Origin of the sequence: Desulfovibrio sp. ZJ746 (assembly GCF_011039155.1) — a bacterium.
GTDB lineage: Bacteria > Desulfobacterota > Desulfovibrionia > Desulfovibrionales > Desulfovibrionaceae > Desulfovibrio.
In genome coordinates this window covers 228,338-285,142 of the sequence record NZ_JAAKEK010000003.1, presented here as the reverse complement: position 1 = coordinate 285,142, position 56,805 = coordinate 228,338, and the positions used below count along the sequence as shown (strand labels likewise).

Sequence of the window (56,805 nt, the reverse complement as noted above, 5' to 3'; positions counted from 1 at the left end):
GGCGCGGATTGCCATGTCGCGGCCCGTGCGCCTGCGGATGATGTCGGCGTTATCCACGAGCAGCCGCGCGAGGCCGCTGCCCACGGTGCCGAAGCCGGCCAGTCCCACGCCCAAGGGACGCGTTTCGCTGTTCCTGGTCATTGGTCGTCCTGTTGCGTTATGTCGTACTTTCGTGTTGGTGCGTACCTGTGCGGCAGGGTCAATGCCGAAATTATCCGTCAAAAACAGCCTTGCTCCAGCCGTTGCGACGAAGGAAGCTACGGATGGAGACAGCAGTTAGTTACCGCGTCAACCAGTCGACGAAACCGCTGTCGCTATCCGTAAGGCTCGCAAGCTCGCCAACGGCTAGCGCGCCGGAACCTAAAAATCTTATTTTTTAGGATTCTTCCGGCACCAGCACCCGTCTTCCGCTTCGCTCCAGACGGAATTAAGGAAGCTCCATCAACGGCCATGTCCAGCGAAGCCGCATATCATCTTGAGGCAGCCAGCGCGCCGCCACTCAGGCACCGGCCCCGGAAAGCAGGCGGCGGATGCCGGCCACGGCCTGCCTGGTGCGGTGCTCGTTCTCGATGAGCGCGAAGCGCACATACTCGTCGCCGTAGGAGCCGAAGCCCAGCCCCGGCGACACCGCCACATGCGCCTCGTTGAGCAGCAGCTTGGAGAACTCCACCGAGCCCATCTTGCGGAAGGGCTCGGGGATGCGCGCCCAGACGAACATGGTGGCCTTGGGCGGCGCCACCTCCCAGCCGATGCGGTTCAGGCCCTCGATGAGCTTGTCGCGGCGCTCGCGGTAGATGTCGCGCACCTCGGCCACGCAGTCGTCCGGCCCGTTGAGCGCCACGGTGGAGGCGATCTGGATGGGCTGGAAGATGCCGTAATCGAGATAGCTCTTGATGCGCGCGAGCGCGTGGATGAGCCGGGGATTGCCGAGGCAGAAGCCCACGCGCCAGCCGGGCATGGAATAGCTCTTGGACAGGGTGGAGAACTCCACGCCCACGTCGATGGCGCCCGGCACCTGCAGGAAGCTCGGCGCCTCGTAGCCGTCAAAGGTGAGGTCGGCATAGGCGAGGTCATGGATGACCCAGATGTCGTTCTCCTTGGCGAAATCCACCACCTTGCGGAAAAATTCGAGGTCCGTCACCTCGGTGGTGGGATTGTGCGGATAGCAGAGGAAGAGCAGCTTGGGCTTCGGCCACGCGTGGCGCATGGCCTCGGTGAGGTCCTCGAAAAAGTCCCGCCCGGGCCCGATGGGCACGCTACGCACGTCCGCGCCGGCGATGATGGGCGCATATTTGTGGATGGGATAGGTGGGGTCGGGCGCCAGCACCACGTCCCCGGGCTGGAGCATGGCGAGGCAGAGGTGCGCCAGGCCCTCCTTGGAGCCCATGGTCACGATGGCTTCGGTGTCCGGGTCGAGCTCCACGCCGTAGAGGCGGCGATAGCGGTCGCAGATGGCCTTGCGCAGGTTGGGGATGCCGCGGGAGAGCGAATAGCGGTGGTTCACCGGCTTTTGCGCCGCCTCCACGAGCTTGTCCACCACATGCCGCGGGGTGGGGATGTCCGGGTTGCCCATGCTGAAGTCGACGATGTCGATATTCTGGCGCCGGAGCTTCATCTTGAGGTCGCCCACCACGGCGAAGACATAGGGGGGCAGGCGCTGGATGCGTGAAAATTCTTCCATCTGGGTCTCCGTTGGCCGCTGGGGAGGCGGGTGGAAAGGCCGGGGCGCAAGCATAGCCGCGCCGCGCCGCGCTGTAAAGGCGTTGACGGGTGCCGGGGAGGCGCGGCATGCACGCTTATGCCAGAAAGCGCTTTACAAAGCCCGCTCATTCCCCTAAACAGGAATGACTCTCGTTTAGCAAAAACCCCATGAGGAGAACCACACCATGAGCAAGACCGACCAGAACCTGATGGACGCCTTTGCCGGCGAATCCCAGGCCAATCGCAAATATCTCGCCTTCGCCAAGGTGGCCGACCAGGAGGGCATGCCCCAGATCGCCAAGCTCTTCCGCGCGGCCGCGGCCTCCGAGACCGTCCATGCCCTGACCCACTTCAAGAACGCGGGCAAGATCGGCACCACCATGGAAAACCTCAAGGACGCCATCGGCGGCGAGACCCACGAATACACCAAGATGTATCCCGAAATGATCAAGGAGGCCGAGGCGGAGGGCAACACCGCCGTGGCGCGCTATTTCGGCTACGTCAACAAGGTGGAGGAGATCCACGCCGAGCTCTACAAGAAGGCCATGGAGAACCCCTCCAGGATCTCCAACGAAGACTACTATGTCTGCAAGTTCTGCGGCTACACGCACCAGGGCCCGGTGGAATCCTGCCCGGTGTGCGGGGCCGGCGCCGCGGCCTTCTTCAAGGTCGAGGACTGCTGCAAGGCCTAGTCCCCTCCCTGCGTTTCAGGCCCCGCGCCGCGCCTGAGACGGTGCGGGGGCTTTTCGGGGCGCCGGCCTTCATGGCTAGCGCCCTTGCCGCCAGCCCCGGCCCCTCCCAATCCCCGTTTCCCTGCGCGGCGCCGCCGCGTTCTCCCCGCTCCCTGCCTCACCCGGCGGCCGCCCTTGCCAACTGGCCGCGGAAATCATAAGCTACCCGTTTGCGCCCGCCTTCTTCACCGCATCCTGCCGCGGGCGCGCCGCAAGCAAGGGGTGGACGGCCATGCGCCACAAGGGCCCGCACATTTCCATCGCGCCTGACCACGTGGTCAACCGCATCCTCAAGATCAACGCCGACGATTTCGCCGAATGGCCGGAATCTGTCCGCAACCTCGCCATCAGCATCGCCGAGGAGCTCTTCCTCGTCGCCTATAATCCCTTCATCGACGCCGAGCTCGTGCGCGAGAGCGTGCGCGGCTCTTTCGAGCGCGAATCCGTGGCTCTCGCCCACTATTACGCCACGGCCATCAGCGAAGGCATCACCATGTTCTGGTCCGCCTACGAGGCGGAGACGGCCTTCCGCGAAAAGCTGCTGGACGCGCTTTCCGACATCTTCCCCGCGGAGTGCATCCGAAGCGCGCCCGCGGACCTTGTGGAAAACGCCACCGACGCCACCGACCTGCGCATGGAGCTGCCGCTGCTCGTGGTGGAGCCGGACAACGCCGAGCAGGTGGCCGCGCTCGTCAGGCTCGCCAATGACATGAAGTTCGCGCTCATCCCGCGCGGGGGGGGCTCGGGCATGACCGGCGGCGCCGTGCCCGCGCGCAAGCGGGCCGTGGTCGTCAGCATGACGCGGCTCACGCGCATCGGGCCCATCGACCTCACTGCCATGACCGTCACCTGCGAGGCGGGCGCGCTCACCCAGCAGGTCATCGACGCCGTGGCAGCGGCGGGCGCGGTCTTCACGGTCGACCCGGCCTCCAAGCAGGCCTCGTCCATCGGCGGCAATGTGTCGGAAAACGCGGGCGGCCCCAGCGCCTTTGAATACGGCACCACCCTCGACAACCTGCTCTGGTGGAAGATGGTCACGCCCACGGGCGAGATCATCACCGTGGAGCGCGAGGATCATCCCCGCCACAAGATCCTCCCGGACGAGACCGCCGTTTTCGCCGTCAAGGATGTGAGCGGCGGCGTGCGCAACGTCGTGCACCTGCGCGGCGACGAGATCCGCCTGCCCGGCCTCGGCAAGGACGTGACCAACAAGGCCCTCGGGGGCCTGCCCGGCATGCAGAAGGAGGGCGTGGACGGCATCATCACCGAGGCCTGCTTCGTCATCCACAAGAAGCCGAAGCACTCGCGCGTCATGGTGCTGGAATTTTTCGGCCGCTCCATGCACCCGGCGGCGCTCGTGGTGCGCGACCTCGTGAGCTTACGCAACCGCATCCGCGAAGAGGGCGACTACGCCCACCTGTCGGCGCTGGAGGAATTCAACGCCAAGTACGTCCAGGCCATCGAGTACAAGCGCAAGTCCAAGAAGTTCGAGGGGCTGCCCATCTCGGTGATCGTCCTCCAGGTGGACGGCGACGACCCGTATCTCCTCGACAAGTGCGTGGCCGACATCGTGAATGTGGCCGAGGCGCAGGAAAACGTGGACATCATCGTGGCGCGCGACGCGAAGGAGGCCGACCTCTTCTGGGAGGACCGCCACCGCCTCTCGGTCATCGCCAGGCGCACTTCGGGCTTCAAGCTCAACGAGGATGTGGTCATCCCCATGCGGCGCATCCCGGATTTCGCGCTCTTCCTCGAGCAGTTGAACCTCGAGTACGCGGCCCGCGCCTACCGCCACGCCCTGCAGGAGGTCGGCCGCCTCCCGGGCTTCCCCATGGAGGACAAGGCCTTCAACGAGGAGTTTTCGAGGGCCGCCAGCGCCGCCTCGGGCGACGTTTCGGCCACCGAGCTCTCGGACAACGAGCTCTGGGCGAGAGGGGCCGCCTACCTCGACGGCTTCGCCCAGGCCTACCCGCACCTCGCCAAAAAGATCGACGCCATCCGCGCCCACATGGAGGCGAGCCGCATCATCATCGCGAGCCACATGCACGCCGGCGACGGCAACTGCCATGTGAACATCCCGGTCAATTCCAACGACGCCCGCATGCTGGAGGAGGCCGAGGAGGCCGCGGCCCGCGTCATGGCCGAGTGCCAGGAGATGGGCGGCGAGGTCTCGGGCGAGCACGGCATCGGCATCACCAAGATCTCGTTTTTCGCCCCGGACAAGATGGAGGCCCTGCGCCGTTTCAAGGAGCGCGTGGACCCGCGCGACGTGATGAACCCGGCCAAGCTCGTGCACCGGGAGCTGCCCGTCCGGCCCTTCACCTTTTCCTTCAACCGGCTCATCAACGACATCCGCGAGAGCGGCCTTCCGGACAAGGAAACACTCATCAGCCTGCTCTCGGCCATCCAGATGTGCACGCGCTGCGGCAAGTGCAAGCTCGTCTGCGCCATGAGCTATCCCGAGCGCTCCATGCAGTATCACCCGCGCAACAAGAACATGGTGCTCGGCATGCTGCTGGAGGCGGTGTATTATTCGCAGATCAACACCGGCCGCATCGACGAGCGCCTGTTGCGCGAGCTGCGCGGCCTTGTGGAGCACTGCACGGCCTGCGGCCGCTGCACGGCCAATTGCCCCATGAAGATCCCCTCCGGCGAGGTGGCGCTCTCCCTGCGCGGCATGCTCGACCACGAGGGCGCGGGCGGCCACCCCATCAAGGAGCGCGCCCTCAACTGGCTTGTGCGCGACATCCCGGCGCGCGTGCCCAAGGCCGCCAAGCTGGCCTCGGTGGGCCAGAAGATGCAGAACCGCGTGCTCGACTTCGTGCCCCAGGCCTGGCAGCGGCGCATGGAAAACCCGCTCTTTTCCGGGCGCGGCCCCAAGACCGGCTATACCAACCTCTATGAGGCGCTGAAGCTCCACCGGGGCTCGGTCTTCGTGCCCGCGGACGAGGATGTGGCGGAGGAGGCGGTCGCGGCGGAAGCGCTTGCGGAAAACGCGGCGCGGGATGTGACGGCGCCCGCGCTGGCGGAAACGTCCCCCGAAACCTCGCCCGAAGCCGGAGTCGACGGCGCGGAAGCCGCCCCGGAAACGCTCCCGGGCGGGGGACGCGAGCTCGCGCTCTATTTCCCGGGCTGCGGCGGCGCGCTCTTTTACGACCGCATCGGCATGTCCTCCATCATGCTCATGCTCAAGGCGGGCATCGCGGTGGCTGTGCCGCCGAGGCACCTGTGCTGCGGCTTTCCGCTGCTGGCCGCCGGCATGGACACGGCCTTTGAGGACAATCTCGCCCAGAACCGCCAGTACCTCGCCTCCATGCTGCGCAGCCTCGCCCGGCAGGGCTTCGACTGCCGCTGGCTGGTCACGGCCTGCGGCTCCTGCCGCGACGGTCTCGAGCGGCTGAAGCTCACCGAGATGTTCCCCGGCCTCGAGCACCGCGACGTGAGCCAGCTCGTGCTGCCGCGCCTGCCCGGGCTTCAGGCGCGGGGGGACGGCAGGGACGCGGCGCCGGAAAACGCGGACGTGCTCTACCACGCCTCCTGCCACTGCGAGTGGGCGGACGTGAACAAGATCAAGGGCCAGCGCCAGCTCGTGAAAGCGCTCAAGGATTTCTCGGGGCGCGGCGTGACCATGAGCCCGGGCTGCTGTGGCGAATCCGGCATGGGCGCCATGACCTCGCCCGAGATCTACAACCTGCTCCGCCAGCGCAAGCGCCAACGCCTCGAGGGCGCCTTTGCGGACGGCGTGGACGGGCCGGTCATCGTGGGCTGCCCCTCGTGCAAGATCGGCATCGGGCGCACCCTGCTCGCCATGCGCGACAAAAGGCCGGTGTTGCACGTGGCCGAATGGCTCGCCGGGCTCATGGACGGCGAGGACCGCCGCCAGACCTTCCGCAAGCGCGTCAACGAGAGCCGGGGCGAGATTCGCGCCGTCAGGCTGTGAGGCGCCCCGCGCCTGATGCCCAGCGGCCGGAGACCGGCCGAGCCCGTTGGCGGTTCGTCCGCGCGCTCGCCTGGCTCGCTCTTCTCGCCGGCCTCGCGCCCTTCGTCTGGGCGCTGGGCTTCTGCTTCCCGCGCGGGGACGACTTCGATGAAGTCACCCGCGCCATGTTCCTCTTCGACCTTCCCGGCGGCCTCTATGAAGTCGGCCGCGAATGGCTGACATGGAGCGGCCGCTACACCTACCACTTTCTCGCGGTCTTCCTCGGCAAGGCCGGCGGAATCCGGCTCGCCGCCGGCCTTGCCTGCGGCGCGGTGCTGGCGCTCCACGGCGCGGCCTTTTACGGCTTCGCCAGGGCCGCCGGCGTTGGGCGCCGCGACGCCCTGCCGCTGGCCCTCTTGGCCGTGCTCACCCTCTGCGCCTGTACGGGCTTTCTCCCCGGCTTCTACCTCCTTACTGACGCGCTGACCACGGGCTTGCAGTCGGCCGCGGCCCTGCTGTTTTTCTGGAGCCTCTGCGCGCTCTGGGAGCGGTGCGCGGCTTCAGCGGGCGGCGCCCCGGCGGCGCCCGCGCTGCGCCGCTCCCGGCGCGTCGCCAGCCTGCTCGGCGTGCTCGCCGTGGGCGTGTTCGAGCATGCGGCGCTCGCCGTGCTCGCGGGCGCAAGCGTCGCCTGCGCCCTCGCCTGGTTCCATGACCGGCGCCTGCATGAGCGCTTTGCCACCGGGCGCTTGCGCGTCTTCCTCAAGGTGGGGCTCTGGTGCGCGGGCGCGCTGCTCCTTTCCTTTCTCGCCCCGGGCAATTTCGCCCGCAGGGCCGCGCGCGGCATCGACGCCGAGACCGTGCGCCGCCAGCTTGCGGCGCTGCCTACGGACTGGCTCCACGCCCTCGGCGCCTTTGCCGGGAGCTTCTGGCCCGTGGCGGCGCTCCTGCTGGCGCTGTTCCTCCTCTTCCTGCGCCGGCGCGAAAAACAGGTGCTTGCGCGGCCGGACGCCCTGCTGCTCGCCGGCCTCTGCCCGGCCGTCTTCTGCCTCTTCAGCCTTGCGCTCGGCGCCGTGCACGCCCTGAGCGACATGCCGCTCCCAAGCCACCCCAAGCTGGCGGCGAGCCTCGGCCTGTACGCCGCCTGCGCCCTGGGCTTCACGGCCTATGCCTCTCTGCGCGCGCTCCCGCGGCTTCGCTGTGACGGGCGCGGGGCCTCCCTGGCGGCCGGGGCCGTGCTGCTCGGGATCTGCGTGGCGAGCGCCAATTTCCAGGGCAGCTTGCGCACGGCTGTCAACGGCGACATGGCGCTTTATGCCTGGACCATGGAGCGGCGGGACGCGTGGCTGCGCCGCGAGGGCGCGAAATCCCCGTGGCGGGGGAAGTTCCGCTTCGGCCTTGCGGGCGAAGTGCTCTATCCCGGGTCGCGCTCGCGTCTATTCAAGGCCGGCGCCCCCGTGACCTTCGTCTGCCAGTGGCGGCGCCCTGTGCTCCCGGTCTGGAGCTTCGGGGGCCTGCCCCGGAAGCCATCCGCATGGCCCAACCAGTGGGCGGCATGGATGTATGGCGTGGAGGCCGTGGCCAGCGCGCGCCCCCTCCCGTCGCGGGCCGTGAGGGCCGTCCTGCAGCACGGGGCCGCCCCCCCAGCCGGCCCTGACGGCCCGCTGGAACTGCGCCTGCCGGACGCGGCGCGGCGCGCCGGGCTCACGGGCGCGTGGCGCGTCAACGCGCAAGGCGGCCCCAACCCGACCTTTGCGCTCGACTGGCTCGTGCTCGAAAGTGAACGGGAGCTTTCGGAAAAACTGGCGGTGCTGGCGCCCAGCCCGCTTTGCCGGGGCCGCATGGCGCCGCTTTTTGTGCAGGCGTGGCTGTTGCGCGAGGCCGAGGCCCGCGCGGGCGCCCTGGCGCCCTGGGCCGGGGCCGAGCTGGCCTTCGCTCCGGCCCCCTGGCGCGCAAAAGTCGGGCCGGGTGGCGCCTTCCGCTACGCCTTCCCGCTCGGGCCGGCCGCGCCGCTGGCGCAAGGCGCGCCCGGGCCCGGGGAGTGGCCGGCCGGGCTCTTCCTGAAGCTCGCCGGCGCGGGCCTCCTCTACCTCGCGCCGGCCGGGGCCGTCCTCGACAGCGGCCGGGAAAGCGGATAGGTTCAGGCATGTTCGATTTTGACATTTCCCAGGCCCTGCGCTTGCTCGCCATCGCCTTCGTGCCCGCGCTGCTCGGCATCATCCTCCACGAGGTGGCCCACGGCTGGGTGGCCGAGCGCTGCGGCGACCCCACGGCCCGCCAGCTCGGGCGCCTGACCCTCAATCCCCTGCCGCACATCGACCCCGCGGGCCTCGCCGTCTTCGGGCTCACCAGCCTTTCCGGGGCTTTTGTCTTCGGCTGGGCCAAGCCCGTGCCGGTGGACCCGCGCAATTTCCGCAACCCGCACCGGGACATGATGCTGGTGGCCCTGGCCGGGCCCATGACCAACTTCGCGCTCGCCGTCCTTTTCGGGCTCGGGCTCTGGGCGGCGGTGCATGTGCTGCCCTTTGCCGAGCTGCGCGGAAGCCGGGCCTACATTTTCGCCCTGTCCTCGCTCCAGGCCGGGGTGGTCATCAATTTCGGCCTCGGCTGGCTCAACCTGCTGCCCATCCCGCCGCTGGACGGCAGCAAGATCCTGGCCTATTTTCTCCCCGGCGAGTGGGCGTGGCGCTACATGAACCTCGGGCGCTACGGCTTTGCCATCCTGCTCGTCCTTTTGGCCACGGGCCTGCTCGGCAAGCTGCTCGGGCCGCTCGTGAGCGGCAGCAGCCTGGGCCTGCTCGGCCTTTTGGGCTTCTGACGCCGGCCCCAAACCCCCCAAGCGCACAAAGGACGCACCATGAGCGAAAAACCGCGCACCGTCTCGGGCATGCGGCCCACCGGGCCGCTCCATCTGGGCCACTATTTCGGCGTGCTCAGGAACTGGATCGACCTGCAGGAGCGCGAACAGGCCTTCTTTTTCGTGGCCGACTGGCACGCGCTGACGAGCGACTACGCCGACCCCTCGGCCATCCGCCGCAATATCGACGAAATGGTCAAGGACTGGGTGGCCGCCGGCCTCGACCCGGAAAAATGCGTCATCTTCCGCCAGTCGGATGTCAAGGAGCACGCCGAGCTCTCGCTTTTGCTCTCCATGATCACGCCCGTCTCGTGGCTGGAGCGCAACCCCACCTACAAGGAACAGCAGCAGCAGATCAGCAACAAGGACCTCGGCAACGCGGGCTTTCTCTGCTACCCGGTGCTCATGGCCGCGGACATCCTCATGTACCGGCCCCACGGCGTGCCCGTGGGCGAGGACCAGTTGCCGCACATGGAGCTCACCCGCGAGATCGCGCGCCGCTTCAACTATCTCTACGGCGAGACCTTCCCCGAGCCGCAGGCCCTGCTCACGCCCGCGGCCAAGTGCCCGGGCCTCGACGGCCGCAAGATGTCCAAGAGCTACGGCAACGGCATCTCGCTTTCCGAGCCCATGGACAGCATCAGGGACAAGGTGCGCGGCATGTTCACGGACAAGGCGCGGCTGCGCAAGTCCGACCCCGGAGACCCGGACATCTGCAACCTCTTCCCCTACCATGTGCTGCTCGCAAGCCCGGAGGAGCAGATGGAGATTAGGCGCGGCTGCACCTCTGCGACCCTGGGCTGCGTGGACTGCAAGAAGATCTTTCTCAAGAACCTCGCGGCCTTCCTGGAGCCCCTGCAGGAGCGGCGGGCCAAGCTCGACGACAAGGCTGTGGCCAATATCCTCGCGCAGGGCGGCGACCGCGCCCGGGCCTTCGCGGCCACGACCATGAGCGCGGTGCGGGAAAAGATGGGGCTCTAGGGCGTGCGCTTCGCCGGCATCGACTACGGCCTCGCCCGCACGGGCCTCGCCGTTTCCGACCCGGAGGGGCGCGTGGCCTTTCCGCTCGCCACCTTCCACCTTGAGGATTTCACCGGCCGCTCGGCCCTTTTGGACGCCCTTGCCGACCGCATCCGGGAGGAAGGGGCCGGGGCGGTGGTCATGGGCCTGCCCCTGCTTCTGGACGGCGGCGAAAGCCTGACCACCCGCCAGGTGCGCAACGTGACGGCGCGCCTCAAGCGCAGGCTCGAGCTCCCCATCTACTACATGCCGGAGCTGCTCTCCAGCGAGGAGGCCGCGCAGGACCTGCGCGAGGCCGGCCTTTCGCGCGAGAAGGCCCGCGCCGTGCTCGACCGGCAGGCCGCGGCGCGCATCCTCGCGTCCTTCCTGGCCGAGCCCGAGGAACGGCGGAGGCTTGCATGAAGACCTTTTTCCGCTTCATGCTTCTCCTTATCCTCGTGGCCGCGGCCGGCGGCGTGTGGCTCTGGCACGAGGCCCAGGTCTTTCTCGAGACGGCGGCGGGGCAACCGGGCGAGCAGGTCATCTTTGATGTGCCGCCCGGCGCGCACCTCAACAAGATCGCCGATGACCTCCAAAAGCGCGGCCTCATCACCAGCGCGCGGAACTTCGCCCTGCTCGCGCGCTGGAAAAAGCAGGAAAACCGCCTCCAGGCCGGGCGCTTCGCCCTTGAAGGGGGCTCAAAGCCCGAAGCCGTGCTGGAGGCGCTCGTCAACGGCCGGCCGGTGCTCCAGCGCGTCACCGTGCCCGAGGGGCTGACGTGGTGGCAGACCGGGCGGCTGCTCGAAAGCGAGGGCCTTGTCCGCTTCGAGGACTTCCGCGAAGCCGTCACCGACCCCGAATTTCTCAGGCATTACGGCATCCCTTTCGCCACGGCCGAGGGCTTCCTCATGCCCGATACCTATTTGCTCAAGCCGCCGGATGCCGCCGCGCAGGCGGCCGGGGGCGAGGGGGCAGCGCAAGCGGCGAGGGCCCAGGCGCGCGCCGTGGCCGGGCGGATGATCGACAATTTCTGGCGCAAGGCCGCGCCGCTCTGGCCCGATGGCGCCGGGCGCGAGGGCGTGGCCGCGCGGCCCCCGGCGCCGGAGCTCAGGAAATGGGTGACGCTGGCCTCCATCGTGGAGAAGGAGACCGGCCTCCCGCAAGAGCGCGCGCGCGTGGCGGGCGTGTATGAAAACCGCCTCGGCCGGGGCATGCTCCTTCAGGCGGACCCCACGGTCATCTACGGCCTCGGGCCCGCCTTTGACGGCAATTTGCGCCGGAGCCAGCTCGACGACGCGGCCAACGCCTACAACACCTACCAGCGCGCCGGGCTGCCGCCCGGGCCCATCGCCTCCTTCGGCACGGCGGCGCTCAATGCGGCCATCCGGCCGGAAGCGCACGGCTATCTCTATTTCGTTGCCAGGACAGACGGCGGCGAGCACCAGTTCTCCGCCACGCTCCAGGAACACAACCGCGCCGTCCGCGAATACCTGCGCCAGCGGCGCGCCGCCCGACGAGGCACGCCATGAACTACCTGATCATGGAGGATTTTTCCGGCCAGCCCGTGCCCTTTATCTTCCCCCGCCGCGTGGACCACGCCGACATGCGCGACCAGCTCCCCTACGGGCAGGCGCTTTCCTGCGGCACCGTGGAACTGGGCCCGCAGGGCTTCGTCTGCTCCGGCGGCAACGCCGAACTGGGGCTCAGGGCGCGCCCGGCCGAGGACGCGGCCGTCATCATGGAAGCCTTTGGGGCAAAATGAAGCGCGCCAGCCCGCCCGGGCTGCTCATGGCCGGCACGGCAAGCGGCGCCGGCAAGACCGTGGCGGCGCTGGGCCTCATCCGCGCCCTGCGCGGGCTCGACCTTGAGGTGGCAGCCGCCAAGACCGGCCCGGACTTTATCGACACAGCCTTTCTCGCCCAGGCCTGCGGCGCGCCGGCGGCCAATCTCGACGCCTGGATGTGCCGCCCCGGCGGCAAGGCACGCCCGCGCGCCGTGCCGGCCGGCCTTGCGCGGCTGCGGCGCCGGCTTTTGTCGCCGGAGGCGGGGAGCAAGCCCGACGTCTGGGTGGTCGAGGGCGCCATGGGCCTCTATGACGGGGGGCCGGCAGGCGCGGGCGGGGCCGCGCAGCTTGCCAGGGTGCTCGGCCTCCCGGTGCTGCTCGTGCTCAATGTGCGCGGCATGGGGCAATCGGTGGCCGCGCTGGCAGAGGGCTTTTTGCGCCACAAGCCCCGCGGAGGACGGCCGCGCTTTCTCGGGCTCGTCTGCACCCAGTCCGGGGGGCCGGTTCATGAAAAGCTGCTGCGCGAGGCGCTGGCCCCGGTGCTGCGCAAGGAAAAGCTGCCCCTGTTCGGCTTCCTGCCCCGGGCCGGCGCGCCGAAGCTCGCGTCGCGCCACCTGGGGCTCGTGGAGGCTGGCGAAGCGCTGGCCGAGGTGGACCTTGACGGCATCGGCCGCTGGTTCGCCGGCCATTGCGACGTGGCAGGCATCCTCCGGGCGCTCGGCGTTTCCCCGCCGCAGCCCGCGCCCGCACCCGCCTCCTCGCCCCGGGACCACGGCTCTACCGCCTTCTTCCCTTTGCCGCGCCGGGCCCGCAATCCCGGCCGGCCGCGCATCTGCATCGCGCGGGACGCGGCCTTCAGTTTCTGCTATGCGGACCTCCCTGCCCTGCTCACGGAGCTCGGCGCGGAGCCGGTCTTTTTTTCGCCGCTCACGGACGTGGCCCCCCCGGAGGGCTGCGCGGGCCTCTACTTTCCCGGCGGCTATCCCGAGCTCCATGCCGAGGCGCTCGCGGCGAATACCTCCATGCTCAGCGCCCTGCGCGGCCTCGCCGCCCGGGGCCTCCCCGTCTATGGCGAATGCGGCGGGTATATCTACCTCATGCGCGAGGTGGCAGTGGGGGGCCAGCGCCACGCGCTCGCCGGGCTTTTGCCGCTCAGCTGCCACATGGGCGACCGGCTGGCCGCGCTCGGCTACCGCGAGGCCGAGCCCCTGCCCGGCTGGTTGTCGGAGTGCCCCCAAAAAGAAAAGTCCCCGCCCCTCGTGCGCGGCCATGAATTCCACTATGCGCGCCTGGACCACGCGGAGCTCCCCCCGTTGTGCGCGCCGCTCTGGCGTGTGAGCGACGCCGCGGGCGTCCCCCGCGGGCTTGAGGGCTGCCGGCTCGGGCGCGTGGCCGGCTCGTGGCTCCATCTTTATCCCGAGGGCAGCCGCCGCTTCTGGCGGGCGTGGCTTGAGCTCACGCGCGCAGCCGCACGCCCCGATACAGCATCCACCCGCCGGAGTTGCCATGCCCGTGACTCTTGACCCCGCCGCCACGCCCGAGGCCATCGAGGCCCGCTCCTTCGCCATCATCGACGCCGAGCTCCCCGAGCCGCGCCCCTTTGCCGGGCCGCTCTGGGAGGTGGCGCGCCGCTGCATCCACGCGCTCGGGGATACGGCCATCCTGCCCGACCTGCGCCTCAGCGGGAGCGCCCTTGAACGCGGCGTTTCGGCCCTGCGCGCCGGAAAGCCCGTATTCACGGACACGCGCATGGCCGCGGCCGGGCTCCCGGCGCGGCGCATGGCCCGCCTCGGCGTCGAGGTGGTGCCGCTCATGGGCCTTGACGGCGTGGGCGAGGCGGCCCGCGCGGAGGGCGTCACGCGGGCCGCGGCCGGCATCCGTATGATTTCTGACCGCCTCGCCGGGGCCGTCATCGTCATCGGCAATGCGCCCACGGCGCTCCTGGCCTTGCTGGAAGAACTGGAGGGCCGGCCGGCCGAAGCCGGGCCCGCGCTCATCGTGGGCATGCCCGTGGGCTTTGTGAACGCGACGCAATCCAAGGAACTGCTGGCCGAAAGCCCCTGGCCGCACTTCACCCTCCTGGGCCGCAAGGGCGGCTCGGCCGTTGCCGCGGCCTCTGTCAACGCGCTGGCCGAGCTGGCGCTGCAGGGTGGGGAATGAGCAAGTGCCGCCGCCCGCTATTACTTGCCAAGAGCGGCCAAAACAGGCATTTTCCAAGAAAACTTTGACTTTCCGCGCCGGCCGGTTTATGAGCGTCAGTCGCTCCCGCACGGGGAGCCGCCCCAGGCCGGAAACAGCATGACGGAACAGCGCGCCCCCTCACCCACGCCCTTGCCGCAACTGGACGGCGTGCTGGTGCTGGACAAGCCCACCGGGCCCACCTCGGCCCGCTGCGTGGCAGCGCTCAAGCGTCTGGGGCAGAAGAAGATCGGCCATGCGGGCACGCTGGACCCGCTGGCTTCGGGCGTTTTGCTCATTCTCCTCGGGCAGGCCACCAAGCTCTCGTCCTTTCTCATGGAGGGCGGCGGCAAGGTCTACCGGGGTGCTTTTCGCCTCGGGCAGACCACGGACACCTGGGACAGCCAGGGCGAAGTCCTCGCCGAGGCCCCGTGGCAGCATGTGGGCGCCGAGGCCGTGGCGCGGGAGGTAGCCTCGTGGACGGCCCTCACCGAGCAGCCCGTGCCGCCCTATTCGGCGGCCAAGCACGAGGGGCAGCCTTTCTACCGGCTGGCGCGCCGGGGCAAGACGCCCCCGGCCAAGACCAAGGCCGTGAAAATTTCACAGGCGGCGGCGCTCGAGGTGAGCCTGCCGTTTGTGCGCTTCCGGGTCGCGTGCGGCTCCGGCACCTATGTTCGCTCCCTGGCCCACAGCTTGGGGATGCGCTTGGGCTGCGGGGCCGTGCTGACGGAACTGACCCGGGAGTACAGCCACCCCTTCGGGCTCGGCGACGCCACGGGGCTCGACGCCCTTGTGGCCGACCCGGCGCTTTTGGCGGCGCGGGTGCGGCCCCTGGCCGACGCCCTGCCCGCGTGGCCCCGGCTCCCGCTCACGCGGGAGCAGGAAGGCCGCGTGCGCAACGGCATGGCGCTCCCCGTGAGCGCGGTAGCCGCAAGCGGCGAGGGCGCCCGGGACGCGGGCCACGCCCTGCTCTGCGCGGCGGACGGCACGGCGCTGGCGCTCGCGCGGCGCGAAGTGACGCCGCTCGGGGACGCGTGGGCCGTTGCACGGGGTCTGTGGTAGGGCCGCGCCCAAGGGAAGTGCCGGGCCATGAAGGGTGGCGCATCATCAACCCTTCCTGAAAGGAGAATCGCTGTGGTCATGGATGCCGAACAGAAAAAGGCTGTCATTGACGCCCACGCCAAGCACGAGGGCGACACCGGCTCCCCGGAGGTGCAGGTGGCCCTGCTCACCGCGCGCATCGAGGGTCTCACCGGGCACTTCAAGGTGCACAAGAAGGACTTTCATTCGCGCACGGGCCTGCTCAAGCTGGTGGGGCACCGGCGCAAGATCCTCAATTATCTGAAAAAGAAGGATATCCAGCGCTACCGCGCGCTCATCGAAAAACTGGGCTTGCGCAAGTAGGCTTTCGTTTTTATCATGAAGGACTGCCAAGGGGGGGCGCAAGGCTCCCCCTTGGCGTATCAAGCCGGCCCCGCTTCGGTGAGGCCGGGCTTCCGCTTTTCCCGCCCGGAAGTGGCGCCCGCGCGCCGCATTGGCGGGACAAACGCCCCGGTGGGGCCTAAACGCAGAAGCTCTGTTCCGCACTGCAGTGGAGGGACCTTCCATATCCCGTCTGGAGCGAAGCGGAAGACGGGTGCTGGTGCCGGAAGAATCCTAAAAAATAAGATTTTTCGGTGCTGGCAAGGAAGATAAAAATTTCCGAAGGGAGTGTACTTAAGTACTCGACCGAGGAAATTTTTCTCTGACGCAGGCAGCACCGAAAAGGCTGTTTTTGACGGATAATTTCGGCATTGAGCTTGCAGCAGAGAAGCAGCAGTTCCCACAGCAGCAGTACAACAAAGCTAACGCAGAAGGGGGGTCCGGGAAAACCAGGCAGGGCGCGGCCGGCAACGCGCACCCGCACGACTGCCCGCTTTTCCCGGAATCCCCTTCACCCATGAGGAATGTATGGCACAGGATATTTTTGAGCCCACACGCGTCACGGCCGAGGTGGGCGGCAAGGAAGTCATCCTTGAATGCGGGCGCCTCGCCAACCAGGCGGACGGCGCGGTGTGGGTGCAGTGCGGCGGCACGGTGGTGCTCGTCACCGTGTGTTCGCAACCGCTCGAGTTCGACAAGGGCTTCTTCCCGCTGACCGTGGAATATTCCGAAAAAATGTACGCCGCCGGGCGCATCCCCGGGAGCTTCTTCCGCCGCGAGATCGGGCGCCCCTCCGAGCGCGAGACCCTGGTCTCCAGGCTCATCGACCGGCCCATCCGGCCGCTCTTCCCCAAGGGCCTGAACGAGGACGTTCAGGTGCTCGCCACCGTCATCTCCGCCGACCAGGAGAACGATTCCGACGTGCTCGCCATCACCGGCGCCTCGGCCGCGCTCATGGTCTCGCGGCTGCCCTTCGCCGGGCCCGTGGCCGGCGGCCGCATCGGCCGCATCAACGGGCGCTTCGTGCTCAACCCCACCATTTCCGAGCAGGCGCAAAGCGACATCAACCTCGTGTTCGCGGCCTCGCGCGACGCGCTCACCATGGTGGAGGGCGAGGCGCACTTCGTGCCCGAGGACGACATCATCGAGGCCCTGGAATGGGGCCGCAAGGAGATCCAGCCGCTCATCGACGCCCAGTACAGGCTCGCCGAGCTCTGCGGCAAGCCCAAGATGGACTTCACCCCGCACGAGGATGACCCCAAGCTCGTCGCGCGCGTGGAGGAGCTGGCCCTTGCCGCCGGCCTCGACGCGGCCCTGCGCGTGCCGGAAAAGCTGGCCCGCAAGGAGGCGCGCAAGGCCGTCAAGACCGCCGTGCTCACGGCGCTTGCCGACGACCCGGCCTGGGCGGAGAACGACGCCGCGCTCAAGGCCGTGCCCGACATGCTGGGCGACCTCGAGAAGCGGCTCGTGCGCGGGCGCATCGTCAAGGAGGGCACGCGCATCGACGGCCGCGACGTGAAGAGCGTGCGCCCCATCCAGATCCAGACAGGCGTGCTCCCCCGCGCCCACGGCTCGGCGCTGTTCCGGCGCGGCGAGACCAAGTCCATGGTCGTGACCACGCTCGGCTCCTCCACGGACGAGCAGCGCATGGACTCGCTCACCGGCGACGTGACCAAGCGCTTCATGCTGCACTACAACTTCCCGCCCTATTGCGTGGGCGAGGTCAAGCCCGTGCGCCTCTCGCGCCGCGAAATCGGCCACGGCGCCCTGGCCGAGCGCTCGCTTCGGCCCATCCTCCCCCCGGACACGGACTTCCCCTTCACCCTGCGCGTTGTGGCCGAGACCATGGAGTCCAACGGCTCCTCGTCCATGGCGGCGGTGTGCGGCGGATCATTGGCGCTCATGGACGCGGGCGTGCCCGTTTCCGCGCCTGTGGCCGGCGTTGCCATGGGCCTCATCAAGGAGGGCGACCGCTTCATCGTGCTCACCGACATCCTCGGCGACGAGGACGCGCTCGGCGACATGGACTTCAAGATCGCGGGCACGGCCGAGGGCGTCACCGGCGTGCAGATGGACATCAAGATCACGGGCCTCACCACGGACATCATGCGCGCGGCCATGCGCCAAGCGCGCGAGGGGCGCCTGCACATCCTCGGCGAAATGGCCAAGGCCATCGCGGAGCCCCGCAAGGAGCTCTCACGCTATGCGCCGCAGCACGCCGAGATCTTCGTCAACCCTGACATCATCCGGCTGATCATCGGCCCCGGCGGCAAGAACATCAAGGCCATCACCACCGCCACGGGCGCCTCGGTGGACATCGAGGATTCGGGCCGCGTCTCCATCTTCGCGCCCACGGCCGAAGCGCTGGAAAAGGCGCGGGAAATGGTCTCCTACTACGACCAGCGGCCGGACCTCGGCAAGAACTACCTCGCCAAGGTGCGCAAGGTCATGGACATCGGCGCCATCGTGGAGGTGCTGCCCAATGTGGAGGCGCTGGTCCATGTGTCGCAGCTCGACATCGGCCGCGTGGAGCAGCCGGGCGACGTGGCCCGCATCGGCGAGGACATGCTCGTCAAGGTGATCGAGATCAACGGCGACCGCATCCGCGCCAGCCGCAAGGCCGTGCTCCTCGAGGAGCAGGGCCACCCCTGGAACCCGGAAGAGACCGCCCGGCCCCCGCGCCGCGAAGGCGGCGACCGCAATCGCGGCCCGCGCCACGGCGGCGACCGGGGCGGGGACCGAGGGGGCGACCGCGGGCCGCGCCGTCAGGGCTCGTAAATAGCGTTTGCGTAAGAGCCCGTGCCCGGAGTCCGGAGCGTTTCGGACCCCGGGCACGGCGGTTGAATGGCGAGCGCACAGCGCGCGCAAGGTGGAAACACGCAGCGTTTCAATGAGGTTACGTTATACTGGGCCGTTGATGGAATATTCCTTAAATCCGTCTGGAGCGAAGCGGAAGACGGGTGCTGGTGTCGGAAGAATCCTAAAAAATAAGATTTTTCGGTGCTGGCAAGGAAGATAAAAATTTCCGAAGGGAGTGTACTTAAGTACTCGACCGAGGAAATTTTTCTCTGGCGCAGGCAGCACCGAAGCGGTAGCCGTTAGCAGGCTCTGCCTGCTTACGGATAGCGACAGCGGTTTCGCAGATTGTCCTACGCGGTAGCTAACTGCTGTCTCCATCCGTAGCTTCCTTCGTCGCAACGGCTGGAGCAAGGCTGTTTTTGACGGATAATTTCGACATTACAGATGCAGCACAGGCGTACCACCAGCTCAAAAGTATAAAGGCTCCTAATAAGGACACGCCATGTTCGGAAAGAAGAAAAAGGCCAAGGCAGCCCCGGCGGAAGACACGACGCAGCAGCGGAAGGCCGAGCCTGAACAGAAGGCCCCGCGCCCCGGCGCGGACCGCGTCCACGCCGAGGGCCTGGGCGACGCCTGGGTGGCGCTCACCGGGCAGAATCCCGCGGCCATCATGCCCCAGGTGGTGGCCACCGTGCTCAAGGAGGGCGGCACACGGCCTCCGTGGCAGTGGAAGCGCGGCGGCCGGGAGCATGTGCTCATGGCCTGGCCCGAGGACCAGCCCGTGCGCGCGGCCGTGCTCGTGGCCGGCGAGGAGGGCGGCAAGCTCACGCCCGTGACCGCCGTGCCCCTGCTGGAGGGCCTGCCCAACGACCTCGAGGTGGATGCCGTCGAGCCGCGTGCCGAGGGCCTGGGCGCCGACGTGGCCGTGACCATGATGGAAGGCGAGAACCCCATGTGGTTCTTCGACCCGCTCTATGGCCGCGACAAGGACGACCTCACGCCCGGCATCACGCACACCTTCTGGCTGGCCGGGCTCGCGCTCGGCATCCGCAAGGCGCTCCTCGACGAGCTCACCATCACCCAGGGCCCGCAGTACGAGGCCCACGCGGCCGCGTGGCTCGAGGAGCATCCCGGCGCCTCGCGCCTTGACGTGCCGCCGCTCAAGATCCCCATGCAGGGCAAGCGCTGCATCATGCCCGGGCGCCGCTTCGGCGAGTACCAGGTGCGCAACGTGGTGGAGCGGGTGGAGGACTTCCGGCTGGAAAAGATGGATGTCAAGGCGCTCTACCTGAACTTCCCCTTTGAGGACCGGGCGCCGCTCAGGCTCGCGCTCTATGCGTCGAAATTCGCGCTCGGCGACTATGAGCCCGCGGAGGGCGACGAGATCGAGGCCTATGTCTGGCTCGAGGGCCGGATCATCGACCTCGAGCAGGCGCCCGCTGCCGGTCACACCGCCCCCCGGGGGGCGGCCCCGGGGACCACGCCGCACCAGTAGCGGCCCGAAAGCGGCATGAGCCTGCCCCTGACCTGGTTCTTGCTCGGTGTCGCCTTCCTGGCGGTGGAGCTCGTCAATCCCACCCTGGTGCTGGGTTTTTTCGGCATCGGGGCCTGGGTCACGGCCTGCGCCGCCCTGTTGGGGCTTGCGACGGCGTGGCAGATCGTGCTCTTCATCGTGGCCTCGCTGCTCGCGCTGCGGCTGCTCCGGCGGCGCTTCCGCCATGTGTTCGGGGGCCGCGCCGAAGCCGCCACCGACCCGCACGACTACGGCGGCACTGGCGACGCCGCGCCCCCGCATCCGCTGGCCGGGCACACCGGCCGCGTGAGCAAGCCCGTCCGGCCGGACGGCCGCGGCGAGGTGCGCATCGACGGCAGCTTCTGGCGGGCTGTGGCGCCGGTGTATATCCCCGAGGGGCGCGAGGTGCGCGTGCTCGGCGCCATGCCCGAGGATTCGCTCGTCCTGCGCGTGGAGCCGCTCACGCGGGATGACAGCGGCGCCCCAAGGCCACATGAGGCTCATTAAAAGGACGGATGTATGGATGCCCTTCTCGGCTATGGCTGGCTCGTGCTGCTGGCGGCGCTCGTCATTGTGGTGCTCGTCAAGAGCGCGGTGGTGGTGCCCAACCAGTCGGCCTATGTGGTGGAGCGGCTGGGCAAGTTCCACAAGGTGCTCTACGCGGGCTTCCACCTGCTCGTGCCCTTCGTGGACGTGGTGGCCTATCGCCGCAGCCTCAAGGAGCAGGTGCTGGACGTGCCCAAGCAGACCTGCATCACGCGCGACAACGTGACCGTGGACATCGACGGCGTGCTGTATCTTCAGGTCATCACGCCGGAAAAATCGGCCTACGGCATCTCCGACTACGAATGGGGCGCCATCCAGCTCGCCCAGACCTCGCTGCGCTCGGTCATCGGCACCCTGGTGCTGGACAAGACCTTTGAGGAGCGCACGCGCATCAACCAGGAAGTGGTGGAGGCGCTGGACTCGGCCACCGCGCCCTGGGGCGTCAAGGTGCTCCGCTACGAGATCCGCGACATCACGCCGCCGCGCAATGTCATGGAGGCCATGGAAAAGCAGATGCGCGCCGAGCGCGAAAAGCGGGCGGCCATCGCGCTTTCCGAGGGCGACATGCAGTCGCGCATCAATCTCGCCGAGGGCCAGAAGCAGGCGGCCATCGCCCAGTCCGAGGGCCAGAAGCAGGCGCTCATCAACCAGGCCGACGGCGAGGCCGCGCAGATCCGCAAGGTGGCCGAAGCCACGGCCGAGGCGCTGGACATCGTGGGGCGCGAGCTCGGCGGCGACGCCGTGGCCGCGGCGCAACTGCGCGTGGCCGAAGCCTGGATCGCCGAATTCGGCCGCCTCGCCCAAAAGGGCAATAGCCTCATCATCCCGACGAATCTGGCGGACGCTGCCGGCATGGTGGCCGCGGTGACGAAGATCATCAAGCCGCACGAGGGGCTTGGCGCGCTGGGGGCCAAGGAGGGCGCCACACAGGCAGCCGTCCCTGCTGAGGACGCGCCACAGGCTGCCCCCGGCGCGGACAGCGGGGCCGGCGCCCGTGCCTGAGGCGCGACCCTCCCGGTCAGCCCCCCGCGCGGGCGGCCGTCCCAAGGCATCCGCCGCTGTCCCTTGGTATGCCGGGGAGCACAAGGACGCCCTCTTCTACCTGCTCATCGCGGTCTTCTTTCTGGAACTCGTGGTGGGCGGCGTGGCCTTTTTTTACGGCATCATGCACGCCGCGCCGGAAACCGCGGGCGGGCCGCCGGTGGCGCGCTTTCCGTGGCTCGCGTGGTGCCTCGCGGCCGTGCTCGCCCCGGTGGGCCTCCTGCTCGTCGTTCATCTCGCCGGCACTTGGCTTTCGCGCACGCTTGACCGCGAGGAAGCGCAGTCGGGTGAAGCCGCACCCGGGCAGGAGAGCACCGGCCCCACCCAGGACAACTTGCCAGAGGGCCTGCGCCGCTTTTACGCCATGGTGCGCAACGCGCCGACCCTCGTGGTGCTCCTCGGCATCCTGCTTTTGGGTGCCGGCCTGTTCTTCGCCGAGGGCGCGCTCTCGGCCCTCGGCCGCGCCGCCGTGGCCCTCATTCCCTATATCCCGTGGATTGCGGGAAGCCTCGCGGCACTCCTCGCCGTGTGCTTCCTCGGGCATGCGTGGTTCGTCTACCGCCAGCGCCGCATGGAGCAGGAATACGCCTACCGCCGCGAAGTGCTGGAGCGCACGGGCATGGTGCTCATGGACAAGTCCTGCGTGGCGCTGCCCCCGCCCGATGGCGCCGGCGCCCCTGCGCCCGGCCTTCCCCCGGCCGCTCCGGCTGCCTTGCCGGAAGTGGTGGATGTGGAGGCGAGCCCCGAAGCCAAAAAGGATGACAGGCGCGCCAGCTGACGCGTGTTTGCGTCTGCCAAATCCGTGTGCGGGCTACAAGATCGCAGCACCCCAGGAGCCTTGGCCCGCGCTGTTCCTGAACTAAGTGCGCGACCGGCCCCCGGTGAAGAAGCTGCCGCCCTCCCGAACGTTGCGCATCCCCCCCACCTCCGGGCATCCTCTTTTGCCACTCCCGTCTGCCTCCGGCGCCCTTGGCCTCCCCCGGAGCATCGGCCCCCGTGTGGAATGCGCCGTGTAGGGGCAGGCAACGCCTCTCCCCGCGCCATTGCGGGCCAGAGCCCGGGGAACCACACCCCGCATCACACCGGGAGAAGCCTCCACCCCCACGCGCTTCTGCCGGCTGTCACGGGGCTGTTGCTTCGGGGACCTCCGGGCCGGATAAATACCCGGGCAACGCGAAACTTCCGGGACTCTTTCCGGGGGGCGCATCTTGGGGAGGTGTCAGGCACGGCAAGCCTGCGGAGCGAGGCGCTCGAGCCACGGGGCACACGGGACCATGCCGGGGAGAGGGAGAGTCCACCGCTTTCAGCGCACGCTCCCAAAACGGGCAGGGCAAAGCATGGTTCACAGGCCGGTCGCCCGCCCGAACCGGCAGCAGCCGGAACGCCTTTTCCGCTGCCCTAGGCCTCGTCTTTTTTTGCAGAAATATACCTGATGCCCACACTTTCCAAGAAAAAGAGGAAATCCCCGAGGATGGTGACAATGCGGCAGAGCATGATGGCGAGCAGGAGATCCGCTTCGGGAAAGGGGATGTCTTTCATGAGGAAGAGCATGACCCCTTCGCGTATGCCGAGGCCCGCGGGCGCTCCCGGAGTCACAAAGCCCACATACCAGGCAACGATATAGGCAGTGCTGGCATAAAAGAGCTCCATGGGCGAGAGAGGCGCCTCAGTGAGCAAAGAAAGCAGGGCCGCAAAAGCCGCGCCAAAGGAGCACAAATAGAATATCGCCCAGATGAGCGCGGACCTGACAGCCTTCTTGAGCACACGCCCGGCAACATAGGGCACCGTGATACAGCACATGCCGAATATGCCGAAAAGCCAGCCCGGCGCCAGCGAGGGGAAAAAATACTGCACAATAAATGGCGGGCAAAATATGGCGGCGCCTGTGCATGCCAGGATGCCGAGCTCAAAAATTATGGATTGCAGTATTTTTCCTCCGGGCAGGCTTTCCGCCATGCCCAGCGTTTGCCGCCCTGCAAGGTGAAAGATGTTGCCCGGGATATACTTGCCGATCTGCGAGATCCCGTATATCCAGGTCGCCCTTGAGAAAAGGGGGTGCACGTCCAGATACTCCAGGCAGCGGTACCAGATGAAGACAAGAAAGAAATTGCAGAAGCTGAACAGGAAGGAAAGGAGGAGGAGATATATCCAGAGGGAGGACAGGAGCGTCGAGAAGTCGATCTGGTCGAGATAGGAGCGCAAACGCAGCCCCAAAAAAACGATGGCGATGACCGCGAGCAGGGTGCCGCAGACATGAAGGATCCGTTTTAGCGGGAAGGACATGATGGTGCCTCGCAACCCCCGGCTGCACGCCGCGCCGGGCGCTCTCGCTTTTACCCTGCCGCACAGCCAGGAAGCGCGCTGTGCATGGCTGTCAGGGCCGGGCATGGTTGCCCCGCCGTGACAGAGTGTGGCCATGGCCCTGCGCAACCGGGCGCCTGCGCCGCCATATGGCGCGGAATGACGCAGCTTTCGTACGGTAAAGGAGCCCCACTCACTTCTGCCCGAACGCACGAGGCAGGCCCAAAGCAGGGTCTGCCCCGGCGCCAAATGCCTTTCTCAATGACAGGCAACTGGAAACCTTTGGGGGCATCCTGAGCTGGTCTTCAGTGGGATGCACCCTTGCAATGGCAGGCAATGGCCACGCTTCGCCCCTGCCCTGCGCCCGCTTCACACCCCAATAAAGGGCAATTCCGGGAGTGCGCCCCCAGCAGCGGCTGTCCACCTTGAACCCAGGAGCCCTTTCGCGTTGCGTGACCTGCGGCCGAGCCCCGCCGCTCAGTCATCGTCGCCCTTATCCAGCTCCACACCTATGAGCTGCCGGATTTGTTCCGCAAGAAGGCCCATGCCAACCATGATAAAGAAAACAATTATACTCAGGATTACGATATAATACCCGGCCTTGATATGAAGGAAGGAGGAGACTACCCATGAACCAAAGCCAAAGAGAAGCCATAACACCCCGAACAGGAAAAACACCCGCATGGGATTGAAATACAATATTTGCTTGAGGATGTAATTGAGGGTAAACAGGGAGTCCCTGAAAAGCCTTACATGGCTTTTTTTACCCTCGCCACGCTTGTAATACTTTATGGGAATGTAAGCTACCAGCTTTCCTGTCATCATGTATGCCAAGGTAAGGGACGTGGTAAAACTAAAAGTGTCACAAAGGTGAAAATAAAACTTTTTAATCACTTTTTTATTAAAAATACGGAAGCCTGAATTAATATCCGGGATTTTTTTCGCGCTTGCCCACTCCACCATCATTTTCAGGATGCTTCTTAACGCCGACTTCATCATCGACTGCGAGTAATTCGGGCCTGTCCTGCGCCCCACAACCATGTCAAAGCCCTGCGAATACTTCTCTATTAGCCTGGGGATATCTTCCGCCGGATAGGTCTCATCCGCATCTGTGATCAGGATGGTCTCATACGTGGCGGCATTGATGCCGTCCTTTATGCTCCGGCCATAGCCAAGGTTGATGGGGTGGCTCACCAACACGCATTGAGAAAATTTTTGGACAATTTGCTTCGTGTTGTCTGTAGAGCCGTCATCAACAACGACGATCTCAAACTTTATATCCAGCGGGGATAGTGTGCCCAGAATAGACTCTATGGTCTTTTCGAGACTGTTTCCCTCGTTATAGGAGGGGATGACCACTGAGAGGCCGGATATATCAAACTTTTTATTCATGGCGTTTCTGCTTTGCGACAGTTTAAAAGTATCATCCGCCACTGCCACCGGGCCATGAGCGGCAACCTGACAGCGGCGGCCATGCCACGTTCTCTGCGCTATGCCCGCGTCCACTGGCGCGTACTTTTCCGTAAAAAAGCATACAACTTTTTGATTTAATTGCAAGCTGGCGCAATTTTGCCCCAATGTTTCACTCGCCGCGCAGCCGCTCGCACCACCTTTTGTCACTGGCGCAAGGCCAAGAGAAAGGCAAGGTTTTGCCAAGCCATCGCCGCCATGCGTAGTGGCCGTATCCGGCCCTGCCCCGGCGAAAACGGGCAGGCCTCCCCCGCGGCACACAGGCCCGCAGGTCTTGCGGTGGAGGGGAGAGGCGGCGGCGCTTGGCACCCAGACAAGGCCTGGAGTGTGTCTTGATTTCTCTATTCATTCTCTTCTCCCCGGAAAGGGGGGATGGAGGTCGCTCACCACCGTCACGGCAGAGTTGCAAGATCAAGGAGATTTTGGAGCCGCACGCTCGAGGCCGCGAAGAAACCCGGGGAGTTCGGGCCCGCGATACTCGAAACTCCTGACTGCAAAGTTTTGCGATCCTCGGGGCAGGGCACCGTGGAGAGATTGGGCACCGGGCCCCGGGGAGGGAAAAAGGCCCCTCGGCGCTCTTGTCAATGGAGTGATGGCGAATGGAGGACGCGCGCCGTTTTCGCGCCTCCCGCTAAAAAGGCGGCGCACCCCGTGAGATGCGCCGCCTTTTGCAAACGCGGGAAAACGCGCGGTTACGCGCTGCTACACCTTCGCGGCCGTGCGCAGGTCGGTCACGGCGTCCGTCTTTTCCCAGGTGAATTCGGGCAGCTCGCGGCCGAAGTGCCCGTAGCACGAGGTCTTGCTGTAGATGGGGCGCTTGAGGTCGAGGCGCTTGCTGATGAAGTAGGGCCTCAGGTCAAAGACCTCGCGCACGGCCTTGGTGAGCACCTCGTCGGGGATGTCGCTGGTGCCGCGCGAGGAGACGAGCACGCTCACCGGGTCGGCCACGCCGATGCAATAGGCGATCTGCACCTCGCATTCCGGGGCCAGGCCCGCGGCCACCACGTTCTTGGCGATGTAGCGACCCATATAGGCGCCGGAGCGATCCACCTTGGAGGGATCCTTGCCGGAGAAGGCGCCGCCGCCATGGTGGCCGCTGCCGCCGTAGGTGTCCTGGATGATCTTGCGCCCGGTGAGGCCGCAGTCGCCCATGGGGCCGCCCACCACGAAGCGGCCGGTGGTGTTGATGAAGATCTCGCAGTCCTTTTCGTCAAAATAGCCCGAGTCGCCGAGGATGGGCCGGATGACGTGCTCCTTCACGGCCTCGGCCACCTCGGCCTGGCCAACATCGGCCGCGTGCTGGGTGGAGACCACCACGTTGTTGATGCGCACGGGCTTGCCGTCCTGGTACTCGAAGGACACCTGCGTCTTGCCGTCGGGCCGGAAGAAGTCAACGATGCCGTCCTTGCGCACCCGCGCGAGCTGCTGCGAAAGCTGGTGCGCCCAGTAGATGGGGGCCGGCATGAGGGTGGGCGTCTCGTTGATGGCGTAGCCGAACATCATGCCCTGGTCGCCGGCGCCCTGCTCCTCCGGGCTCGCGCGCACGACGCCCTGGGCGATGTCGGGCGACTGGTGGTCGATGGAAGAGATGACCGCGCAGGTCTGCCAGTCAAAGCCCATGTCCGAGCTGTTGTAGCCGATGTTCTTGATGGTCTCGCGCACCACCTTGGGCAGGTCGGCGTAGCCGCGCGTGCTGATCTCGCCGGCGATGACGGCCATGCCCGTGGTCACGAGGGTCTCGCAGGCCACGTGCGCGTCCGCGTCCTGCGCGAGCAGGGTGTCGAGCACGGCGTCGGAGATCTGGTCGGCCACCTTGTCGGGATGGCCCTCGGTGACGGATTCGGACGTGAAATAGTATTTGCCCTTGTTCTTCGCGTTTTTCATGGAGTTCTCCTTTTGCGAACAGGCTTCAGGAACGGAGCAGGATGTTGTCGATGAGCCGCGCCTTGCCGAGCTTGACGGCGCAGGCCATGAGCGCCGGGCCGTCAACGCTTTTGAGCGGCTCCAGCGATTCGGGGTGCACGATCTCGAGGTAGTCGGGCTTGCCTTCGGGCATGCGCTCGCGCCAGCGGTCGAGCACGAGCCCGCGCAGGCGCGAAACGTCGGTCTCGCCTGCGGCCACGGCCTCCCGCGCCTCCAGCAGGGCAGCGCGGATCTGCGGGGCCACGGCGCGCTCGCCCGGCGTGAGATAGACATTGCGCGAGGACATGGCAAGGCCGTCCGCCTCGCGCGTGGTGGGCCGGGCCTCGATGCGGGTGGGCACGTTGAGGTCGCGCACCATGCGCCGGATGATGGCCTGCTGCTGCCAGTCCTTCTGGCCGAACACGGCCACGTCCGCGCCGGTGAGCAACAGGAGCTTGAGCACCACCGTGCATACCCCGCGAAAATGGATGGGCCGGTCGATCCCGCAGAGCCCCTTGGCCAGCTCGGGCACCTCCACCCAGGTGGCGTGGTCCGGCGCGTACATGGCGCCGGGCTCGGGCATGAAGAGCGCGTCCGCGCCACGGGCCGCCGCGATGGCGCTGTCGCGCTCGGCGTCGCGCGGGTAGGCCGCAAGATCCTCGTTGGGGCCGAACTGCGTGGGGTTGACAAACAGGCTCACCACGAGCCTCTTGGCCAGCCCGCGCGCATAGGCCATGAGGTCTTCGTGGCCGGCGTGGTAATAGCCCATGGTCGGCACAAGGGCGATGTCCTCCCCGGCGGCGTGCCAGGCCCGGCACTGCGCCGCCAAGGCCTTGGGATCGGTAAATATCTGCATATCAAGTTATGGTGATATAGGTTGCGGGAGCCCATACATACAAGAAAATCCCGGGCCTGTAAAGCGCCGGCGCGTGGCGCGCCCCCCCGCCGCGGCAACGCGGGGCGCACATTTGACAAGCGGCGCGGCGGATGCTTAAACCGGGCCATGAGCTCCGCCCCGGACCCGCGCCCCAATCTGCTGGATTTCACCCTGCCCGCGCTTACCGACTGGATGCGCGACGAGCTCGGCGAGCCCAAGTTCCGCGCCGTGCAGCTCTGGCAGTGGCTGTGGCGCAAGATGGCCCGGGATTTCGAGGGCATGAGCGACATCTCGCGCGGCACGCGCGCCCGCCTCGCCGAGGCGGCCCGCATCCGCTGGCCCGAGGTGGCGCAAAAGCAGGAAAGCGCCGACGGCACGGTGAAGTTCCTCCTGCGCATGGGGGACGGCGCGCTCGTGGAGAGCGTGCTCATCCCCTCGGAGGGGCGCGACGGCGGCCGCCGCTGGAGCCAGTGCCTCTCCTCGCAGGTGGGCTGCCCCATGGCGTGCACCTTCTGCGCCACGGGCAGCATGGGCTTTGGCCGCAACCTGGGCATGGGCGAGATATTGGGCCAAGTGCTGGTGGCGCGCGACTACCTCGGCGACACCAGGCCCGACTGGCCGGTGCTGCGCAACCTCGTCTTCATGGGCATGGGCGAGCCGCTGCTCAACTGGGGCGCGGTGAAGGACGCGCTCACAAGCCTCAACGACGACCGCGGGCTGAACTTCTCGCCCCGGCGCATCACGGTCTCCACCTGCGGCATCCGCGAGGGCCTGCGCGAGCTCGGCGAAAGCGGGCTCGCCTATCTCGCCGTGTCGCTGCACGCGCCCAACCAGGCCCTGCGGGAGAAGCTCATGCCCCGGGCCGCGCGCTGGCCCCTCGACGAGCTCATGGCGGCGCTGGCCGCCTATCCGCTCAAGACGCGCGAGCGCATCACCTTTGAGTACCTGCTGCTCGGCGGCGTCAACGACAGCCCGGAGCATGCGGCCGAGCTGGCGCGGCTGGTCGCCCGCGTGCGCGGCAAGCTCAACCTCATCGTCTTCAATCCGTGGCCCGGCGCGCCGTGGCAGGCTCCCGGCGAGGAGCGCGTGCTCGCCTTCGAGCGCGCCCTGTGGCACCGCAACATCACGGCCATCGTGCGCAAGAGCAAGGGGCAGGACATCGCCGCGGCCTGCGGGCAGCTCTGCGCCGCGCCGCAGGCGGGCTGAGCGTGGCGCCAAAGCCGGCCGCGGCTGCCCGTCACCTGAAAAATACGTCCCCCGTCCCGGAAAGCTCCCCCGTCTCCTGACCAGCCCCTCGCCTTCTCTCCGTAAGCCCGCGCCCGCGCGACGCGCCCTCCTGCCTTGAACTCTCCGCAGTCCCCTGCGGGCCCCTCCCCGCACGTCCCCACCGCGCTTTTGCCGCCCCCTGCCGCCCCGGCCCGGGGGCATAGGCAAAAGCTATATGCCCATAAAATAATACTCGTTCCCTAAAACAGACGACTTGTTATAAATATCCCAAGCCATTTAACAAGGAGTCTGACATGCCCCCGGTGGTTGACAGCGAACTCTGTATCGTCTGCGGCAAGTGCGTGGAGATCTGTCCTTTGGATGTCATGAAAAAGAAGGACGACAGGATCATCGTCATGTATCCCGACGAATGCTGGCATTGCCGCGCCTGTGTGATGGATTGCCCGAAAGAGGCCATCCGCATGCGCTACCCCCTCTCGCACATGCTCCTTCATTATGACGCGCCCAGGGCCTGACCCGGGCACATGCAAAGGCGGGAAACCATGGAAATCAGGATGAACCCGGACCCCATCGTTGTGGATTTTCTGGTCATCGGCGGCGGCATCAGCGGGCTCCAGGCGGGCATCACCGCTGCCGAGGCCGGCCTTCAGACCCTCATCCTCGAAAAGGCCGACACGTGGCGCTCGGGCAACGGCTGCGGCGGCAATGACCACTTCATGTGCTACCTGCCCGAGTACCACGGCGACGATTTTGAGGCCGTCATGCGCGAGGCCAAGGAAACCCTCGTGGGCGGCAACCAGGACGACAACCTCTTCCGCTTCATGCTCGAAAGATCGGCCGGCCTCATCCGCAAGTGGGAGTCCTACGGCATCAGGATGCGGCCCACCGGCGACTGGAACTTCGAGGGCCACGCCATGCCCGGGCGGCGGCGCTATCACCTCAAGTACGACGGCTCGGACCAGAAGGCGCGCCTCACGGCCGCGGCCAAAAAAGCCGGCGCCAGGATCATGAACAAGGTGGTGGTCAACGAGATCCTCGTCAACGGCGAGGGGCGCTTCGTGGGCGCCATCGGCATAGGCATCCGCGACGAAGTGCCGGAAATGCTCGTTTTCCAGGCCAAGGCCGGCCTCATCGCCGTGGGCGAGGCCATGCGCATGTATCCGGGCAACAACCCGGCCTACATGTTCAACACCTCCCATTGCCCGGCCAATGCGGGCAGCGGCGCGGCCATGGCCCTGCGCGCGGGCGCGCGGCTCGTCAACCTTGACCTTCCCTCGCGCCACGCCGGGCCCAAGTATTTCACCCGTTCCGGCAAGGGCACCTGGATCGGCGCGCTCACCGACATCAACGGCAAGCTCGTGGGCCCCTTCGTGGACACCATCCATGTGAGCCGCGAGCTCCCCGACCCCACCGGCGATGTCTGGAAAGACTGTTTTGTGAAGAACATGGATTCGGGCAAGGGCCCGGTCTACATGAACTGCACCGGCATCAGCGAGGATGACCTCGCGCACATGCGCAAGGCCCTCGTCTCCGAGGGCTGCACCTCCATCAACGAATATCTCGACCAGTACGGCATCGACCTGCGCACATCCATGATCGAGTTCGGCCAGTACGAGCACATGTTCTACATGAACGGCATCGACATCGATGCCCGGGCCATGTCCACGGTGCCCGGGCTCTACGCCTCGGGGCAGTCCGTGGGCAATGTGCGCGGCGACATCACCGCGGCCGCCGTCTTCGGCGACCATGCCGCGACCGAGGCCGCGGCCTATATGAAGACCGTGCCGGACTTCGACGTGGCCGCGCTCGGCGACGCCATCAGCGCAAAGTCGGCGCTCTACAACTTCCTTCTCCGGGAGGAGCCGGGCGCCCACTGGAAGGAGGCCAATTCCACTCTCCAGAAGATCATGGACGAATATGTGGGCACCCGCGTGCGCTCGGGTTCGCTGCTCACCGCGGGCAGGAAGTATATCCGCGACCTGCGGAAGTACTCGCGCGAAAAGCTGCGCGCAGAAAACGCCCACGAGCTCATGCGCTGCCTCGAGGTGCTTGACCTGCTCGACCTCGCCGAGGCCTGCGCCGTCTCGGCCCTGGACAGGAAGGAGACCCGCGGCGCCTATCACCGGCGCAGCGACTTCCCCTTCACCAATCCCCTGCTGAACAACAAGTTCCAGACCGTGCGGCGCAAGGGGGACGACCTCGAGACGGAATTCAGGGAAAGGGTGCGCTGATTTCGCCGCCGCGGGGGCCGGAGCGTCCGGGCGCGGGGCCTTGCCCTCTCCGCCCGGGCGTCCCGCGACAGGGCATCTCTTAATGTTGGGAGTTTCGCCATGAGCGTTGAAATGTTGTTTCTCGTGTCACTGGTCGCGGCGCTGTGCCTCGGCTTCCTGTTCAAGGTGAACATCGGCTATTTCGCCCTGACCTTCGCCTTCATGAACGGGGTCTTCGCCTATGGGCTGAGCATCAAGAAAGTGGCGGCCATGTGGCCCATCTATCTCTTCCTCATGCTCTTCATCGTCACCACCTTTTACGGCTTCGCCATTTCCAACGGCACCCTCGTCAAGGTGGCCGAGACCATCATCTATAAAAACCGCAACCGGCCCGCCTTGCTGCCCTTCGTGCTCTTCGCCATCTGCATGCTCTTCGCCGGCACGGGCGCGGGCGCGCCGGCGGCCTTCGCCTTTTTGTCGCCGCTCGTCATGGCCGTGTGCATCAAGTCTCAGATTTCGCGCGTGCTCGCCACGGTGCTCATTTTCTGCGGCGCCACCATTGGCTCGCAGTTCCCGTTCAGCGTGGGCGGCATGATCGTGCAGCAGGTGGCGGAGAGCAACGGCTTCCAGAGCGACGGCATGGCCGTGTGCATGAACGTGCTTTTGAACTCCGCCGTCACCATGGTCATCTTTTTCATCATCACCTATTTCGTGACCGGCGGCCACAAGACCCGGCACGTGAGCATCGAAAAGCCCGAGCCCTTCACCCCGGTGCAGCGCAAGACCCTGTGGATCGTGGGGCTGGTGTTCTTTTTCACCGTGGTGCCGGCCCTGGCCAAGGCCATGTTCCCCGAGGTGGCCTCGCTCAGGAAGTTCGCCGGCTTCTGCGACGTGACGGTCATCTGCACCATCGGCATCATCCTGTGCAGCCTCTGCAAGGTGGCCAGCGAAAAGGAGGCCATCGCCAAGGTGCCCTTCGCCATCATCATCATGATCTGCGCCATGGGCACCCTCATCGGCACGGCTGTATCCGGCGGCCTTGTCAACAGCCTCTCCGTCTGGGTACAGGAAAACGTGACCAGCGGCGCGGCGCCCTACTTCCTGCTGGCCGCGGCCTGCACCATGAGCTTTTTCGTGGCCACGCTCGGGGTGGTCATCCCCACGCTGGCCCTGCTCGTGGCGCCGCTCGCCGCCAGCACGGGCATGGAGCCAATCATCATCTTCTCGCTGATCTCCGTGGGCGGCTTCTATACCGGCTCCTCCCCCTTCTCCACCTGCGGCGCCATGGCCCTCGCCGGCCTCGAGGACCAGAAGGAGGCGGACAGGCTGTTCAAGAAGCTGCTCTTCCTGCCCATCGCCGGGCTGGTCTGGCTGGAGTTTTGCCTGTATGCGGGCATCTTGCGCAACTGGGTGGGCTAAGGGGCGGCGGAGCCATGAACCTGACGCAACTGAAAGCCATCGTGCTCATCGACCTCCACCGCTCGCTCTCCAAGGCGGCGGCCCAGCTTTTCATCTCGCAGGCCTCGCTGAGCATTTCCATCAGGAAGCTGGAGGAGGAGCTGGACTGCGCCCTCCTCGTCCGGTCGCCGCAGGGCGTCTCCCTGACCAAAAAGGGCGCGGAGATCCTGAAGCACGCCCGGATCATTTGCAGCGCCGTGAACGAGATCCAGCGGATAGGGGCGCGGGAGGAATCGCGCCTGGCGGTGGATGTGTCCGTCGGGGTGTCGTCCTATCTCTGCAACCTGCTCGCCACCCGGGCCCTTCTGGCCCTGCGCGAAGCCAGCGAGGCCCTGAACATCAAGATCCGCGACATCGCGACCAACCAGGACACCATCCTCGATGTCTCTACGGATGCCTGCGACCTCGGCCTCATCCAGGTGGGGCGCATGGAGGAGAAAAGGCTCCTGCCGGATGCGGTGGGCAAGTACGACCTCTGCGCGCGGCACATCCTTTCCGACCCCGTGTGCATCGCCGTCACCGGGGCGCACCCGCTCTTTGCCAAGGCCGCGTGCACGCTCGACGAACTGATGGCCTACCCCTACATCACCAACAAAAACCCCCGGGAAGACGCCTTTTATCTCTATCTCGGGCAACTGGGCTATACGGGCGACGTGCTCCAGGTGAACCATGTCCTGAACCATGACATCGCCCAAAGCACCCACGGCTTCTGGGCCGGGGCCCATGCCGGCCTGCTCGCCATGCGCGAGGCCATGAAACAGCCCATCGGCATCCTCACCCTCGAGGCCTGCCGCTTCTATTATGACATCGCGGCGCTGCACAAAAAGGCGGCGCTCACCCCGGCGGCGCAAAAATTTCTGGACATGCTCGGGCATGAGGCGGCCGCCATGGAGGGGCGGCCCTGAAAAGGGCGCCTGCGACTGCGGGGGAGCCGTTGGAGGGTTCGTGGGGCAGCCGCAAGAGCGACGCCTGCCGGGGCCCGGGTTGTGCCTTGGTGGCCCACCATTTATGTTCTGAAACAGCGAAGTCCCGCAAGGCTTTTCACACCTTGCGGGACTTCGCTGTTTCAGAAAATGGTGGGCCCACCAGGACTCGAACCTGGGACTTGCCGGTTATGAGCCGGAGGCTCTACCAACTGAGCTATAGGCCCCGCAGTTCCTTACGGCGCGGGCTCTCCGCTGTCAAGGAGCGCCGGGCGCGGGAGCGTCGCGCCGCCCACGGCTAGGCTTCCTCGCCGGTCTCGCCGAGGTATTTCAGCACCTCGTAGTGCACATGGTCGAGGATGTCGGTGAGCCGCCCCACGCATTCGTCGCCCACGGCGCGCCCGAGCAGCGAGGAAAGGAAGGCCGCGCGCCGCGCGTTGACGAGGGCCCGGTAGCCTTCCTCGTCATTTCTGGGCAGCGCGTCGATGCTTTCCTGGAATTGCCTGAGCTCTTCCTCGTCGAGGTTCTTGATGGGCTCGGCCACGCCGTCGATGGAGACGATGCCATCGCGCACCTCCAGCATGACGGGCTTGCCCCGCACTTCACCGATGCAGACTTCCATACGCCCTCCCGCGCGGGCCGGCCCCGCAAGCCACGGCGCCCCGCGCTGATGAAAAAGGCCCCCGGCTATGACCGGCCGGGAGCCTGAAAAATTTCCTGTGGCGGGGGTGGCAGTCGAACTATTTTTCTAACCTGCCAAAACTCATGGGGAAACATTTTTTGAAAAAGGTTTCGTCCCCACAAATATACCCACTTTCGTGAAAGTACCCCCTCTCGCGTGGCCCGTTACTCTCCTCTTTTCCCCCTCTGTCGGCAGGAAGTCAAGCAGTCCTCGCGGTGGTCACAACCTCCATCCATGTCCATCCATGCGCATGGATGCTCATCCATGCCAGCAGGGGAATAGTGTAGCGTCCGGCTATCCCTGAAATCATTTACTTCTTACCCCTATGGCCGGGCGGCGGCTTCCCATTGTTCTTCTGTCATGGGCGGGGAAGTAAGGAGAATCCCCCCGCCGCCCTTTTTTTTCGGGCCGGGACGCCTTCCGTCCACGGTGAAGACCAAAATATGCTGTTGCTGCCGCTCGGTAAGCCAGTCCAGCATGGCCTCTTCCGTGTCAAATTCCATGCGCTTTCCAGTTTCAGGAACTGTTAGGCTGTACTTGTCACAGATTCCCGGAAAGGGAGCAAAGGCAACGTGTACGCCCCTTGGCTTCATTGCTGTATTAAGTAGCTGTTCCAATGCTTCAACTTTCTTCGCCATTGCCCCTTTCACGATTCCAACTCCTTCGCTGCCGCTTCCAGCGCGGCTATGCGCTGTTCAAGTTCCGCTGTTTCAAGGGCTTTCCGGTGAGTCTCCGCAAGGGCTGCCAGTCTTTGGCCTTCTTCCGGGGTCAACACTCCCCCGGCTACATTCCTCAGAATTGCGGCGGTCAGCTTCGGCACATCGGCGGCGGTTTTGATTTCCGGCAGGTGGGGAAGGTTCACTGTTTGCCGGGGTGCGTCCCCGGTCAGTGCCATGACCGACTCAAACGCCTTCACGTCCCCGGTCAGGGCTTTGCCGAACAGGGCCGCAGCAAGGGCATCGGCCCCATCCGTTTCACCGTGGCGGCCGTCCAGCAGGGCCTGGAGTCGCTCCCGCATGGCCCGCTTTTTGCGCCGCGCCTCGCCTGACGCCCGCCCGCCTTTCGCTCCCATCTTTCGGGCTTCGCTCGGGCTTCGCGCCTTTAGGTTGTCTTCTCGGGCCATGCTCTCACCTCACGCCGCTCGCCATGCTCCCGGAACCAGCCTTCTATGGCCTCCAGCGCGGCCTTTTCCCTTGGCGTGAGCCCGTGGCCACGCCCTTCCTTTTCGCGTCTCTCGCGCCTCTTTGCGGGCCTTCTCGTAATTGTTGCGGTGGTCATGCTGCGGCCCCTCCTTCCCCGTGCGCCGTGGCTATGGCCTTCCAGCGGCGGCGCGCGCCCTCGAGGTATTGCCGAAGGAAGCTCCACGCCACATATTCCGCCGCCGCCCTGCTTCCGGCAAAGAGGAAGGGCACACGATAGCGCCCCATGAACGCCGCCACACTCTGGCAGGCCGCGTGCGGGTTGAGCCGGGAACGGTAGCGCCCGCCCGCAAGGTCAGCCCATGACGCTTCCACCACCACGCTGAAGGCGTCCAGTGCCATGCCGCGCAATAGCTCCCGCTCAAAGCGCTCCCTCTCCCTGCCAAGGCATTGCACAAGGTCTGCCAGCTCCTTGCGCTCCAGCGCCACGCGGTCAGTCAGCCCGGCAAGGGAATAGTCCCCCACGGTCAGGGAGCCCGGCACCACCTCCACGCCCTCGTATCGGGGCCCGGAGAAGGTGAAGGGGCATTGCTCCCGGCTGTCAACCACAATTCGCATGAGCGCCCCCCGGTTGCGGCGCGGTGCGTTCCGGCAGGGGGGAAGGCTGCCACGCCGTAAAGCCCCTGTCGCACCGGCTCTGCATGTTGATTTTCCGGGCCGTCACCGCGCAACGCCCGCACCACCACGCCAGCCCCGGAACCTTCTGCCAGCAGGAACAGGCGAAACACTGGAGCGGCGGCGCGGGGGGCGGGGGCTCTGGTGAGGTGTCTTCCACTTCGCCGGTGGCCAGCGGTGGAGGTGCGGGGGAAGATTCAGGGATTGAAGGTATATGCGCAATATACGCAATATTCGCAGAATTAGCTTCCGCCCCGCCGTCTCCGGGTATTCTGCGTATTTTGCGTATATTGCGTATATGGTTTTCATTTCGGAAGCGGCCCCCGAATTTTTCCCACAAGCTCACGGCCTCACCCCCTCAGCGTGGCCGGATTGACCTCATATCGTGGACTTGGCTTTCGGCCAGGCCCCGCCGTCCGCTCCGAGTAGAGGGCACGAATAAAGCCCCGCTCTTCCAGTTCATCAAGCGCCGCCCGCACGTCCTCCATATGCGAAAAAACCGATGTTTGCCCCCGAACGCCGTTGAAACAATCCCGTGCGCTGAACTTGTCCACCGCTTGCCGCCGTATCCACTCCAGTGCACGCTTGCCCCCTTCCAGCCGGGTATCTGTCCCCATGAGGGCATAAGCTGCCTTGGCATGTTCGGAGAGGAAGGCGCCCATATTGACGGCATGCTCCATTGTTTCCCCGTCTATTTTGGCATCCGCCGGGCGCTCGCGCTCTATGAGGTGAAAGAGGCCCGCAAGCCTTGCCACAGCGCCGGGGAGCTTCCCGGCCCAGTCGCTCATGGCCTCAAATTCGCCACCGGGGGCCAGCTCCTTCTCCACTTCTGCGGAAAATTCCAGCCAAAGCCTATAGGCATCCTGTGAGAGTTCCAGCCGTACGGGGGCGGGTTGCTCGGCTTCCCATTGGCGGGGAAGCAGGTCCAGCAGGGCATTGTGGAATCTCTCCCGCACCGTTTCCGGCATGGGGGTGGGTTCCTGTTTGCGCCGCCCGAGAAGGCTTTGAGGCAAGAAGTAGAGAAAGCGCCCGTCAAGCCCGCGTCCCCTGAAGATTTTCGCCTTGTCCCGCTGCGTCAATGTCACCGGCTGCGGTGCAATTGCACAAGTCAGGCGCGGATTGTCCAGCAGGACAGAAGTGCCCCCACGGCGGTCAACGCGGAAGGAGTCGCCGGAATGGGCTTTGAGGAATAAATCCAGATTCGCCACGCCCCTGTAATACATGTCGCCGCCCAGAATATCGAAAATGCCACCCTCGGCAGTGAGGATTGAAGCACAGCCCCCATTGGCTTCCATGAGCGGGGCCAGCGCTTCCGGCGTTATGTTGTCGGCCAGCAAGCGCGGAATGGCCGGAACCTCCTGAAGTTCCGCTTCCCGCTCCTCCACCTTGCGTTGGACTTCCTGAATTTCCTCAATGCTCTTGCACTTTGCCACTTGCGCCCGCGCCGTCTCTATGGCCTTTTCCATCGTTTGCCGGGCGCTTCTGGCCCTCTTCACTTCCAAGGCCATGCTTTCGGCTATGCGCTTTTCCCATTGCCGCAAAGGGGTAAGGCAAGCCTCCACCACAGCGCTTTTTCGGTTGGCGGGTTCCAGCGGGCAAATGGTGTACAGGTTCAGGGGTTCCTCGTATCCTTCACGGACGCGCACCATGAAACGGCCCTGCGCCGCCGTTGCCAATGCCGCAAGGGCCATTGCTGCGGCCAATTCCACGGGCACCTGTTTTTCTTCTGCCAGCGCCTCGCAAAAGCCCCCGAGGACAGGCGGAAGCACCGCCACGTCCAGCACGGGCAAGTCTTGCGCCGTAAAAGGAACGGGGGCCCCCCATTCTTCTTGTGTGCTGCTCTTAGGCATCCCCACTTCCCAGCGCGCCGCCGCCACAGTGGCAAAGTCCGCAGGGGAAGTGCTCGCTTCCTTGATGAACTCTACCACCCGCTGACGGTTCCAGCCGTCAGCCCCTACCGCGTCCGCGCCGTCCCATCCATGAGGAACGCCTTCAGGGGGCACGGCCACACTCACAGGCGCGGCCCCGGCCTGTTCCAGCAGGGAGCAGACAAGCAGCGCCGCCTTGGCCCCCGGCGCGTCAGCATCCGGCCAATAGACCACGCGCCGCCCGTGCAATGGCGTAAAGTCCATCTGCCTCACACCACTGCTTCCACCATAGAGCCCGAGAACGGCCACAAAAGGCCCGAGGACGGCCTGAAGCGCATCAGCCTTGCCTTCACCCTCCACCAACACAACAGGAGCCGGAGCGGGCGCTTTTGTCAGGCGTGGCAGGCCATACAGGGGGTGCGGCGCGGGGAAGCCCTGCCAGCGCCAGCCCTCGGCCGTATAGACACGCTGAGAGAATGCTTTATGATGCTTCCCCCTGCTGTCCATTTCCTGCTTGACGAAACGGCACACAACGCCCAAAAGCCGCCCGGCCGCGTCCTCATAGCGGTACACGGCGGCGGCGGTTCCATGGCGCAGGTGCTTGTGTTCGGCAGGAGGGAAGACGCCATCAGGAACGGGCATCATGGCTTGCGTCTTGGCGGGGGCTGTACTCTCTCGCGGCGGTGCGTCCACCGGGTAGTCCACCATTTCCGCGAGCTGGCGCGCCGCCTCCACCTGATTCACGCCGCGCTGCGCTGCCACCAGAGAAATGAGGTCGCCGCCGCCAGGTCCCCCCGCAAACTCTCCCCACTTGCCGGAATGGATGTTCACTGAGCAGGAATCGCCGGGGCCCCCGTTCAGATTGCCGCAAACATATTCCGCCCCCCGGAGCTTTCCCCCTGGAAGCAGCTTTTCCAGCAGGCCGGGGCAACGGGCCAGCGCCGCTTCATTCAACGCACGGAAGTCTATTTTGCTGCTCATGCCCGCCCCCCTTCAGCCTTGCCAGCCGCCGGGAAATGGCGCATACTGCCTTCACAGACGGACTTCTTCTTTTTGTTGCCGCTCGGTTCTCCCGCCGGGCGGCTTCGCTTTTCAGGACTACTCCCCGTCATGGCTGAGCCCCTTCTGCCAGTCGATGCCAAACTCCAAAAATGCCTCGATGTCCCGCGAGCGCCAGGCAACGGCCCGGGAGCCAATCTGTACAGGCGCGGGAAAGGTGCCCCGCTTCATGCCAGCATAAATGGCGCTGCAGCAAAGCCCGGTCCGCGCCTCGACCTCACGGCGGCGCAGGAAACGATTTTCGGTGAGCGGGGAAGTGGAAGGTGCGGGAACGGTGGAGGCGGTGGGGGTTGCGGCGGTACTTTTCGCCTTCGGCATGGGAATTTCTCCTTTGCCCGAGGCCGTCCCCCTGTTGCCGTTGCCAAAAATTGCATTTTTCGGCATAAGACAACGGACGGCACTTCTCGGGCGAGTTTCGCCCCGAAGGGCGGTTGAGCCGTTACGGGATACCCAGGAGCAATAGGCGGCCCGGCGGCGGGTTACTTTGGGCGGTGGAGCGCGGGAACGCTTTACCGCCCTTTTTCTGGTGTATTATTGCAGCAACTTCCCACGCACTGTCAACAATCCGGGAATTTAGCAATATTTTTATATAATTTTTTTACGCAATGAAATAGTATCAAGCTCTGATTTCCCTCACTATTTTGCAGCCTTATGAAAGGGCATCCATACTGTGGATACCCCGGCGCGTTACAGTAGCTGATTTTCCTTACTATTGAGCAGCCCCTCCAGCAAAAACTCCCCCCACCAGTCCATGAGCGCAACGCGCTCCGGCCATAGTTCCGAGCGGTCATAGGCAGCGGCCACGCGGTTTTTCTGCTCATGCGCCAGCGCCTTCTCGATGACTTCGCCCCGGAAGTGCCCGGCCTCATGCGCCAGCGTGGAAAAGGAGGAGCGCCAGCCGTGGGCCACGTGGTCATGTACCCCCATGGTCCTGAGCGCGGCATTAAGCGCCCCGTTGGAAAGGCCCCGCGTCCTGTCCCGGCCGGGGAACACGAACACGCCGCCCCCGGAGATGCCCGCCTGCTCGTCCAGTATTTCCAATGCCGGTGCGGAAAGTGGCACCGCAAAGCGGCGGCGCATCTTCATGCGCTCGGGCGGAAGCGTCCACGCGGCCCCGGCAGGGTCAAACTCCTCCCAGCGCGCCCCCGAGATCATGCCGGGCCGGGCGGCGGTGAGCGCCAGCAACAGGAGGGCGTTGCGAATGGTGCGGTTCCCCCAGTAGGCGGCACAGGCGGCGAACAGCGCGCGCACCTCCTCGGGGCTCGTCCTCGCGGGCATGTGCGTGGCCACGGGCGGCGGGAGAGCTTCGGCAAGGGAGGCGGCCGGGTCGATGTCCGCATATCCCTTTATGACTGCCAGGCGGCAAATGGCGCTCACGTAGCGGCGCAAGCGGCGGGTGGTCTCGCGGATGCCCTGAGCCGCCACGCCCTGCAACACGTCCAGCACCTCGCCGGGCCTCAGTTCCGCCACGGGCCTTTCCCCGAGTGCCGGAAGGACATGCCGCGCCAGCCGTTCCCCGATGTCTTTTACATACCCGGGGGACTTCGTGGCCCGCTGAAGCTCAAGCCATTCTCGGGTCACGTCCGCAAAGGTCACGACAGGCGCAAGCACTTCTTTTGCCGGCAGCCCACGGGCGAGGCGTCCCCGGGCCGCTTCCGCAGCCTTGTGGGCATCGGCCAGCCCCATGTCAGGGTATGCCCCCAGGCGCACCATCTGTTCCTTGCCGTCCACGCGCCGCCGCAAGTACCAGACTTTTTTGCCGGTGAAAGCCACCAGCAGGCAGAGCCCGCGCCCGTCCGCATACTTTTTGCGGCCAGCAGCGGGAACAGGTAGGGTGCGGATTTTTGCGTCAGTTAGTGGGGGCATAGGTTCCTCCCGGAACAGCTTGTGGGGAATTTTCTTCCCCGAAAACGCCGTTCCCGTTTCCATACCCACTTTCAATGTGGGTTGCAACGCAATGGCAAGGAATAAAGAGGAACAAAAAAGAAGCCCGCTTCCCCTAGAAACCCTAGGTTCTGCGGGCTTTTGCGGTACTTTTTGGAGGTATCTGGAAGGTCTATGTGGCGGAGGGGGTGGGATTCGAACCCACGTACCGGTTACTCACCGATAACTCGATTTCGAGTCGAGCGCGTTACGGCCGCTTCGCTACCCCTCCGGCCGCTGGCGGGAGCGCCGCCAGTGGAAAGACTGTTTAGCCCATCTTGGCGCAAATGGCAATCCGCGCCGCTGTTTGCCCAAAGCCTAGCCGGAGCGTCCTCTCGTGCGGCCGCCCCTGGCCGCGTGCCCCGCGCCCTTGCCAGGCTCATGCTTGCGCAGGGTGGCCTTGCGCTTGGCGGTGCGCATGTCCACGGCCTTCCTGCCCGCGGTGGCCTTGGCCCCCGAGGCCCTGGCCGCCCCCCTCGGGGCGGTGACCCGGCCCTGCGGCTTCTTGCCATAGGCCGCCTTCGCCCTGGCGGCATGGCGCCCCTGGGCGTAGTTGCCCAAAAGGCTGAATTCCCGGTCTTTGGAGGGCTTGGGCGCCCGGGCATAGGCGCGCTGCGGCCTGAGCAGCCCGGCGTCGCGCGCGGTCTTGCGCACGTCGATGCGCCTGGCGTCCACGGGCAGGCCATCCAGCGCCGCGGTCACGGAGACGGCCTCGTTTTCGCAGACAAGGAAGCCCGCGTCCAAGAGGCGGCACGCCTCGGCGCCGCGCGCGTACATGTCGGGCGCGCCCATGATGACCGCCAAAAGCCGCCGGCCGTTCTTGCTGGCCGTGAACACCATGTTGTAGCCCGAGGCCCGGATCCAGCCGGTCTTGAGGCCGTCCGCGCCGGGATACTGCCCGAGCAGCGGGTTCTTGTTCCACGTGGTCTGGCCGGCGTGGGTGAGGAGGCGCGTGTTGTGCAGCTCGAGCGCGTCCGGGTGGCTTTTCAGGTAGGCCCGCGCCAGCGTCAGCATGTCGCGCGCCGTGGTGCGCTGGCCGGCGGCGGGCAGCCCGTGCGGGTTGAGAAAGAGGCTGTCGTGCATGCCGAGCTCGCGCGCCCGCACATTCATCATGTTCACGAAAGCGGGCACCGAGCCGCCCACGAATTCGGCCACCGCGTGGCTCGCGTCATTGCCCGAGGAAACGGCCATGCCGAGCAAAAGCCGGCCCAGCGGGACGGTCTCGTCACGCCTCAAGCCCATGCGCGAGCCGCCCGTGGCCGCCGCGGCCGGGCTCACGGTGACGGGCGTGTCGGCCCTGGCGCGGCCCTCGCTGATGTGGTCGAGCGCGAGATACATGGAGAGGATCTTGGTAAGCGATGCCGGGGGGATGGGCTCGTCCGCGTTCTGCTCGAACAGGATGGCGTCATGGTCGAGGTCATAGACCATGGCCGAGCACACGCCCACGGGGCTCGCCGGGAGCACTTGCGGCGCGGCATGGGCGCCCGCGGGCGCCAGCAACAGGAGCAGGAGGATGAGGGCGCGCCAGGGGCGCGAAGAACGGCAATGACGGAAAAGACGCGACAGCGGCATGGCGATCCTTTGCTGGAATGACGGCCCGCCCGCAAGGCCAGAGGTGCTTTGCTTCCGCTTACGCCATTCCGCGCGGGCTGGCAAGCGAAAAGGCCGAAAAAGCCGACAGGGCGCCGCCCCCGGGTGGGGATGAACACCCTTGACGGCTCCGGGATGGGCCTTAGCTTGTTCCATCCGCGGCGCCCCGCGCCCTGGCCGCGTTTTGCGGCCATTTCCGGCCGTTGCGGCATTGCCTTTTCCCCTGAAAAACGGCACTATCAGCGCCGCATTTCCGTGCCCTGCCGGCACAGGCCCCCGTGCCCCCTCCCGCCAGCCCCGGGCCGGGGCCGGCCTTCGGCAGCCCCGCCGGCGCCAGACCAACGAGGCAACCATGCGCGTTTTCGCCCCCACCTGCCTTTTCGTGTTCCTGCTTCTCCTTTGCGGCTGCGGCGCCCAGGCCGCGCCCGGGCCCGACGCCGCGGCCCCGCAGAGCGGCAAGGACACGGCCAAGACCCAGAAAGAACAGGCCCGCGACCAGGCCAGGGAAAAGCTCAACAAGTATGACGCCGCGCGCCGCTTCAGCCAGGTGCTTGACCTCGTGGAGCGCAACTACGTCAAGGACGTGACCCAGTCCGAGCTCATCAACGGCGCCCTCAAGGGCATGCTCCAGGGGCTCGACCCGCACTCCACCTTCATGACCTCGGACGAATACAAGGAAATGCAGGAGACCACCTCCGGCGAATTCTTCGGCGTGGGCATCGAGATCTCGCTGGAGAACGGGCAGGTCATCGTGGTGACGCCCATCGAGGACACCCCGGCCTTCCGCGCCGGCCTCCAGCCGGGGGACGTGATCCTCTCCATCGACGGCCAGCCCGCGCAGGAGCTCTCGTTGCAGGAGGTCGTCTCGCGCATCCGCGGCGCCAAGGGCAGCGAGGTGGAGCTCACCGTCCTGCACAGCAATGCCAAGACCCCGCAGACCGTGCGCATCACGCGCGACGCCATCCCGCTCATCAGCGTCAAGTCCAAGCAGCTCGAAGACGGCTATTACTGGGTGCGCCTCACCCGTTTTTCCGAGCGCACCACCGAGGAGCTCAAGGAGGCGCTCAAGCAGGCCCAGAAGGAAAGCAAGGCCGCTGGCGGCATCAAGGGCATCGTGCTCGATTTGCGCAACAACCCGGGCGGCCTCCTCGACCAGGCCGTGAGCGTGTCCGACATCTTCCTCGACAACGGCACCATCGTTTCCATCAAGGGCCGCGACGACGGCGCCCAGCGCACCTACTCGGCCCGCAAGCAGGCCGATGACATCGATGTGCCCATGGTGGTGCTCGTCAACGCGGGCTCGGCCTCGGCCTCGGAGATCGTGGCCGGCGCCCTGCGCGACCAGAAGCGCGCCCCCATCCTCGGCGAGCGCTCCTTCGGCAAGGGCTCGGTGCAGAACATCATCCCGCTGGCCGACGGCTCGGGCCTCAAGCTCACGGTGGCGCTCTACTACACGCCCAATGGCAGTTCCATCCAGGCCGAGGGCATCGTGCCGGACTTCGAGGTGGTCTTCGAGCCGCCGCACGCCGAAGACAAGGATAATCCCCGCCTGCTCCTGCGCGAGCAGGACCTCAACCGCCACCTTGAAAACAGCAAGGGCAAGCCCGCCAAGGGCAAGGCGGCGAAAGACGAGGGCAAGGAGCAGCTCGCCCGCGACAACCAGCTGCGCATGGGCCTGCAAATGGTCAAGAGCCTGCCGCGCCTCCAGGAATTGCAGAAGCCGCAGGCCAAGCCCGAGACTCAGGCCAAGGCCGCGCCGGCCAAGTAAGGGGGAGAGGATGACGAGCGTGAGCGGCCTTTTGCCGGCGCATCTCGGCGGGAAACTGCGCATCGGCTGCATCGGCTGCGGCCGCATGGGCGGCGCCCTGCTCTCCGGGCTCGCGGCCCTGAAGCTGCCGGAGCTTTCGCTTTGCGCCTACAACCGCAGCCCGGAAAAGCTCGAGCCGTTCAAGGCGCTCGGCGTCACGGCCATGCCCGGCGTGGCGCCCACGGCGGAACAGGCGGACCTGCTCCTCATCGCGGTCAAGCCCCAGCAGGTGGCCGAGGTGCTGGCGGCCGCGCGCGGGCATATCCGGCCCGGGACGCTCGTGCTCTCCATCGCCGCGGGCGTGAGCCTCGCGCGGCTCGCGGCCGAGGTGGACCAGGGCGTGGACGTGGCCCGCTGCATGCCCACCACCACGGCCCTCGTGGGCAAGGGCGTCTTCGCCTTCTGCTTCAGGGCCGACGCCGAGGAGTGGCGGGCGCCGGTGCTCAAGCTTTTCGGGCGGATGGGCGTCTGCCTGGAGCTCGCCGAAGGGAAGTTCACCGACTTTTCCGCGCTCATCGGCGCCGGGCCGGCCTATGTGTTCGCCATGATGCAGGGCCTCGTGCAGGCGGGCATCACCCTGGGCTTTCCGCAGGATGCGTCGCGGCGCATGGTGGGCGCGCTCTTTGCCGGCTGCGCGGCGCTGGCCGAGGCGGAGGCGGCGCCGCTCATCCAGTTGCGCGACGACGTGTGCTCCCCGGGAGGGCTCACCATCGCGGGCGTGAACGTGCTCGACCGGGCGGGCCTTTCGGGCCTCATCGTGGACGCGGTGCTCGCCGCGCGGAAGCGCGGCCGCGAGATGGAGAGCTGAGGGGGCGACCCATGAAAAGAGTAAAAATCACGGTGCTCAAAACCACCTTTCTGGACGACCTCGCCAAGGAATACGGCGTGGACGGCCTCGGCCCCTGCCCCATGCACCGGCCCGGCGAGGTGTTCTACGGCGACTACGCCAAGCCCGCGGGCCTCTGCGACGAGGCGTGGAAAGCCATCTACCAGTACGCCTTCGCACTGGCCCACGGCGCGCCCGAAAAACTGTGGTACTACGGGGACTGGATGAAGACCCCGGGCACGGCCATCTGCAGCTGCAACGACGGCATCCGCCCCGTCATCTTCAAGCTCGAGGTGACGGACGAGGAGGCCGTGCCGCCGGCCGCGCCGTAGAGCAGGCTCTCCTCGCCGCGCCGTCTGGCCCGACGGAGCCCAGAGGGCGATTTTCCCACTCCCGAATTTTCGCGCGCAAACAGCCCTTACGGGGCAAGGCCGGCACAATGGACAAACTCCGCCTTCTTTCCTTCAGCCCCTGCGGGGGCACCGCCGAGGTCAACCGGGCTCTCGCCCGCGATGTGGACGCCGAACTCCTCGCGCAGGACTGCGCCCGCGCCGGCGTGGAAGAGGCCGTCATCGCCTGCGGGCCGGACGATCTCGTGTTCCTCGCCTTCCCGGTCTACGGCGGCAGGATGCCGCGCAATATCGACAAGGTATTCCGGCGCATCGAGGGCAACGGCGCCCGCTGCGCCCTCGTGGCCGTCTACGGCAACCGCGAATTTGAAGGCGCCCTGCTCGACCTCTTCGCCGCGGCCGTGAACAGGGGCTTCCGGCCGGCCGCGGCCGTTGCGGCCATTGCGCAGCACTCCCTCGCGCCACAGGTGGCCGCCGGGCGCCCGGATGCGCAAGACCGGGAAAAGCTGGCGGCCTTCGGCTGCCGCATCGTGGAGGCCATGCGGGCCGGGGCCGCGCTGGAGAAGGCGCCCGGGGCCTGGCCGGAATGGAAGCTCCCCAAGGGGGCCAGCCTCTTCCCCGTGACCGACAGGCAAAAATGCGTGGCCTGCGGCCAGTGCGCGGCCGTATGCCCGGCCGGCGCCATCCCCACGGACGACCCGGCGGCCACGGATACGGAAACGTGCATCGTGTGCGCGGCCTGCGCCAAGTATTGCCCCACCGGCGCGCGCCAGATGGGCACGCCGGAGAGCCGCCAAAAGCTGGCGCACCACCTCGAAACGGCCGCCGGGCGCCGCAAGGAGCCGGAACTCTGGCTCGGCGAGGCGGCGCGGTAGGGGAGTTTCGGGCGCCGGGTCTTTCGGTTCCACACAAAATCAAAAGGCTGCCGGGTTTTCGCGCCCGGCGGCCCTTTTCTTGTGAAGCGGCCAAAAGCTAGGCCGCGCCCGTGCAGATGTCGAGAAAATAGCGGTGGAAGCGCGTGTCCGGCGTGAGCTCCGGGTGGAAGGAGGTGGCGAGGATGCGCCCCTCGCGCACGGCCACGGCGCGCTCGGCGCCGTCCATCTCCACGCGGGCGATCACCTCCACCCCCGGGCCGGTGGCAAGGATGACCGGCGCGCGGATGAACACCGCGGGCATGGGCTCGGGCCCGAGCGCGGGGATGACGAGATCCGCCTCGAAGCTGTCCACCTGCCGGCCGAAGGCGTTGCGGCGCACTGTGGCGTCGAGCACGCCGAGGCGCGGCTGCTCCGAGCCCTCGATGTGCCGGCAGAGCAGGATGAGCCCCGCGCAACTGCCGTACACCGGCATGCCGGCCTCGATGCGCGCGCGCAGGGGCTCCATGATGCCGAGATCCACAAGCAGCTTGCCCATGGTGGTGCTTTCGCCGCCCGGGATGACCATGGCGCCGATGCCGTCCAGGTCCTTGAGCTGGCGCACCTCGCGCGTGGGCGCGCCCAGCTTCTCGAGCGCGGCCACATGCTCGCGGAAGGCCCCCTGCAGGGCGAGCACGCCCACGAGGGGGCACTTCTCCTTCGCCATCTTACCAGCCCCGTTCCTGCATGCGCTGTTCCTGCGGGATATCGGAGATCTCGATGCCCACCATGGGCTCGCCGAGGTCGCAGGAGATATCGGCCAGGAGCTTGTAATCCTTGTAGTTGGTCACGGCCTGCACAATGGCCTTGGCGCGCTTGGCCGGGTCGCCGGACTTGAAGATGCCCGAGCCCACGAACACGCCGTCGCAGCCGAGCTGCATCATGAGCGCCGCGTCCGCCGGGGTGGCGATGCCGCCGGCCGCGAAGTTCACCACAGGGAGCCGCCCCTCCTTGCGCACGATGTAGCAGAGCTCCAGCGGGGCGTCGATCTCCTTGGCGAAATTGGGCACCTCGTCCTCGCGGATGGCGCAGAGCATGCGGATCTGGTCCATGACCATGCGGCAGTGGCGCACGGCCTCCACCACGTTGCCCGTGCCCGGCTCGCCCTTGGTGCGGATCATGGCCGCGCCCTCGCCGAGGCGGCGCAGGGCCTCGCCCAGGTTGCGGCAGCCGCAGACAAAGGGCACCGTGAACTTGAACTTGTCGATATGGTAGCGGTCGTCGGCCGGCGTGAGCACCTCGCTCTCGTCGATGTAGTCCACGCCCAGGGCCTCGAGGATATGCGCCTCCACAAAGTGGCCGATGCGCGCCTTGGCCATGACCGGGATGCTCACCGATTCCATGATGCGCTTGACGATGCTGGGGTCGGCCATGCGGGCCACGCCGCCGGCGGCGCGGATATCCGCGGGCACGCGCTCCAGCGCCATGACGGCGCAGGCGCCCGCCTCCTCGGCGATTTTCGCCTGCTCGGGGGTGGTGACATCCATGATGACCCCGCCCTTGAGCATTTCGGCCAGACCAGTCTTGAGGCGGATGGTGCCGCGCTCCCCGTGTTCGCCCTTCTTCATCGCGTGTGCTCCCTATGCGCCTTGCGGCGGCAGCGGCGCGACAGCCAAGGCCCGCGCCGCGCGTTAGACGGTAGCGCCGCGCCGTGCGCGCGGCCGGAATAACAGACAAAGCGCGCCCCCCGGCGCGTCAGGGGCGTTTATATGCAATAATGCCCGGGGTGACAAGGGTATCCGGGGGGTGAAGACGGAGCCCGAGGAGGACGGCCCGGCGCGACGGCGCGGGCGGCGCGCTTGCCTTGGCGGCCTTCCTTGCGTACACCTTGCGCCATGACAGCAATTCCCGACGCGGTCGTGCTTTTTTCCGGCGGGCTCGACAGCATCCTCGCGGCCCGCGTGCTCATGGCCCAGGGCCTCGGGGTGCGCTGCCTGCACTGTGTTTCGCCCTTTTTCGGCGAGCCCGGGGCCGTCACGCGCTGGCGCCGGCTCTACGGTGTTGACGTGGACGTGGCCGACGTGAGCGAAGATTTCGCGGCCATGCTGCGCGAGCGGCCGGCCCACGGCTTCGGCAAGTGCCTGAACCCCTGCGTGGACTGCAAGATCCTCCTCCTGCGGGCGGCGCGCCGGCACATGGAGGAGGTGGGCGCGCGCTTCCTCGCCAGCGGCGAAGTCTTGGGGCAGCGGCCCATGTCGCAACGGCTGGACACCCTGCACCTTATCCCGCGCGAGGCCGGGGTGCGCGGGCTTTTGCTCAGGCCGCTCTCAGCCCGCCACCTGCCGCCCACCGAGGCCGAAGCAAGCGGCCTCGTGGGTCGGGAGCGCCTGCTCGGCATCTCCGGCCGCGGCCGCGGCGACCAGCTCGCGCTCGCGCGGGAATTCGGCTTTTCCGAGATACCCACGCCGGGCGGCGGCTGCCGCCTCACCGAGCGGGAAAACGCCCGCCGCTACTGGCTCACGCTCACGCGCAAGCCCACGGGCGCGGGGGCTGGCACGCCCACGGCTCAGGACTTCCGCCTCGCCGCCACGGGGCGGCAATACTGGCGCGAAGCCGGCGGCCGCTGGCACTGGCTCTGCGTGGGCCGCAACAATAAAGACAACGAACGCCTCAGGGAAGCCGCCGGCCCCGAAGACCTCGTGCTGCGCCTCATGGGCCTGCCCGGGCCGCTCGGGCTGGCGCGCGGGGGCGCCGGGTGGGAAAAACCGCTGCTCGATGAGGCCGCGGCCATCGTGGCGTCCTGCGCGCCCAGGGCGCGGGAGGCCGCGGCAAGGGGCGGGAGCGTGGGCGTCAGCGCCGGGACTTTGCGCCTCACCTTGAGCCCCGGGGCGGTGGCGCAAGGCGAGCGCGACTCGTGGGACCTGCCCACCTGGGAGGAAGTGCGCGAGGAAATCCGCGCCGAGGCCCGGGAGCGGGCGGAGGGCCGGCGCCCGTGACCCCATCGCCCCGCGCGGGCCGCTCCCTTTACAATGCCCGGCGGAACGGCTATAGGCTTGGGTCTTGGCAGGGCAGACCCCGCGGGGCCCGGCCATGCCTTCAACCCCCGCGCCCTGTGACCGGAGGTGCATCATGGACCACAACGACATCGAATATTTCCGCAAGCTGCTTTCCGGCATGCTCGAAGAAGCCCAGCAGAACGGCGACAGCACCATCGAGGAACTGACCGACAGCAACGAGGTCTTCGCCGACCCGGCGGACAGGGCCACGGCCGAGTCCGACCGGGCCTTCACCCTGCGCCTGCGCGACCGGGAGCGCCGCCTCATCCGCAAGATCCAGGCCGCGCTCCAGCGCATCGAGGACGGCACCTACGGGATCTGCGAAGAATGCGGCGAGGAGATCAGCATCCCCCGCCTCAAGGCCCGCCCCGTGACGCGCCTGTGCATCAACTGCAAGGCCCGGCAGGAGGAAGACGAGCACCTGCGCGGGGATTAGCGCGCCCATGCCCGCTTTCGCCCACCTTTCCCACGGCCGGCGCGGGCGCCTTTCGCGCCCCTTCCTCTGCCGCGCCCTGCTTCTGGCCGCCCTCGTGCTGGGCGGCCTTTTGCTGCCCGGGCAGCTCCCGGCGCCGCTCGCCGCGACGGCAAGCTCCGCTGTGGAAGCCGTGCTCGAGACGCCCAAACATGCCGACGCCAAAAAGGATGGCAAGCAAGCCGCGCCCGCCAAGGCTCCCGATGCCGAAAAAACTGCCGGGGGCGCCGAGGCGGAGGGGGAGGGCGCGCCCGCGGAGGAAGCGGAGCCCGAGCCCGAGGAACCCGCGGGCAATGCCGCCTGGGAGGCCATCTGGAGCGGCCAGCGGGCCATGATCGACGAGATGCGCCAGACCGCGCTCAAGCTGAGCGACAGTTTCGGCGCCCAGACGGAAAACCTCTCGCGCCAGCTCCAGCCCTTTGAGGAGGAAGGCCGGCGCCTGCTCGTCTTCGCCAACACCTTCAAGGGCTATCCCAACGCCATGGAGGCCGTGAGCCGGCGCATCGCCGCCACCATCGGCGATTTCCACATGGTGCTCTCGCCCGTGAACCTCGCCCGCTCCGAGGCGCAGAGCCTGCTCGAGCGCGTCAACTACATGGCCGCGAGCCTGCCCGAGGAAGTCCAGCAGGGGCGCCTCAGCGAGGAGATGCGGGCCTATGTGGAGGGCATCACCCGCGCGCGCCTCCGGCTCACCGCCGTGCTCGCGCAGTATGACTCGCTCGTGCCCTCGCTCCAGATCCTCACCCGGCTCGAGGAGGCGCGCAAGACCATCACCGCGCAATTGCCCGCGCTCTGGAAGGACTACTACCTGCAGGGGCCGACACCGTGGCTCAGCCCCGACGCCTGGGCCGATTTTTCGCAAAAAATGTTCTATTCCTGGCAGGCCGTGCTGCTGCGGCTGCCCGTGGAAATGCCCACCACGCCGCCGCAGTGGGGCACGGCGGCCCTGCGCTTCGTCATCTGCCTCCTCTTCACGGGCGTGCTCGCGCTGCTGCTCCGGCGCCGCTGGCTCACGCCGCAGTCGCCGCCGGCGCTCCAGCATCTCTTCCGGCGCAGCATCCCGTGGCTCTGCCTCGGCATGGCCCTTTTGGGGAGCGCCCTTTCCGCCTATGGCGACTTTTTCCGGCTCTTCCTGGCCCTGGGCAACCTCTGCCTCATCTTCGGGCAGGTGGCCCTCGCGTGGGACCTGAGGCGGCTCCAGTATCCCGAGGCGCAGGACGCGCCCCGGGCCTCGCCCCTGCTCCAGCTGTTGCCGCTCACGCTTGGGGCCTACGCCCTCCTGTACCTGCCGCTCATCCAGCCGCTCATCCTCGTCATCTGGACGGTCTTCGTCACGTTCGCCCTCTGGCGGCGGCGCAAGGAGCATATCCCCGCGCTCGGCCCCTTCCGGCTGGAGCACGGCGTGCTCGACTGCGAGCCCGGCATCCTCTGGATCTGCCTCTTCCTCGCGCTCACGGGCCTGCATATTTACAGCATCGCGGCCTACCTGCTCTTCGTCTCCCTGTCGCTCGCGCTGGAGCTCTGCCGCGCCGGCATGGCGCTCGTGAGCAGCCTCAACGAGCGGCTGCCGCGCGAGGGCGCCGGGGCGGCGCTGGCGCGCCTCGCCGTGGCGCTGGCCGCGCCGGTGGTGCTCGTGGTGGCGGTCATCGGGGTGCTGCTCTGGGTGGCGACCCTCCCGGGCGGCACCTACCTGCTCGGCGAATACGCGCTCAAGGGCGTGAGCGTGGGGCAGACCCAGCTCAACATCATCCAGGCCCTGCTCATCATCAGCGTGTTCTTCCTCACGCGCACCGTGGTCTCCATGGGCACGCGCTTCCTGGCGCGCCTGCCCGCCAAGGGCCTGAGCTTCGACGCCACGCTCATCCCGCCGCTCCAGACCGCGCTCACCTACGCGGCCTGGGCCATCTTCGGGCTCTTCGTGCTGCGGGCGCTGGGCCTCGAGCTCAGCAATCTCGCCATGGTGGCCGGCGGCCTCTCGGTAGGCATCGGCTTTGGCATGCAGACCATCGTCAACAACTTCCTCTCCGGGCTCATCCTCATCTTCAGCCGCACCCTGCAGGCCGGGGACGTGGTGGAGGTGGGCGGCGTCACCGGCAAGGTGCGCAAGATCAGCGTGCGCGCCACCATGGTGGAGACCTACGACAACGCCCTCATCTATGTGCCCAACAGCGAATTCATGTCCAACCGGCTCATCAACTGGACGCGCTTCAGCCGCAGCGTGCGCCGGCAGGTGGAGGTGGGCGTGGCCTACGGCTCGGACACGGGCCAGGTGACCAAGCTGCTCATCGACGTGGCCAAGGCCAACGAGAATGTCCTCAAGTACCCGGCCCCGAGCGTCATCTTCCTGAACTTCGGCGCGAGCTCGCTGGATTTCGCCCTGCGCTTCTGGGTGAAGGATTTTGAGCTCGGCGCGAGCACGGCCTCGCAGATCCGGCTGGGCATCGAAAAGACCTTCCGCGAGGCGAATATCGAGATCGCCTTCCCGCAGCTCGACGTGCATGTCAAGGACCTGCCGCCGCGCGTGTGCGGCGCGAAGGCCGCCACGCCATCGGCGGGCCGGCGCGCGCGGCCGCGGCCCGTGCGCCGCGCCCCGGCAACAGGGGCCGGAACGAAGAGCGGGGGGACGACTGCGCCCACCGCTGTCGCCACGGAAAACACGGCGGAAGCGGGCGCCCCCGCGCCCGGAGGCACGGAAGACAAGTCCCAGACATCGTAGGACACCGCGCGGGTGGGATGGACTTCAGCGGCGCTTGAAGAGCTTTTCCAGCCCGGCCGCGTCCCAGCGCAGCACGCAGGGGCGGCCGTGCGGACAGTTGGCCGCGCCCGGCGTGGCCAGCCACTGGGCGATGAGGCCTGCGGCCTCGTCATCCGTGAGGCGTTGCCCGGCCTTGATGGCCGCCTTGCAGGCCATGGAAATGAAGATGGCGTCGAGGTCGTCGCGCGCGCCGGCGAGAGCCTCGCGCAGGAAGTCCGCAGCCTCGCGGCGCGAGAGCCCCGGCGGCATGGCCCGGGCCAGCAGCACGTCCCCCCCGCATTCCAGCGAAAAACCGAGGCTTTCCAGCACCGGGCGCGCCTCCTGCAGGCGCTCGCGCTCGGCCGCGTCCAGCCTGAGCTCCAGCGGCAGGGCCAGAAGCTGGCCCGTGCCCGAAAAGCCGCCCGCGGCCATGCGCGCATGCAGCACGCGCTCATGGGCCGCATGCTGGTCCACGAGGAGCAGGGCGCCCTCTCCGTCCCGAAGCACGAGATAGGTATCGGCCACCTGCCCGAGATAGCTGTACCCGCCTACGGCCAGCGGCTCGCGGCTCGCGGCTGGCTGGGCTGCCGGCGCTTCCGGGGGAGCCGGACGGGGAGATGTGGGTGCAGGCGCGGGGCTTGCCGGAGTGGGCGCGGGACTGCCGTAAGGGGCGGTATTTTCCCTGAGGGGCGCGGCCCGGCGCGGCATGGGGTCGGCCATGAAGCCGGGCCCAGGCAGGGGGAGCCCGGCCGCTTCCGCCCCTGTTTCCGGCCGGCGCAGCTCCCACAGGCCCTTGCTCCGGGCTTCCGGCGCCGGCAGGATGCGCTCCTCGTCCAGAGCGCCCCAGAAGCCGGGCCGGCGCGGTTCGGCCGGGCGTCCGGCCCAGCATCCGGCGGATTGGGGCGCCGGAACGGGAGCGGCAGCGGGCGCCGCTTCCTCGCGCCCGGACACCTCACCTCCCCCGAAAACGGCCCTGTCCAGCGCGCCGCGCACGGCGTGGAGCACGGCGGAGAACACGGCGGATTCGTCCCTGAAGCGTACTTCCGACTTGGCCGGATGGACATTGACATCCACCCCTTCCGGCTCCATTTCCACAAAGAGCACGGCGAGCGGATATTCGCGGCTCAGAAGCCGGCCCTTGTAGGCCTCGCGCACGGCCGCGAAGAGGCGCCTGTCCGTGACGGCGCGCCCGTTGACGTAGAGCAGCACGCGGTCGGCCCGCTGCTGGCGCATGCCCGCGGGCGCGGCGAGCCCGTGGCAGCGGATGCCGTGGCGCTCGGCGTCGAAGGGCACGAGGCCGGTAACGAGGCTCCCGGGCCAGATGACGGAAAGGCGCCCGCGCACGTCCTGCCCGGGAAGGAAGCGGGCCACTTCGCGGCCGCCGGCCGAAAGGGTGAAGGCGGTGCCGGGCCGGGCGAGGGCCAGCCGGGAGAGCCAGTCCTGCGCGCGGCGGAACTCCGTGGCCGGGGTCTTGAGAAACTTGAGGCGCGCCGGCACATTGGCGAAGAGGTCGCGCACCTCCACCACGGTGCCGCGATGCAGGGCGGCCGGGCTTGACGCCACAAGGCGCCCGTGTTCCACTTCCACGGCCTGCGCCATGTCCGCGCCGGCCGGGGCCGAGACGAGGGTGAGCCGCGACACCGAGGCGATGCTCGGCAGCGCCTCGCCCCTGAAGCCGTAGGAGCGCACGCGCTCCAGGTCTTCCAGCGCCGCGATCTTGCTGGTGGCGTGGCGCGTGACGGCGAGCTCAAGCTCCTCCGCGGGGATGCCGCAGCCGTCGTCCTGCACGCGGATGAGGGCCTGCCCGCCATTGTCGAGGCGCACATCCACGGCGCGGGCGCCGGCGTCGAGGCTGTTTTCCACCAGTTCCTTGAGTACGCTGGCCGGGCGCTCCACCACTTCACCGGCGGCGATCTGGTTGCGCAGGGCGGAGGGCAAAAGACGGATATGACGCGAACTTTCCGGCATGGCAGGAGCATAGCGGGCGCCCCGGCGCATGGCAAGAAGGGGCCTAGGACGGCGCGGCCCCGGACGCTGTGGGGCAAAGCGGCGCTTCGCCAGCGCCGCGCGCGCTTCGCGGCTTTCGCGCGCGGTCGCCTCGCGCGGCGGGAGGCGCGTGCCGGGGGCCGCTTCCGCCGCAGGACGCCGCTCGCCGCCGTGTCGCTGCGCGGCGGCCGCCCCGGCTATGACCCGGAATTGCTCTATGTGGAGTGCGGCCGCTGCGGCGCGCCCGTGCTTTGGGAACAGGGCCGGGCCACGCGCCTCCTGGACCAGGCCGGCATCGACCCGCTGGAGCTCGACCCCTCCTGCCTGCTCATCACCAATGCCTGCCCCATGTGCGGCGCCCCCGAAGGGCGGGAGGGCGCGACGGACGGCCCGGACGGGGAGACCGGCTACGAGGTGCGCGTCTTCCGCGTGGGCGGCGACGGCGAAGGCTTCGGCTCGCCGCGCCAGGGGCATGCCTGAGGCCGGCCCACAGCGCGGCGCCCGCTTTACAGGGCGCCATCATGGCGCTACAAGGCACGGCACGGCCGCGCCAAAATGAACGGCCATGGTTCAGACCCTCCATCACAACAGGACGACCCCATGAACGCCTACGAACAGCTCCGCAACCGCCTCGCCGCCGCGCCCTCGCGCTGGCTCATCACGGGCGTGGCCGGCTTTATCGGTTCCAACCTGCTCGAGCAGCTCCTGCGGCTCGGCCAGACGGTCACGGGCCTCGACAACTTTCTCACCGGCTACCAGAAAAACCTCGACATGGTGCATGCGGCCGTGGGCGACGAGGCCTGGGCGCGCTTCACCTTCATCGAGGGCGACATCCGCGACTTCGCCACCTGCCGGCGCGCCTGCGAGGGCGCCGACCATGTGCTGCACGAGGCGGCGCTCGGCTCGGTGCCGCGCTCCATCGACGACCCGCTGCTCACCAACGGCTGCAACATCGACGGCTTCCTCAACATGCTGGTGGCCGCCCGCGACGCGAAAGTTCAGAGCTTCGTCTACGCCGCTTCCTCCTCCACCTACGGCGACTCGCCCGAGCTCCCCAAGGTGGAGGACAGGATCGGCCGGCCGCTCTCGCCCTATGCCGTGACCAAGTACGTGGACGAGCTCTACGCCGACGTGTTCGCCCGCTGCTACGGCTTCCCGAGCATCGGGCTCCGGTACTTCAACGTCTTCGGCCAGCGCCAGGATCCGTACGGCGCGTACGCCGCGGTCATCCCGCAGTGGTTCGCGAGCCTGATCAAGGGCGAGACGGTCTATATCAACGGCGACGGCGAGACGAGCCGCGACTTCTGCTATATCGACAACGTGGTTCAGGCCAACCTGCTCGCCAGCCTGGCGCCGAAGGACGCGCAGAACCGCATCTATAACGTGGCCTTCGGCGAGCGCACCACGCTCAACGAGCTCTTCGCGCTCCTCCGCGACGAGGTGGTGCGCCACAAGCCCGAGGCCGCCACCGCCGAGCCCGTGCACCGCGACTTCCGCGCCGGCGACGTGCGCCACTCCCTCGCGGATATCAGCCGCGCGCGCACCCTGCTCGGCTATGACCCGCGCTATGACGTGCGCGAGGGCCTCACCCTCGCGGGCGACTGGTACGCCGCCAACCTGTAGGCAAAAAGCGCCGCTTCCGCCGCGCCGGTGGCCTCGCGCCGGCGCGGCTTTTTTCTCGCCATATTTGTCAACAGCCCGTATGTTGACGGAAATGGCCGCTGCCGCTATAGTGCCGCTTTCGGATTTGCGGGCATTGTGCCCAATTTCCTGACGAGGCTGGATTTTTCATGAACCGTCTGCCGGAAAACGCGGCCCTGCGGCGCCTGGTGGCCAAGCTATGCGGCACCCACCTCAATGCGCGGGACCAGTGCCTGCTGGACTTTCGCTTTGCCAAGGCGCCCACCCAGGCCATGCTCGATGATTGCCTCGC

At 67.1% G+C, this 56,805-nt stretch carries 49 protein-coding genes and 2 tRNA genes (2 of these 51 only partly in view); 32 read left to right on the top strand and 19 right to left on the bottom strand.

Translation table 11 applies throughout. The annotated features are described in order from the left end of the window. Together G7Y54_RS07280 and G7Y54_RS07275 are read right to left on the bottom strand one after the other, a co-directional pair. Positions 1-141 carry the 5' end (the start) of a homoserine dehydrogenase gene (locus tag G7Y54_RS07280; RefSeq protein WP_165078627.1) on the bottom strand. Its footprint begins 1,197 nt before the window's first position, so only the first 141 of its 1,338 coding nucleotides appear in the window; its start codon is at positions 139-141; the stop codon falls past the left edge of the window. A 358-nt stretch (positions 142-499) separates the two neighbouring features. Then, positions 500-1,681, bottom strand: coding sequence for an aminotransferase class I/II-fold pyridoxal phosphate-dependent enzyme (locus G7Y54_RS07275; RefSeq protein ID WP_165078626.1), 1,182 nt, complete (start codon positions 1,679-1,681; stop codon positions 500-502). 205 nt (positions 1,682-1,886) lie between these two features. Between G7Y54_RS07275 and G7Y54_RS07270 the strand changes: the two genes are divergently transcribed. From G7Y54_RS07270 to G7Y54_RS07185, 17 genes are all read left to right on the top strand, one after another. Continuing rightward, positions 1,887-2,393, top strand: a complete 507-nt coding sequence (locus tag G7Y54_RS07270) for a rubrerythrin family protein (RefSeq protein WP_165078625.1) — start codon at positions 1,887-1,889, stop codon at positions 2,391-2,393. Positions 2,394-2,664: 271 nt separating this feature from the next. Continuing rightward, positions 2,665-6,372, top strand: coding sequence for an FAD-binding and (Fe-S)-binding domain-containing protein (locus G7Y54_RS07265; protein WP_241159406.1), 3,708 nt, complete (start codon positions 2,665-2,667; stop codon positions 6,370-6,372). Continuing rightward, positions 6,369-8,486 (top strand): hypothetical protein, encoded by a 2,118-nt coding sequence (locus tag G7Y54_RS07255; RefSeq protein ID WP_165078624.1) that lies wholly within the window; start codon positions 6,369-6,371, stop codon positions 8,484-8,486. Before G7Y54_RS07265 ends, G7Y54_RS07255 begins: the two co-directional genes overlap by 4 nt. A gap of 8 nt (positions 8,487-8,494) precedes the next feature. Further along, entirely contained in the window at positions 8,495-9,166 is a 672-nt protein-coding gene (locus G7Y54_RS07250) for a site-2 protease family protein (protein WP_165078623.1), read from the top strand. A 39-nt stretch (positions 9,167-9,205) separates the two neighbouring features. Beyond that, positions 9,206-10,186 carry a tryptophan--tRNA ligase gene (gene trpS / locus G7Y54_RS07245; RefSeq protein ID WP_165078622.1) on the top strand — a complete coding sequence of 327 codons (981 nt, stop codon included), beginning with the start codon at positions 9,206-9,208 and terminating at the stop codon, positions 10,184-10,186. A gap of 3 nt (positions 10,187-10,189) precedes the next feature. Further along, positions 10,190-10,627 (top strand): Holliday junction resolvase RuvX, encoded by a 438-nt coding sequence (gene ruvX, locus G7Y54_RS07240; RefSeq protein WP_165078621.1) that lies wholly within the window; start codon positions 10,190-10,192, stop codon positions 10,625-10,627. After that, positions 10,624-11,733, top strand: a complete 1,110-nt coding sequence (gene mltG, locus G7Y54_RS07235; RefSeq protein ID WP_165078620.1) for an endolytic transglycosylase MltG — start codon at positions 10,624-10,626, stop codon at positions 11,731-11,733. Before ruvX ends, mltG begins: the two co-directional genes overlap by 4 nt. Next, positions 11,730-11,966 carry a hypothetical protein gene (locus G7Y54_RS07230; protein WP_165078619.1) on the top strand — a complete coding sequence of 79 codons (237 nt, stop codon included), beginning with the start codon at positions 11,730-11,732 and terminating at the stop codon, positions 11,964-11,966. Before mltG ends, G7Y54_RS07230 begins: the two co-directional genes overlap by 4 nt. Beyond that, positions 11,963-13,510, top strand: a complete 1,548-nt coding sequence (locus G7Y54_RS07225) for a cobyrinate a,c-diamide synthase (RefSeq protein ID WP_165078618.1) — start codon at positions 11,963-11,965, stop codon at positions 13,508-13,510. The genes G7Y54_RS07230 and G7Y54_RS07225 overlap by 4 nt, the downstream gene beginning before the upstream one ends. Continuing rightward, the gene (locus tag G7Y54_RS07220; protein WP_165078617.1) at positions 13,494-14,147 is read left to right on the top strand and encodes a precorrin-8X methylmutase; all 654 of its coding nucleotides are present in this window, start codon (positions 13,494-13,496) and stop codon (positions 14,145-14,147) included. The genes G7Y54_RS07225 and G7Y54_RS07220 overlap by 17 nt, the downstream gene beginning before the upstream one ends. Positions 14,148-14,285: 138 nt before the next feature. Then, positions 14,286-15,227, top strand: coding sequence for a tRNA pseudouridine(55) synthase TruB (truB, locus tag G7Y54_RS07215; protein WP_165078616.1), 942 nt, complete (start codon positions 14,286-14,288; stop codon positions 15,225-15,227). Between the two features lie 72 nt (positions 15,228-15,299). Further along, positions 15,300-15,569 carry a 30S ribosomal protein S15 gene (gene rpsO / locus G7Y54_RS07210; RefSeq protein WP_165078615.1) on the top strand — a complete coding sequence of 90 codons (270 nt, stop codon included), beginning with the start codon at positions 15,300-15,302 and terminating at the stop codon, positions 15,567-15,569. A gap of 546 nt (positions 15,570-16,115) precedes the next feature. Beyond that, positions 16,116-18,365: a polyribonucleotide nucleotidyltransferase gene (pnp, locus tag G7Y54_RS07205; RefSeq protein WP_165078614.1), complete on the top strand. Its 2,250-nt coding sequence runs from the start codon at positions 16,116-16,118 to the stop codon at positions 18,363-18,365. 523 nt (positions 18,366-18,888) lie between these two features. Then, a complete protein-coding gene (locus tag G7Y54_RS07200; protein WP_206214921.1) occupies positions 18,889-19,881 on the top strand; it encodes a hypothetical protein in 993 nt (330 codons plus the stop codon). A 15-nt stretch (positions 19,882-19,896) separates the two neighbouring features. Next, a complete protein-coding gene (locus tag G7Y54_RS07195; RefSeq protein WP_165078613.1) occupies positions 19,897-20,406 on the top strand; it encodes an NfeD family protein in 510 nt (169 codons plus the stop codon). A gap of 12 nt (positions 20,407-20,418) precedes the next feature. Next, entirely contained in the window at positions 20,419-21,447 is a 1,029-nt protein-coding gene (locus G7Y54_RS07190; protein ID WP_165078612.1) for a stomatin-like protein, read from the top strand. Next, positions 21,440-22,264, top strand: a complete 825-nt coding sequence (locus G7Y54_RS07185; protein ID WP_241159405.1) for a hypothetical protein — start codon at positions 21,440-21,442, stop codon at positions 22,262-22,264. Before G7Y54_RS07190 ends, G7Y54_RS07185 begins: the two co-directional genes overlap by 8 nt. Positions 22,265-22,884: 620 nt before the next feature. Here the strand turns inward: G7Y54_RS07185 and G7Y54_RS07180 are convergent. From G7Y54_RS07180 to panC, 4 genes are all read right to left on the bottom strand, one after another. After that, positions 22,885-23,769, bottom strand: coding sequence for a hypothetical protein (locus G7Y54_RS07180; RefSeq protein ID WP_165078611.1), 885 nt, complete (start codon positions 23,767-23,769; stop codon positions 22,885-22,887). Between the two features lie 495 nt (positions 23,770-24,264). Next, positions 24,265-25,566: a glycosyltransferase family 2 protein gene (locus G7Y54_RS07175; protein WP_165078610.1), complete on the bottom strand. Its 1,302-nt coding sequence runs from the start codon at positions 25,564-25,566 to the stop codon at positions 24,265-24,267. Between the two features lie 393 nt (positions 25,567-25,959). Next, positions 25,960-27,141: a methionine adenosyltransferase gene (metK, locus tag G7Y54_RS07170; protein WP_165078609.1), complete on the bottom strand. Its 1,182-nt coding sequence runs from the start codon at positions 27,139-27,141 to the stop codon at positions 25,960-25,962. Positions 27,142-27,166: 25 nt separating this feature from the next. Beyond that, entirely contained in the window at positions 27,167-28,015 is an 849-nt protein-coding gene (gene panC / locus G7Y54_RS07165; protein WP_165078608.1) for a pantoate--beta-alanine ligase, read from the bottom strand. A 147-nt stretch (positions 28,016-28,162) separates the two neighbouring features. Here panC and rlmN point away from each other — a divergent pair, with 147 nt between their 5' ends. The 5 genes from rlmN (at position 28,163) to G7Y54_RS07140 (ending at position 33,836) form a co-directional block, all read left to right on the top strand. Next, positions 28,163-29,242, top strand: a complete 1,080-nt coding sequence (gene rlmN / locus G7Y54_RS07160) for a 23S rRNA (adenine(2503)-C(2))-methyltransferase RlmN (RefSeq protein WP_165078607.1) — start codon at positions 28,163-28,165, stop codon at positions 29,240-29,242. 314 nt (positions 29,243-29,556) lie between these two features. Then, positions 29,557-29,778, top strand: a complete 222-nt coding sequence (locus tag G7Y54_RS07155; protein WP_165078606.1) for a 4Fe-4S binding protein — start codon at positions 29,557-29,559, stop codon at positions 29,776-29,778. A gap of 27 nt (positions 29,779-29,805) precedes the next feature. Further along, positions 29,806-31,494, top strand: coding sequence for an FAD-binding protein (locus tag G7Y54_RS07150; protein ID WP_165078605.1), 1,689 nt, complete (start codon positions 29,806-29,808; stop codon positions 31,492-31,494). A gap of 99 nt (positions 31,495-31,593) precedes the next feature. Further along, the gene (locus G7Y54_RS07145) at positions 31,594-32,892 is read left to right on the top strand and encodes an SLC13 family permease (RefSeq protein WP_165078604.1); all 1,299 of its coding nucleotides are present in this window, start codon (positions 31,594-31,596) and stop codon (positions 32,890-32,892) included. 14 nt (positions 32,893-32,906) lie between these two features. Then, entirely contained in the window at positions 32,907-33,836 is a 930-nt protein-coding gene (locus G7Y54_RS07140; protein ID WP_165078603.1) for a LysR family transcriptional regulator, read from the top strand. A gap of 169 nt (positions 33,837-34,005) precedes the next feature. Here the strand turns inward: G7Y54_RS07140 and G7Y54_RS07135 are convergent. The 10 genes from G7Y54_RS07135 to G7Y54_RS07090 form a co-directional block, all read right to left on the bottom strand. Continuing rightward, a tRNA-Ile gene (locus G7Y54_RS07135) sits at positions 34,006-34,081 on the bottom strand. Between the two features lie 71 nt (positions 34,082-34,152). Next, positions 34,153-34,476: a hypothetical protein gene (locus tag G7Y54_RS07130; protein ID WP_165078602.1), complete on the bottom strand. Its 324-nt coding sequence runs from the start codon at positions 34,474-34,476 to the stop codon at positions 34,153-34,155. A 383-nt stretch (positions 34,477-34,859) separates the two neighbouring features. Continuing rightward, positions 34,860-35,174 carry a hypothetical protein gene (locus tag G7Y54_RS07125; RefSeq protein ID WP_165078601.1) on the bottom strand — a complete coding sequence of 105 codons (315 nt, stop codon included), beginning with the start codon at positions 35,172-35,174 and terminating at the stop codon, positions 34,860-34,862. 8 nt (positions 35,175-35,182) lie between these two features. After that, positions 35,183-35,659 carry a hypothetical protein gene (locus G7Y54_RS07120; RefSeq protein WP_165078600.1) on the bottom strand — a complete coding sequence of 159 codons (477 nt, stop codon included), beginning with the start codon at positions 35,657-35,659 and terminating at the stop codon, positions 35,183-35,185. A 151-nt stretch (positions 35,660-35,810) separates the two neighbouring features. Continuing rightward, positions 35,811-36,293: an ERCC4 domain-containing protein gene (locus tag G7Y54_RS07115; protein WP_165078599.1), complete on the bottom strand. Its 483-nt coding sequence runs from the start codon at positions 36,291-36,293 to the stop codon at positions 35,811-35,813. A gap of 407 nt (positions 36,294-36,700) precedes the next feature. Beyond that, complete coding sequence (locus G7Y54_RS07110; protein ID WP_165078598.1) at positions 36,701-39,199, bottom strand: DUF3987 domain-containing protein; 2,499 nt, start codon at positions 39,197-39,199, stop codon at positions 36,701-36,703. 117 nt (positions 39,200-39,316) lie between these two features. Further along, on the bottom strand, positions 39,317-39,595 hold the full coding sequence (locus tag G7Y54_RS07105) for an AlpA family phage regulatory protein (RefSeq protein WP_165078597.1): 279 nt from the start codon (positions 39,593-39,595) through the stop codon (positions 39,317-39,319). A 369-nt stretch (positions 39,596-39,964) separates the two neighbouring features. Continuing rightward, positions 39,965-41,143: an integrase arm-type DNA-binding domain-containing protein gene (locus G7Y54_RS07100; RefSeq protein WP_165078596.1), complete on the bottom strand. Its 1,179-nt coding sequence runs from the start codon at positions 41,141-41,143 to the stop codon at positions 39,965-39,967. Positions 41,144-41,338: 195 nt separating this feature from the next. Beyond that, a tRNA-Ser gene (locus G7Y54_RS07095) sits at positions 41,339-41,432 on the bottom strand. Positions 41,433-41,518: 86 nt separating this feature from the next. After that, complete coding sequence (locus G7Y54_RS07090; RefSeq protein WP_206214920.1) at positions 41,519-42,772, bottom strand: D-alanyl-D-alanine carboxypeptidase family protein; 1,254 nt, start codon at positions 42,770-42,772, stop codon at positions 41,519-41,521. 370 nt (positions 42,773-43,142) lie between these two features. Here G7Y54_RS07090 and G7Y54_RS07085 point away from each other — a divergent pair, with 370 nt between their 5' ends. The 4 genes from G7Y54_RS07085 (at position 43,143) to G7Y54_RS07070 (ending at position 46,648) form a co-directional block, all read left to right on the top strand. After that, positions 43,143-44,558, top strand: a complete 1,416-nt coding sequence (locus tag G7Y54_RS07085) for a S41 family peptidase (RefSeq protein ID WP_165078595.1) — start codon at positions 43,143-43,145, stop codon at positions 44,556-44,558. A 10-nt stretch (positions 44,559-44,568) separates the two neighbouring features. Further along, positions 44,569-45,405, top strand: a complete 837-nt coding sequence (proC, locus tag G7Y54_RS07080; protein WP_165078594.1) for a pyrroline-5-carboxylate reductase — start codon at positions 44,569-44,571, stop codon at positions 45,403-45,405. 11 nt (positions 45,406-45,416) lie between these two features. Further along, positions 45,417-45,755, top strand: coding sequence for a TIGR04076 family protein (locus G7Y54_RS07075; RefSeq protein ID WP_165078593.1), 339 nt, complete (start codon positions 45,417-45,419; stop codon positions 45,753-45,755). Positions 45,756-45,862: 107 nt separating this feature from the next. Continuing rightward, the gene (locus tag G7Y54_RS07070) at positions 45,863-46,648 is read left to right on the top strand and encodes a 4Fe-4S binding protein (protein ID WP_165078592.1); all 786 of its coding nucleotides are present in this window, start codon (positions 45,863-45,865) and stop codon (positions 46,646-46,648) included. A 97-nt stretch (positions 46,649-46,745) separates the two neighbouring features. On the opposite strand, the gene pdxT is transcribed toward G7Y54_RS07070, so the two are convergent. Then, positions 46,746-47,351 (bottom strand): pyridoxal 5'-phosphate synthase glutaminase subunit PdxT, encoded by a 606-nt coding sequence (pdxT, locus tag G7Y54_RS07065; RefSeq protein ID WP_165078591.1) that lies wholly within the window; start codon positions 47,349-47,351, stop codon positions 46,746-46,748. A 1-nt stretch (position 47,352) separates the two neighbouring features. After that, positions 47,353-48,252 (bottom strand): pyridoxal 5'-phosphate synthase lyase subunit PdxS, encoded by a 900-nt coding sequence (pdxS, locus tag G7Y54_RS07060; RefSeq protein ID WP_165078590.1) that lies wholly within the window; start codon positions 48,250-48,252, stop codon positions 47,353-47,355. 267 nt (positions 48,253-48,519) lie between these two features. Between pdxS and G7Y54_RS07055 the strand changes: the two genes are divergently transcribed. The 3 genes from G7Y54_RS07055 to G7Y54_RS07045 all read left to right on the top strand — a co-directional run bounded on the left by G7Y54_RS07055 (position 48,520) and on the right by G7Y54_RS07045 (position 52,868). Continuing rightward, positions 48,520-49,620 (top strand): tRNA(5-methylaminomethyl-2-thiouridylate) methyltransferase, encoded by a 1,101-nt coding sequence (locus G7Y54_RS07055; protein WP_165078589.1) that lies wholly within the window; start codon positions 48,520-48,522, stop codon positions 49,618-49,620. A gap of 133 nt (positions 49,621-49,753) precedes the next feature. Further along, positions 49,754-50,116: an RNA polymerase-binding protein DksA gene (gene dksA / locus G7Y54_RS07050; protein ID WP_165078588.1), complete on the top strand. Its 363-nt coding sequence runs from the start codon at positions 49,754-49,756 to the stop codon at positions 50,114-50,116. Between the two features lie 7 nt (positions 50,117-50,123). Beyond that, entirely contained in the window at positions 50,124-52,868 is a 2,745-nt protein-coding gene (locus G7Y54_RS07045) for a mechanosensitive ion channel domain-containing protein (RefSeq protein WP_165078587.1), read from the top strand. A gap of 24 nt (positions 52,869-52,892) precedes the next feature. Here the strand turns inward: G7Y54_RS07045 and mutL are convergent, their stop codons facing one another. Further along, positions 52,893-54,854, bottom strand: a complete 1,962-nt coding sequence (mutL, locus tag G7Y54_RS07040; protein ID WP_165078586.1) for a DNA mismatch repair endonuclease MutL — start codon at positions 54,852-54,854, stop codon at positions 52,893-52,895. Between mutL and G7Y54_RS12640 the strand changes: the two genes are divergently transcribed. The 3 genes from G7Y54_RS12640 to G7Y54_RS07025 form a co-directional block, all read left to right on the top strand. Continuing rightward, positions 54,834-55,352 (top strand): hypothetical protein, encoded by a 519-nt coding sequence (locus tag G7Y54_RS12640; RefSeq protein ID WP_241159404.1) that lies wholly within the window; start codon positions 54,834-54,836, stop codon positions 55,350-55,352. The genes mutL and G7Y54_RS12640 overlap by 21 nt on opposite strands. Before the next feature lie 120 nt (positions 55,353-55,472). Continuing rightward, a complete protein-coding gene (locus tag G7Y54_RS07030; RefSeq protein ID WP_165078585.1) occupies positions 55,473-56,495 on the top strand; it encodes an NAD-dependent epimerase/dehydratase family protein in 1,023 nt (340 codons plus the stop codon). A gap of 167 nt (positions 56,496-56,662) precedes the next feature. Further along, positions 56,663-56,805, top strand: the 5' portion of a protein-coding gene (locus G7Y54_RS07025) for a nucleotidyltransferase family protein (RefSeq protein WP_165078584.1). Its footprint extends 985 nt past the window's final position; the window shows 143 of its 1,128 coding nt (coding positions 1-143); it begins with the start codon at positions 56,663-56,665; its stop codon lies off the right edge, out of view.

Bases quoted from the DNA above. Each gene is read 5' to 3' on its own strand.
- G7Y54_RS07220 (WP_165078617.1), top strand. From the start codon at position 13,494: ATGCCCGTGACTCTTGACCCCGCCGCCACGCCCGAGGCCATCGAGGCC.
- G7Y54_RS07155 (WP_165078606.1), top strand. From the start codon at position 29,557: ATGCCCCCGGTGGTTGACAGCGAACTCTGTATCGTCTGCGGCAAGTGC.
- G7Y54_RS07115 (WP_165078599.1), bottom strand. From the start codon at position 36,293: ATGCGAATTGTGGTTGACAGCCGGGAGCAATGCCCCTTCACCTTCTCC.
- G7Y54_RS07100 (WP_165078596.1), bottom strand. From the start codon at position 41,143: ATGCCCCCACTAACTGACGCAAAAATCCGCACCCTACCTGTTCCCGCT.
- G7Y54_RS07250 (WP_165078623.1), top strand. From the start codon at position 8,495: ATGTTCGATTTTGACATTTCCCAGGCCCTGCGCTTGCTCGCCATCGCC.
- G7Y54_RS07150 (WP_165078605.1), top strand. From the start codon at position 29,806: ATGGAAATCAGGATGAACCCGGACCCCATCGTTGTGGATTTTCTGGTC.
- mltG (WP_165078620.1), top strand. From the start codon at position 10,624: ATGAAGACCTTTTTCCGCTTCATGCTTCTCCTTATCCTCGTGGCCGCG.
- mutL (WP_165078586.1), bottom strand. From the start codon at position 54,854: ATGCCGGAAAGTTCGCGTCATATCCGTCTTTTGCCCTCCGCCCTGCGC.
- G7Y54_RS12640 (WP_241159404.1), top strand. From the start codon at position 54,834: ATGACGCGAACTTTCCGGCATGGCAGGAGCATAGCGGGCGCCCCGGCG.
- G7Y54_RS07075 (WP_165078593.1), top strand. From the start codon at position 45,417: ATGAAAAGAGTAAAAATCACGGTGCTCAAAACCACCTTTCTGGACGAC.
- pnp (WP_165078614.1), top strand. From the start codon at position 16,116: ATGGCACAGGATATTTTTGAGCCCACACGCGTCACGGCCGAGGTGGGC.
- G7Y54_RS07130 (WP_165078602.1), bottom strand. From the start codon at position 34,476: ATGGAAGTCTGCATCGGTGAAGTGCGGGGCAAGCCCGTCATGCTGGAG.
- G7Y54_RS07195 (WP_165078613.1), top strand. From the start codon at position 19,897: ATGAGCCTGCCCCTGACCTGGTTCTTGCTCGGTGTCGCCTTCCTGGCG.
- G7Y54_RS07030 (WP_165078585.1), top strand. From the start codon at position 55,473: ATGAACGCCTACGAACAGCTCCGCAACCGCCTCGCCGCCGCGCCCTCG.
- G7Y54_RS07200 (WP_206214921.1), top strand. From the start codon at position 18,889: ATGTTCGGAAAGAAGAAAAAGGCCAAGGCAGCCCCGGCGGAAGACACG.
- G7Y54_RS07265 (WP_241159406.1), top strand. From the start codon at position 2,665: ATGCGCCACAAGGGCCCGCACATTTCCATCGCGCCTGACCACGTGGTC.
- rlmN (WP_165078607.1), top strand. From the start codon at position 28,163: ATGAGCTCCGCCCCGGACCCGCGCCCCAATCTGCTGGATTTCACCCTG.
- metK (WP_165078609.1), bottom strand. From the start codon at position 27,141: ATGAAAAACGCGAAGAACAAGGGCAAATACTATTTCACGTCCGAATCC.
- G7Y54_RS07145 (WP_165078604.1), top strand. From the start codon at position 31,594: ATGAGCGTTGAAATGTTGTTTCTCGTGTCACTGGTCGCGGCGCTGTGC.
- proC (WP_165078594.1), top strand. From the start codon at position 44,569: ATGACGAGCGTGAGCGGCCTTTTGCCGGCGCATCTCGGCGGGAAACTG.
- trpS (WP_165078622.1), top strand. From the start codon at position 9,206: ATGAGCGAAAAACCGCGCACCGTCTCGGGCATGCGGCCCACCGGGCCG.
- G7Y54_RS07090 (WP_206214920.1), bottom strand. From the start codon at position 42,772: ATGCCGCTGTCGCGTCTTTTCCGTCATTGCCGTTCTTCGCGCCCCTGG.
- G7Y54_RS07110 (WP_165078598.1), bottom strand. From the start codon at position 39,199: ATGAGCAGCAAAATAGACTTCCGTGCGTTGAATGAAGCGGCGCTGGCC.
- G7Y54_RS07180 (WP_165078611.1), bottom strand. From the start codon at position 23,769: ATGTCCTTCCCGCTAAAACGGATCCTTCATGTCTGCGGCACCCTGCTC.
- G7Y54_RS07275 (WP_165078626.1), bottom strand. From the start codon at position 1,681: ATGGAAGAATTTTCACGCATCCAGCGCCTGCCCCCCTATGTCTTCGCC.
- pdxS (WP_165078590.1), bottom strand. From the start codon at position 48,252: ATGAAGAAGGGCGAACACGGGGAGCGCGGCACCATCCGCCTCAAGACT.
- G7Y54_RS07230 (WP_165078619.1), top strand. From the start codon at position 11,730: ATGAACTACCTGATCATGGAGGATTTTTCCGGCCAGCCCGTGCCCTTT.
- panC (WP_165078608.1), bottom strand. From the start codon at position 28,015: ATGCAGATATTTACCGATCCCAAGGCCTTGGCGGCGCAGTGCCGGGCC.
- G7Y54_RS07125 (WP_165078601.1), bottom strand. From the start codon at position 35,174: ATGGCGAAGAAAGTTGAAGCATTGGAACAGCTACTTAATACAGCAATG.
- G7Y54_RS07190 (WP_165078612.1), top strand. From the start codon at position 20,419: ATGGATGCCCTTCTCGGCTATGGCTGGCTCGTGCTGCTGGCGGCGCTC.
- G7Y54_RS07120 (WP_165078600.1), bottom strand. From the start codon at position 35,659: ATGGCCCGAGAAGACAACCTAAAGGCGCGAAGCCCGAGCGAAGCCCGA.
- G7Y54_RS07085 (WP_165078595.1), top strand. From the start codon at position 43,143: ATGCGCGTTTTCGCCCCCACCTGCCTTTTCGTGTTCCTGCTTCTCCTT.
- G7Y54_RS07270 (WP_165078625.1), top strand. From the start codon at position 1,887: ATGAGCAAGACCGACCAGAACCTGATGGACGCCTTTGCCGGCGAATCC.
- G7Y54_RS07225 (WP_165078618.1), top strand. From the start codon at position 11,963: ATGAAGCGCGCCAGCCCGCCCGGGCTGCTCATGGCCGGCACGGCAAGC.
- G7Y54_RS07140 (WP_165078603.1), top strand. From the start codon at position 32,907: ATGAACCTGACGCAACTGAAAGCCATCGTGCTCATCGACCTCCACCGC.
- dksA (WP_165078588.1), top strand. From the start codon at position 49,754: ATGGACCACAACGACATCGAATATTTCCGCAAGCTGCTTTCCGGCATG.
- G7Y54_RS07070 (WP_165078592.1), top strand. From the start codon at position 45,863: ATGGACAAACTCCGCCTTCTTTCCTTCAGCCCCTGCGGGGGCACCGCC.
- G7Y54_RS07105 (WP_165078597.1), bottom strand. From the start codon at position 39,595: ATGCCGAAGGCGAAAAGTACCGCCGCAACCCCCACCGCCTCCACCGTT.
- G7Y54_RS07055 (WP_165078589.1), top strand. From the start codon at position 48,520: ATGACAGCAATTCCCGACGCGGTCGTGCTTTTTTCCGGCGGGCTCGAC.
- pdxT (WP_165078591.1), bottom strand. From the start codon at position 47,351: ATGGCGAAGGAGAAGTGCCCCCTCGTGGGCGTGCTCGCCCTGCAGGGG.
- truB (WP_165078616.1), top strand. From the start codon at position 14,286: ATGACGGAACAGCGCGCCCCCTCACCCACGCCCTTGCCGCAACTGGAC.
- G7Y54_RS07045 (WP_165078587.1), top strand. From the start codon at position 50,124: ATGCCCGCTTTCGCCCACCTTTCCCACGGCCGGCGCGGGCGCCTTTCG.